Source organism: Candidatus Kosakonia sp. 282A-S69 (assembly GCF_029433855.1).
GTDB lineage: Bacteria > Pseudomonadota > Gammaproteobacteria > Enterobacterales > Enterobacteriaceae > Kosakonia > Kosakonia cowanii_A.
Genome location: NZ_JAROAU010000003.1, coordinates 1872584 through 1929734, shown reverse-complemented (window position 1 = coordinate 1929734; position 57151 = coordinate 1872584). Strand labels below are relative to the sequence as shown.

53 protein-coding genes, 2 tRNA genes and 1 pseudogene (1 of these 56 only partly in view) are annotated in these 57151 nt (G+C 56.4%); 28 read left to right on the top strand and 28 right to left on the bottom strand.

The annotated features are described in order from the left end of the window. On the bottom strand, window positions 1-52 hold the beginning of the coding sequence (gene ydiK / locus PU683_RS14800) for an AI-2E family transporter YdiK (RefSeq protein ID WP_277172761.1). Its footprint begins 1064 nt before the window's first position; only the first 52 of its 1116 coding nucleotides appear in the window; it begins with the start codon at window positions 50-52; its stop codon lies off the left edge, out of view. Between the two features lie 200 nt (window positions 53-252). On the opposite strand from ydiK, the gene ydiJ reads away from it, so the two are divergent. From ydiJ to PU683_RS14780, 4 genes are all read left to right on the top strand, one after another. Then, on the top strand, window positions 253-3306 hold the full coding sequence (gene ydiJ / locus PU683_RS14795; protein WP_277172758.1) for a D-2-hydroxyglutarate dehydrogenase YdiJ: 3054 nt from the start codon (window positions 253-255) through the stop codon (window positions 3304-3306). After that, window positions 3306-3716 (top strand): 1,4-dihydroxy-2-naphthoyl-CoA hydrolase, encoded by a 411-nt coding sequence (gene menI, locus PU683_RS14790; protein ID WP_277172754.1) that lies wholly within the window; start codon window positions 3306-3308, stop codon window positions 3714-3716. The genes ydiJ and menI overlap by 1 nt, the downstream gene beginning before the upstream one ends. Before the next feature lie 206 nt (window positions 3717-3922). Then, window positions 3923-4837, top strand: a complete 915-nt coding sequence (gene lpxP, locus PU683_RS14785) for a kdo(2)-lipid IV(A) palmitoleoyltransferase (protein WP_277172752.1) — start codon at window positions 3923-3925, stop codon at window positions 4835-4837. 57 nt (window positions 4838-4894) lie between these two features. Then, window positions 4895-5251, top strand: a complete 357-nt coding sequence (locus tag PU683_RS14780) for a hypothetical protein (RefSeq protein WP_277172749.1) — start codon at window positions 4895-4897, stop codon at window positions 5249-5251. 16 nt (window positions 5252-5267) lie between these two features. Here PU683_RS14780 and PU683_RS14775 read toward each other — a convergent pair whose 3' ends face one another. Together PU683_RS14775 and PU683_RS14770 are read right to left on the bottom strand one after the other, a co-directional pair. Then, window positions 5268-5840, bottom strand: coding sequence for a hypothetical protein (locus PU683_RS14775; protein ID WP_277172746.1), 573 nt, complete (start codon window positions 5838-5840; stop codon window positions 5268-5270). Window positions 5841-6309: 469 nt separating this feature from the next. Then, window positions 6310-7101: an alpha/beta fold hydrolase gene (locus PU683_RS14770; protein ID WP_277172744.1), complete on the bottom strand. Its 792-nt coding sequence runs from the start codon at window positions 7099-7101 to the stop codon at window positions 6310-6312. Window positions 7102-7491: 390 nt separating this feature from the next. Between PU683_RS14770 and sufA the strand changes: the two genes are divergently transcribed. From sufA to ldtE, 7 genes are all read left to right on the top strand, one after another. Beyond that, window positions 7492-7848: a Fe-S cluster assembly scaffold SufA gene (gene sufA / locus PU683_RS14765; protein ID WP_277172741.1), complete on the top strand. Its 357-nt coding sequence runs from the start codon at window positions 7492-7494 to the stop codon at window positions 7846-7848. Between the two features lie 8 nt (window positions 7849-7856). Continuing rightward, a complete protein-coding gene (sufB, locus tag PU683_RS14760; protein WP_277172738.1) occupies window positions 7857-9341 on the top strand; it encodes a Fe-S cluster assembly protein SufB in 1485 nt (494 codons plus the stop codon). Between the two features lie 17 nt (window positions 9342-9358). Beyond that, window positions 9359-10105 carry a Fe-S cluster assembly ATPase SufC gene (gene sufC / locus PU683_RS14755; RefSeq protein WP_277172735.1) on the top strand — a complete coding sequence of 249 codons (747 nt, stop codon included), beginning with the start codon at window positions 9359-9361 and terminating at the stop codon, window positions 10103-10105. Continuing rightward, on the top strand, window positions 10080-11351 hold the full coding sequence (gene sufD, locus PU683_RS14750) for a Fe-S cluster assembly protein SufD (RefSeq protein WP_277172733.1): 1272 nt from the start codon (window positions 10080-10082) through the stop codon (window positions 11349-11351). The genes sufC and sufD overlap by 26 nt, the downstream gene beginning before the upstream one ends. Further along, window positions 11348-12568 (top strand): cysteine desulfurase SufS, encoded by a 1221-nt coding sequence (gene sufS, locus PU683_RS14745; protein ID WP_277172731.1) that lies wholly within the window; start codon window positions 11348-11350, stop codon window positions 12566-12568. The genes sufD and sufS overlap by 4 nt, the downstream gene beginning before the upstream one ends. Before the next feature lie 13 nt (window positions 12569-12581). Next, on the top strand, window positions 12582-12998 hold the full coding sequence (gene sufE / locus PU683_RS14740; RefSeq protein ID WP_277172728.1) for a cysteine desulfuration protein SufE: 417 nt from the start codon (window positions 12582-12584) through the stop codon (window positions 12996-12998). Between the two features lie 98 nt (window positions 12999-13096). Beyond that, complete coding sequence (gene ldtE, locus PU683_RS14735) at window positions 13097-14107, top strand: L,D-transpeptidase LdtE (protein WP_277172725.1); 1011 nt, start codon at window positions 13097-13099, stop codon at window positions 14105-14107. 66 nt (window positions 14108-14173) lie between these two features. Here ldtE and PU683_RS14730 read toward each other — a convergent pair whose 3' ends face one another. The 3 genes from PU683_RS14730 to ynhH all read right to left on the bottom strand — a co-directional run bounded on the left by PU683_RS14730 (window position 14174) and on the right by ynhH (window position 16344). Continuing rightward, complete coding sequence (locus tag PU683_RS14730; protein ID WP_006118977.1) at window positions 14174-14410, bottom strand: major outer membrane lipoprotein; 237 nt, start codon at window positions 14408-14410, stop codon at window positions 14174-14176. 311 nt (window positions 14411-14721) lie between these two features. Next, window positions 14722-16134 carry a pyruvate kinase PykF gene (pykF, locus tag PU683_RS14725; RefSeq protein ID WP_277172717.1) on the bottom strand — a complete coding sequence of 471 codons (1413 nt, stop codon included), beginning with the start codon at window positions 16132-16134 and terminating at the stop codon, window positions 14722-14724. 15 nt (window positions 16135-16149) lie between these two features. Beyond that, window positions 16150-16344: a protein YnhH gene (gene ynhH, locus PU683_RS14720; RefSeq protein WP_431190942.1), complete on the bottom strand. Its 195-nt coding sequence runs from the start codon at window positions 16342-16344 to the stop codon at window positions 16150-16152. A 799-nt stretch (window positions 16345-17143) separates the two neighbouring features. Between ynhH and PU683_RS14715 the strand changes: the two genes are divergently transcribed. Continuing rightward, window positions 17144-18400 carry an autotransporter strand-loop-strand O-heptosyltransferase gene (locus tag PU683_RS14715; RefSeq protein ID WP_277172713.1) on the top strand — a complete coding sequence of 419 codons (1257 nt, stop codon included), beginning with the start codon at window positions 17144-17146 and terminating at the stop codon, window positions 18398-18400. Between the two features lie 31 nt (window positions 18401-18431). Next, entirely contained in the window at window positions 18432-24962 is a 6531-nt protein-coding gene (locus PU683_RS14710; protein ID WP_277172710.1) for an AIDA repeat-containing protein, read from the top strand. A gap of 163 nt (window positions 24963-25125) precedes the next feature. Here PU683_RS14710 and PU683_RS14705 read toward each other — a convergent pair. From PU683_RS14705 to mdtK, 3 genes are all read right to left on the bottom strand, one after another. After that, window positions 25126-25202: transfer RNA gene (locus PU683_RS14705), tRNA-Val, on the bottom strand. A 12-nt stretch (window positions 25203-25214) separates the two neighbouring features. Beyond that, a tRNA-Val gene (locus tag PU683_RS14700) sits at window positions 25215-25291 on the bottom strand. 150 nt (window positions 25292-25441) lie between these two features. Next, complete coding sequence (mdtK, locus tag PU683_RS14695) at window positions 25442-26815, bottom strand: MdtK family multidrug efflux MATE transporter (RefSeq protein ID WP_277172707.1); 1374 nt, start codon at window positions 26813-26815, stop codon at window positions 25442-25444. A gap of 268 nt (window positions 26816-27083) precedes the next feature. Here mdtK and PU683_RS14690 point away from each other — a divergent pair, with 268 nt between their 5' ends. Continuing rightward, entirely contained in the window at window positions 27084-27722 is a 639-nt protein-coding gene (locus PU683_RS14690; protein ID WP_277172704.1) for a riboflavin synthase subunit alpha, read from the top strand. A gap of 69 nt (window positions 27723-27791) precedes the next feature. Here PU683_RS14690 and cfa read toward each other — a convergent pair whose 3' ends face one another. Together cfa and punC are read right to left on the bottom strand one after the other, a co-directional pair. Then, complete coding sequence (cfa, locus tag PU683_RS14685; protein ID WP_277172701.1) at window positions 27792-28940, bottom strand: cyclopropane fatty acyl phospholipid synthase; 1149 nt, start codon at window positions 28938-28940, stop codon at window positions 27792-27794. Window positions 28941-29236: 296 nt separating this feature from the next. Continuing rightward, window positions 29237-30433 (bottom strand): purine nucleoside transporter PunC, encoded by a 1197-nt coding sequence (gene punC, locus PU683_RS14680; protein WP_277174299.1) that lies wholly within the window; start codon window positions 30431-30433, stop codon window positions 29237-29239. 112 nt (window positions 30434-30545) lie between these two features. Between punC and punR the strand changes: the two genes are divergently transcribed. After that, window positions 30546-31457 (top strand): DNA-binding transcriptional activator PunR, encoded by a 912-nt coding sequence (punR, locus tag PU683_RS14675; protein WP_277172698.1) that lies wholly within the window; start codon window positions 30546-30548, stop codon window positions 31455-31457. An 18-nt stretch (window positions 31458-31475) separates the two neighbouring features. On the opposite strand, the gene purR is transcribed toward punR, so the two are convergent. Then, window positions 31476-32501: an HTH-type transcriptional repressor PurR gene (gene purR / locus PU683_RS14670; protein WP_277172695.1), complete on the bottom strand. Its 1026-nt coding sequence runs from the start codon at window positions 32499-32501 to the stop codon at window positions 31476-31478. 297 nt (window positions 32502-32798) lie between these two features. Between purR and cydH the strand changes: the two genes are divergently transcribed. Both cydH and PU683_RS14660 read left to right on the top strand, forming a co-directional pair. Further along, a complete protein-coding gene (gene cydH, locus PU683_RS14665) occupies window positions 32799-32888 on the top strand; it encodes a cytochrome bd-I oxidase subunit CydH (RefSeq protein ID WP_094192965.1) in 90 nt (29 codons plus the stop codon). A 166-nt stretch (window positions 32889-33054) separates the two neighbouring features. Next, complete coding sequence (locus PU683_RS14660) at window positions 33055-34224, top strand: MFS transporter (RefSeq protein WP_277172691.1); 1170 nt, start codon at window positions 33055-33057, stop codon at window positions 34222-34224. A gap of 44 nt (window positions 34225-34268) precedes the next feature. On the opposite strand, the gene PU683_RS14655 is transcribed toward PU683_RS14660, so the two are convergent. Further along, window positions 34269-35105, bottom strand: coding sequence for a C40 family peptidase (locus tag PU683_RS14655; RefSeq protein WP_277172687.1), 837 nt, complete (start codon window positions 35103-35105; stop codon window positions 34269-34271). Between the two features lie 332 nt (window positions 35106-35437). On the opposite strand from PU683_RS14655, the gene PU683_RS14650 reads away from it, so the two are divergent. Then, window positions 35438-35782 carry a Grx4 family monothiol glutaredoxin gene (locus PU683_RS14650; RefSeq protein WP_023481856.1) on the top strand — a complete coding sequence of 115 codons (345 nt, stop codon included), beginning with the start codon at window positions 35438-35440 and terminating at the stop codon, window positions 35780-35782. A 326-nt stretch (window positions 35783-36108) separates the two neighbouring features. After that, a complete protein-coding gene (locus tag PU683_RS14645) occupies window positions 36109-36948 on the top strand; it encodes an omptin family outer membrane protease (RefSeq protein ID WP_277172682.1) in 840 nt (279 codons plus the stop codon). A gap of 30 nt (window positions 36949-36978) precedes the next feature. On the opposite strand, the gene rnt is transcribed toward PU683_RS14645, so the two are convergent. The 4 genes from rnt to PU683_RS14625 form a co-directional block, all read right to left on the bottom strand. Next, window positions 36979-37635, bottom strand: a complete 657-nt coding sequence (gene rnt, locus PU683_RS14640) for a ribonuclease T (protein WP_277172679.1) — start codon at window positions 37633-37635, stop codon at window positions 36979-36981. Between the two features lie 91 nt (window positions 37636-37726). Next, window positions 37727-38134: a lactoylglutathione lyase gene (gloA, locus tag PU683_RS14635; RefSeq protein ID WP_023481879.1), complete on the bottom strand. Its 408-nt coding sequence runs from the start codon at window positions 38132-38134 to the stop codon at window positions 37727-37729. Window positions 38135-38229: 95 nt separating this feature from the next. Further along, window positions 38230-39324, bottom strand: coding sequence for an alkene reductase (nemA, locus tag PU683_RS14630; protein ID WP_277172676.1), 1095 nt, complete (start codon window positions 39322-39324; stop codon window positions 38230-38232). Between the two features lie 56 nt (window positions 39325-39380). After that, the gene (locus PU683_RS14625) at window positions 39381-39977 is read right to left on the bottom strand and encodes a TetR/AcrR family transcriptional regulator (protein ID WP_277172673.1); all 597 of its coding nucleotides are present in this window, start codon (window positions 39975-39977) and stop codon (window positions 39381-39383) included. A gap of 120 nt (window positions 39978-40097) precedes the next feature. Here PU683_RS14625 and PU683_RS14620 point away from each other — a divergent pair, with 120 nt between their 5' ends. The 3 genes from PU683_RS14620 to sodC all read left to right on the top strand — a co-directional run bounded on the left by PU683_RS14620 (window position 40098) and on the right by sodC (window position 41882). After that, complete coding sequence (locus tag PU683_RS14620) at window positions 40098-40337, top strand: DUF1289 domain-containing protein (RefSeq protein WP_277172671.1); 240 nt, start codon at window positions 40098-40100, stop codon at window positions 40335-40337. A 48-nt stretch (window positions 40338-40385) separates the two neighbouring features. Further along, window positions 40386-41282 (top strand): aldo/keto reductase, encoded by an 897-nt coding sequence (locus PU683_RS14615; RefSeq protein ID WP_277174298.1) that lies wholly within the window; start codon window positions 40386-40388, stop codon window positions 41280-41282. A gap of 78 nt (window positions 41283-41360) precedes the next feature. Beyond that, window positions 41361-41882, top strand: a complete 522-nt coding sequence (sodC, locus tag PU683_RS14610) for a superoxide dismutase [Cu-Zn] SodC (RefSeq protein WP_277172668.1) — start codon at window positions 41361-41363, stop codon at window positions 41880-41882. On the opposite strand, the gene PU683_RS14605 is transcribed toward sodC, so the two are convergent. From PU683_RS14605 to PU683_RS14595, 3 genes are read right to left on the bottom strand one after another with little or no spacing between them, the layout of a single operon-like run. Then, the gene (locus PU683_RS14605; RefSeq protein WP_277172666.1) at window positions 41875-43899 is read right to left on the bottom strand and encodes an FUSC family protein; all 2025 of its coding nucleotides are present in this window, start codon (window positions 43897-43899) and stop codon (window positions 41875-41877) included. The two genes, sodC and PU683_RS14605, sit on opposite strands and share 8 nt — an antisense overlap. Further along, the gene (locus tag PU683_RS14600) at window positions 43896-44759 is read right to left on the bottom strand and encodes an efflux RND transporter periplasmic adaptor subunit (protein ID WP_277172664.1); all 864 of its coding nucleotides are present in this window, start codon (window positions 44757-44759) and stop codon (window positions 43896-43898) included. The genes PU683_RS14605 and PU683_RS14600 overlap by 4 nt, the downstream gene beginning before the upstream one ends. A gap of 2 nt (window positions 44760-44761) precedes the next feature. Then, window positions 44762-44998, bottom strand: coding sequence for a DUF1656 domain-containing protein (locus tag PU683_RS14595; protein WP_277172662.1), 237 nt, complete (start codon window positions 44996-44998; stop codon window positions 44762-44764). A gap of 153 nt (window positions 44999-45151) precedes the next feature. Between PU683_RS14595 and slyA the strand changes: the two genes are divergently transcribed. Continuing rightward, window positions 45152-45592 (top strand): transcriptional regulator SlyA, encoded by a 441-nt coding sequence (slyA, locus tag PU683_RS14590; protein ID WP_277172658.1) that lies wholly within the window; start codon window positions 45152-45154, stop codon window positions 45590-45592. A gap of 90 nt (window positions 45593-45682) precedes the next feature. Here the strand turns inward: slyA and slyB are convergent, their stop codons facing one another. Further along, on the bottom strand, window positions 45683-46150 hold the full coding sequence (gene slyB / locus PU683_RS14585; RefSeq protein ID WP_023481629.1) for an outer membrane lipoprotein SlyB: 468 nt from the start codon (window positions 46148-46150) through the stop codon (window positions 45683-45685). Window positions 46151-46432: 282 nt separating this feature from the next. On the opposite strand from slyB, the gene anmK reads away from it, so the two are divergent. The 4 genes from anmK (at window position 46433) to tyrS (ending at window position 50098) form a co-directional block, all read left to right on the top strand. After that, a complete protein-coding gene (gene anmK / locus PU683_RS14580) occupies window positions 46433-47557 on the top strand; it encodes an anhydro-N-acetylmuramic acid kinase (RefSeq protein WP_277172654.1) in 1125 nt (374 codons plus the stop codon). Between the two features lie 91 nt (window positions 47558-47648). Next, window positions 47649-47969: a C-type lysozyme inhibitor gene (gene mliC / locus PU683_RS14575; RefSeq protein ID WP_124968452.1), complete on the top strand. Its 321-nt coding sequence runs from the start codon at window positions 47649-47651 to the stop codon at window positions 47967-47969. Between the two features lie 56 nt (window positions 47970-48025). Continuing rightward, window positions 48026-48682 (top strand): pyridoxamine 5'-phosphate oxidase, encoded by a 657-nt coding sequence (gene pdxH / locus PU683_RS14570; RefSeq protein ID WP_270220808.1) that lies wholly within the window; start codon window positions 48026-48028, stop codon window positions 48680-48682. A gap of 141 nt (window positions 48683-48823) precedes the next feature. Then, window positions 48824-50098 carry a tyrosine--tRNA ligase gene (gene tyrS / locus PU683_RS14565; protein WP_094420006.1) on the top strand — a complete coding sequence of 425 codons (1275 nt, stop codon included), beginning with the start codon at window positions 48824-48826 and terminating at the stop codon, window positions 50096-50098. A 79-nt stretch (window positions 50099-50177) separates the two neighbouring features. On the opposite strand, the gene gstA is transcribed toward tyrS, so the two are convergent. Continuing rightward, entirely contained in the window at window positions 50178-50783 is a 606-nt protein-coding gene (gstA, locus tag PU683_RS14560; RefSeq protein ID WP_277172648.1) for a glutathione transferase GstA, read from the bottom strand. 105 nt (window positions 50784-50888) lie between these two features. After that, window positions 50889-52391 (bottom strand): dipeptide/tripeptide permease DtpA, encoded by a 1503-nt coding sequence (gene dtpA, locus PU683_RS14555; protein ID WP_277172646.1) that lies wholly within the window; start codon window positions 52389-52391, stop codon window positions 50889-50891. A gap of 741 nt (window positions 52392-53132) precedes the next feature. Between dtpA and PU683_RS14550 the strand changes: the two genes are divergently transcribed. Further along, complete coding sequence (locus PU683_RS14550; RefSeq protein ID WP_277172644.1) at window positions 53133-53558, top strand: CopD family protein; 426 nt, start codon at window positions 53133-53135, stop codon at window positions 53556-53558. Between the two features lie 4 nt (window positions 53559-53562). Here the strand turns inward: PU683_RS14550 and nth are convergent, their stop codons facing one another. The 5 genes and pseudogenes from nth to PU683_RS14525 all read right to left on the bottom strand — a co-directional run. Then, complete coding sequence (nth, locus tag PU683_RS14545) at window positions 53563-54195, bottom strand: endonuclease III (RefSeq protein ID WP_277172642.1); 633 nt, start codon at window positions 54193-54195, stop codon at window positions 53563-53565. Next, complete coding sequence (locus PU683_RS14540; protein ID WP_076769773.1) at window positions 54195-54896, bottom strand: electron transport complex subunit E; 702 nt, start codon at window positions 54894-54896, stop codon at window positions 54195-54197. Before PU683_RS14540 ends, nth begins: the two co-directional genes overlap by 1 nt. Before the next feature lie 3 nt (window positions 54897-54899). Beyond that, window positions 54900-55520, bottom strand: coding sequence for an electron transport complex subunit RsxG (rsxG, locus tag PU683_RS14535; RefSeq protein ID WP_277172639.1), 621 nt, complete (start codon window positions 55518-55520; stop codon window positions 54900-54902). A 9-nt stretch (window positions 55521-55529) separates the two neighbouring features. Continuing rightward, window positions 55530-56582 (bottom strand): electron transport complex subunit RsxD, encoded by a 1053-nt coding sequence (gene rsxD, locus PU683_RS14530; RefSeq protein ID WP_277172637.1) that lies wholly within the window; start codon window positions 56580-56582, stop codon window positions 55530-55532. Next, window positions 56583-57151: pseudogene (locus PU683_RS14525) on the bottom strand (electron transport complex subunit RsxC); the annotation flags it as partial.

Genomic DNA, 57151 nt, shown 5'->3' with positions numbered 1-57151 from the left:
ACAGCATTAATTGCGGCACATCCCTGGAGTGACGACGATCAACTTTATCCATTATTCACCTTTCCAGTGCTGAAGGGGCGGTGCGGCAGGCGAGCACCTAATATTATGCGAAGCGATATCCGCTGTTTTGCACCGCCTGATTCTGCCTGCAATTCTGCTGAGCGCCTAAGAAAAAAATGTGATACAACGATGAGGGCTTAAAGCAAACGATTAACTTTTAACAACATTAACTGTCAGGCAGGGTCAAGCATAATGATCCCACAGATTTCCCAGGCACCAGGCGTCGTTCAACTGGTGCTCAATTTTTTGCAAGCACTGGAGCAGCAAGGTTTTACAGGTGATACCGCCACCAGTTACGCCGACCGGCTAACGATGGCGACAGACAACAGTATTTACCAGCTACTTCCCGACGCCGTTCTCTTCCCCCGTTCAACGTCAGACGTTGCCCTGATCACGCGCCTCGCTGCTGAAGCGCGGTTTAAGTCGCTGGTCTTTACCCCGCGTGGCGGCGGTACCGGCACCAACGGTCAGGCGCTGAACCAGGGCATCATTGTTGATATGTCCCGCTATATGAACCGCATTATTGAGATCAACCCTGAAGAGGGGTGGGTGCGTGTTGAAGCGGGCGTCATCAAAGATCAGCTTAACCAGTTTCTTAAACCCTATGGTTTCTTCTTCGCGCCGGAACTCTCTACCAGCAACCGTGCGACCCTTGGCGGCATGATTAACACCGATGCCTCCGGCCAGGGTTCGCTGGTCTACGGTAAAACCTCCGATCACGTACTCGGGGTGCGCGCGGTGCTGCTGGGCGGCGATATCCTTGATACCCAGGCGATGCCTGTCGCGCTGGCCGAAACCCTTGGCAAGGCCAGCACCGCCATCGGGCGTATCTATAAAACAGTGCTTGAGCGCTGTCGCGACAACCGCCAGCTGATTATCGACAACTTTCCAAAGCTTAACCGCTTTCTCACCGGCTACGACTTGCGCCACGTCTTTAATGATGAGATGACCGAGTTTGACCTGACGCGAATCCTGACCGGCTCGGAAGGAACGCTGGCCTTTATTACCGAAGCAAGGCTCGATATCACCCGCCTGCCGAAAGTGCGCCGGCTGGTAAACATCAAATATGACTCCTTCGACTCAGCCCTGCGTAACGCCCCCTTTATGGTTGAGGCGCGCGCGCTGTCGGTGGAGACCGTCGACTCGAAAGTGCTCAACCTGGCGCGGGAAGATATCGTCTGGCATTCGGTCAAAGCGCTGATTACCGATGTGCCGGATAAAACCCTGCTCGGCCTCAATATCGTCGAATTTGCCGGGGATGATGAAGACGTGATCGACGCGCAGGTTGCCTCGCTCTGTCAGCGTCTGGATGAGCTGATGGCGCGCGGTGAAGGCGGCGTGATTGGCTGGCAGCGCTGCGATGAGCTGGCGGAGATTGAGCGTATCTATGCGATGCGCAAAAAAGCGGTTGGCCTGCTGGGGAATGCCAAAGGCGCGGCTAAACCAATTCCGTTTGCGGAAGATACCTGCGTGCCGCCAGAGCACCTGGCCGATTACATCGTGGAGTTTCGCGCGCTGCTCGACGGGCACGGGCTGAGCTATGGCATGTTTGGTCATGTCGATGCCGGTGTGCTGCACGTGCGTCCGGCGCTGGATATGTGCGATCCGCAGCAGGAAGTGCTGATGAAAACGATCTCTGATGAGGTGGTCGCGCTGACGGCGAAATATGGCGGGTTATTGTGGGGCGAGCATGGTAAAGGGTTCCGCGCCGAGTACAGCCCGGCCTTCTTCGGCGAGGTGCTCTACGGCGAGCTGCGGAAAATCAAAGCGGCGTTCGATCCCGAGAACCGCCTCAATCCGGGGAAAATCTGCCCGCCGGAGGGGATTGATGCGCCGATGAAGCAGGTCGATGCGGTTAAGCGCGGGACGTTTGACCGGCAGATCCCGACCACCTCACGCACGGCCTGGCGCGGGGCGATGGAGTGTAACGGTAACGGGTTATGCTTCAATTTTGATGTCAAAAGCCCGATGTGCCCGTCAATGAAGATTACCGGCAACCGCATTCACTCACCGAAAGGGCGCGCCACGCTGGTGCGCGAATGGCTGCGCCTGCTGGCCGACCGGGGGATCGATCCGCTGAAGCTTGAGAGAGAGCTGCCGGAAAAACGCGCCTCGCTGCGCACCCTGATTGAGCGCACCCGCAACAGCTGGCATGCCCGCCGCGGCGAGTATGACTTCTCGCACGAAGTGAAAGAGGCGATGTCCGGCTGTCTGGCCTGTAAAGCCTGTTCAACCCAGTGCCCAATCAAGATTGATGTCCCGGAGTTCCGCTCCCGTTTTCTGCAAATCTACCACGGTCGCTATCTGCGCCCGCTGCGCGATCACCTGGTCGCGACGGTGGAAGACTATGCGCCGCTGATGGCGCGTGCGCCGAAGACTTTCAACTTCTTTATGAGCCAGCCATGGGTGCGAAACCTGTCGGCAAAGCATATCGGCATGGTCGATCTGCCGCTGCTCTCGGTGCCATCGTTACAGCGGCAGATGGTCGGCCATCACTCCGCCAATATGACGCTGGAGCAGTTGGAAGCCCTGGGTGAAGAGCAGCGCGCGAAAACGGTGCTGGTGGTGCAGGACCCCTTCACCAGCTACTACGACGCGCAGGTGGTGGCGGATTTTGTCCGCCTGGTCGAACGCTTAGGTTTCCGCCCGGTAGTGCTGCCCTTTTCACCAAACGGTAAAGCGCAGCATATCAAGGGCTTCCTTACTCGCTTTGCGAAAACGGCGCAGAAGACCGCTGATTTCCTCAACCGCGTTGCCGAGCTGGGAATGCCGATGGTCGGTGTCGATCCGGCGCTGGTGCTCTGTTATCGCGATGAGTACAAACTGGCGCTGGCAGACAAACGCGGCGACTTCCATGTGCAACTTGTGCATGAGTGGCTGCCCTCGGTGCTGGAAAAAGTTGAGCCACGCGCCGTGAGCGGCGAGCCGTGGTATCTTTTCGGCCACTGTACCGAAGTCACCGCCTTGCCCGGCGCGCCTGCGCAATGGGCGGCCATTTTCGCGCGTTTCGGCGCGCAGCTGGAAAATGTCAGCGTTGGCTGCTGCGGGATGGCCGGTACCTACGGGCATGAAGTGAAGAACCATGCCAATTCACTCGGTATCTATGAGTTATCGTGGCATCAGGCGATGCAGCGTCTTCCGCGCAACCGCTGTCTGGCGACAGGCTACTCCTGCCGCAGCCAGGTGAAGCGCATCGAAGGAAACGGTGTGCGCCATCCCTTACAGGCTCTGCTGGAGATGGTGTGATGATCTGGAAACGCGCGGTGACGCTTGCGGCGCTCAACGCCATGGGCGACGGCAATATGGTTGGCCTGCTGGATATCCGTTTCGAGCGTATCAGCGACGATACGCTGGAAGCCTCAATGCCGGTCGATGAGCGCACGCATCAGCCCTTTGGTCTGCTGCACGGCGGCGCGTCGGTGGTGCTGGCCGAAACCCTCGGATCGGTGGCGGGTTATCTCTGCACGGAAGGGGAGCAAAAAGTGGTTGGGCTGGAGGTCAACGCCAACCATCTGCGATCGGTACGTAGCGGTCGGGTACGCGGCGTCTGCACAGCCCTGCATACCGGCGGCCGTCACCAGGTGTGGCAGATCGATATCTTTGATGAGCAGGCGCGTCTCTGCTGCTCTTCACGGCTGACTACCGCCGTGGTATGAAGCGATTTCGGCGGGGCACCGCCGAAAATCTTCACGATTTGTTCACTATTCTTAAGATAATGCGTTAGCACTCCGTGCTATATTGGCGTCACGGGATGTATCGCTTGCACTGATGCAAGCGAATGGCTGTAACGCATAATGACCTGATGAAGTTCTCATTGTCTCTTTAAGCGCTACTGGATACAGGCTTGAAGGACAACAAATAAATGAAAACATTTAAATCGGCATTTCTCCACCCGCGCTATTGGCTAACCTGGGCTGGCCTGGGTTTTCTCTGGTTACTGGTGCAACTCCCTTATCCTTTTCTTTCGCGTCTTGGCGCCGGTCTGGGGCGACAATCACGCCGCTTTCTCAAACGCCGCGAGCAGATCGCAAAGCGCAACCTTGAACTCTGCTTTCCTGATATGAGCGACGAGGTACGCGAAACGCTTATCGCCAAAAACTTTATCTCGCTGGGCATGGGTCTGATTGAGACCGGCATGGCCTGGTTCTGGTCGGATAAACGCGTACGTCGCTGGTTTGACGTCGACGGATATCAACATTTGCAGGCTGCGCAGGCTAGCCGCCAGGGGGTAATGGTAGTTGGTGTGCACTTTATGTCACTGGAGCTTGGCGGCCGCGTGATGGGGCTCTGTCAGCCGATGATGGCAACCTATCGCCCGCACAACAGCCCGGTGATGGAGTGGGTACAAACGCGCGGGCGGATGCGCTCCAACAAATCGATGATTGATCGCCGCAACCTGAAAGGGCTGGTGCAGGCCCTGAAAAAGGGCGAAGCCGTCTGGTTCGCACCGGATCAGGATTATGGCCGTAAGGGCAGCAGTTTCGCGCCCTTCTTCTCGGTGAAAGACGCGGCGACCACCAACGGTACGTTCGTGCTTTCCCGCCTCTCCGGCGCCAGGATGCTGACCGTAACGATGGTGCGGAAAGAGGGCAGCACCGGCTATTCGCTGCATATCGGCCAGGCGCTGAATGATTATCCCGCGCATAACGAATTTGCCGCTGCCAGCTATATGAACCGGGTGATTGAGCGCGAAATCCTGCGCGCGCCGGAACAATATTTATGGATCCACAGGCGTTTCAAAACGCGCCCGCTCGGCGAACCTTCGCTTTACAGCTAATCTTTCTAAACGCCCCGTTTCAGGGGCGTTTTGCCGTTGAATAACGATGGAGAAGTCATGATCAGGATTATTGCCGCGGGCTGTTTTGCACTTCTCTCTACCTGCTCATGGTCAGCCGGCATCACGCTGCTCTGCGATGAGTACAGCGTCGAGGTGGAGCCCAACGGGCTTACGGTAAACGGGCGTCACTACAGCGATCCGCAAGAGAAGCCCTATACGATCGGCGATCGGTACACCGGACGTTCGCTTTTTTATAGCGATAAACAGGATCAGAACGCAGAAACAAACTGGGTTGCGATTCATATCATTACCCAGCTGGGAACAGCTAAAAAAGCCTTTTTCTATTCAGACAATAACCATACCGATGAGAAGGCGATCCTCTGCAGTCTGGATAAGGAAACACCGGCACCATAATGGCGAGCGCAGGGTGTTAACTGCTGAGATCTTCCAGCAACTGCAGTTGTGAAAGGGTCAGCGGGCGGGGTAACGCGTAGCCTTTAACGGCAGGAAAGAGGCGTTGCCATTCACTGTCGCGACTCTGTAAAAGATGCTCTGCACGATTCTGTAGACCCAGCATAAAACCGTAGGCTTTAATCTCGCGCAAAAAGGGCAGGCTCTGCTGAAGCTCTGCGTGCGCGATCCGCTTATCGAGGGTAATTTCGATACGCTCCGCGGCGACATCATAACGGGTGCAGAGGTGATGAAGCGTGGCGAGATAGTCGCTATCGTTCAGCCGCTGCGGCGGAAGTGTAAAGGAGAAACAGAGCGTCTCTTTCTTTTTTGCCAGCTGGCACAGCGTCGTAAAAATAAATTCGGCCACGCTCGGCGGCTCCCCGGATGTTATCGCTACCGGACGGGGGAGGGTGGGGCGATCGCTGTACTCAACAAAACGCGCGCTTGCCTGGTAACAAAGGATATTTTTTCCCGATAAATCGGTCACCGGCAGAAATTCTGCCGTTACGAGAAGTTTCTTATCAGCAATATCGACTATTATTGATTTCATTTCCCTGATTAAGCTCCCTACTCAAAAGAACAGGACTTTTCCAATATACAAGTTTGCAATTTTACCTACGCAATCATCACATTTGAAAATTGTTTTAAGTGATCGATCTGCTGCTGTTTGATAGCCTCTATCTATTGCTATTACAAAACCGATCGCTTAAATCTATATAATTGGTCGGATTTATCGACGTAATATTTCTATTAACGGCAGATTATTATCTGTTGGTTTGTTTTGGGTTTTTCTTATCTTCTTGTTATCGCTGATAAAACATCAAGAATCAATTTTTGTATTGTGTGAAAAGGGGGCAACGAAACGGCGCTGCGAGGGCGCTGTTTGACAGTTTAATGAGTCAGTAAAAGCATTAATTGTTTAAACATGAACTCATTACTGACAATAAATCACGGCCAGTGAGGAAAATAAGGTGGGCGCACCCGAAGAAAAAAGCGCACCCGGGAGAAAAAAGCGTCAATTAAACATGACGGGTCAGGAAATCGATAATCATCCGGGTGACGAATTCAGGGTTTTCCCGGTTGCTAATATGGGCAGCACTGGGAATAAGGCTAAATTCACAGCCCACTTTTTCCGCCATTAATTGCCCCTCCAACGGCGGGCGCGGTAAATCCAGCTCTCCGGTGGCAACCTGCACCGGACAGGTAATTTTCTCCAGAATTGCCATGCGATCGGGACGCCCGAAAATAAGCTTGCCAAGGGGCACGATGCTCGCGCGCAGCTCTTCTGCGCTGAGTGCGCCGAGCCGGGCGGTGAGCGCCTGGACGTCAGACGGGTCGGCATTGTGCGAGTAGAACTGCGAGACGACATACGCCAGCAGCGGCGCGGGAAGCGTACCTGCGGCGTCGATAGCGTTAAGCATGGCGAAATACTTCTCTCGCGCCTCATCCGTCTCACTGCCGACAAAGGTGTCAAAGAGCATTAGCGCTTTAACCCGCTGCGGCGCCATGGCGGCGAGCTCAGCGCCCCACATTCCGCCGACCGACAGCCCGACCACCGCGAACTCCTCAATACCGAGAGCGTCCATAATCTGCAGATGATCGGCGGCGAGATCGGCCATTGTGCTTGTTCCGGCGGGCAGTGCGGGCGATTCACCATGCCCCCACAGGTCAGGCACAATGACGCGAAACTGCTTCGCGAGGGCGGTCATTTGTGGCGACCACATGGTTTTATCAAACAGGTAACTGTGACCAAGCAGGAGGGGATAGCCGCTGCCGCTATCGATGTATGACAGGGTAGTTGGTGTCTGCATCACGCTTTTCCTTATATGAGCGCCCGTTGGCGTGAGCGCGGTAAAAGTGCGCTCATCATATAAAAGATCGCTCGCCCCGTGAGTCTGCAAATTCCTATTCTTCGCCAGGCATCCATTTTTAAGCCTTTCCTATAATAAAAATAGGCATTTCCTATACATTTTTTGCGCTTTTACCGATTTAACGCGTTACGCTTGCTAAAGCCATTAATTATCAATTTATTAATCATTTTTTTACCGTGCTCTGCACCCTCCCAACAGGGTCTATGCTTAACAGATACGCTGTAAAAAGGGCCCGTGGGCGAATAACCCTGCGGTCAGGAGGTTGAAGTGAGAATTATTATCACTAACATAGCGTTATGCCCTTCAGCTCAGATGAAGTGAGGTAACACGATGGAATCATTTAACCCCGAAGATTTTGCATGGCGCGGGCTCACCATGACGCCAGCCGCCGCGGAGCATATCCGTGCGTTAACGGAAAAACAGGCTGGCCTCCTTGGCGTACGGCTCGGTATTAAGCAGACCGGCTGCGCAGGCTTTGGTTATGTTCTTGACACCGTAAGCGAGCCGAACGACGACGACCTGCTGTACGAATCTGATGGCGCTCGCCTCTACGTCCCTTTACAGGCCATGCCTTTTATCGATGGCACCGAAGTGGACTATGTGCGCGAAGGCTTGAACCAGATCTTCAAATTTAATAACCCGAAAGCGCAGCACGAGTGCGGCTGTGGCGAAAGCTTTGGGGTATAGGCGGTACTATGTCTCGTAATACTGAAGCAACTGACGATGTCAAAACCTGGACCGGCAATATCAATTATAAAGAGGGCTTTTTTACCCGGCTGAATACGGATGAGCTGGCGAAAGGCATCAGCGAAGAGGTCGTGCGTGCCATTTCGGCGAAACGTAATGAGCCTGAGTGGATGCTGGAGTTTCGTCTCAACGCTTTTCACGCCTGGCTGGAGATGGAAGAGCCGCACTGGTTAAAAGCCCATTACGACAAGCTTAACTACCAGGATTATAGCTACTACTCCGCTCCCTCATGCGGTAACTGTGACGACGCCTGCGCCTCGCAGCCCGGCGCGGTGCAGCAGACCAACGCCAATGCCTGGCTGACCGAAGAGGTCGAAGAGGCCTTTAACCAGCTCGGCGTGCCGGTGCGTGAAGGCAAAGAGGTGGCGGTTGACGCCATTTTTGACTCGGTCTCCGTTGCCACCACCTATCGCGAGAAGCTCTCCGAACAGGGGATCATCTTCTGCTCATTCGGTGAGGCGATCCACGATCACCCGGAGCTGGTGCAGAAATACCTCGGCACCGTGGTGCCCTCGAACGATAACTTCTTCGCCGCGCTGAATGCCGCCGTCGCCTCTGACGGCACCTTTATTTACATCCCGAAAGGGGTGCGCTGCCCGATGGAGCTGTCGACCTATTTCCGCATCAACGCGGAGAAGACCGGCCAGTTCGAGCGCACCATTCTGGTGGCGGATGAAGGGAGCTACGTCAGCTATATCGAAGGCTGCTCTGCGCCGGTGCGCGACAGCTACCAGCTGCATGCGGCGGTGGTGGAAGTGATCATCCACAAAGATGCGGAAGTGAAATATTCCACGGTGCAAAACTGGTTCCCTGGCGATAACAACACCGGCGGTATCCTCAACTTCGTTACCAAGCGTGCGCTGTGCGAAGGCGAGAACAGCAAAATGTCGTGGACACAGTCGGAGACCGGTTCTGCGATCACCTGGAAGTACCCGAGCTGTATCCTGCGCGGTGACAATTCGATTGGCGAATTCTTCTCGGTGGCGCTTACCAGCGGGCATCAGCAGGCCGATACCGGCACCAAGATGATCCACATCGGTAAGAACACCAAATCGACGATTATTTCGAAAGGGATCTCGGCCGGACACAGCCAGAACAGCTACCGCGGGCTGGTGAAAATCATGCCGACAGCAACCAACGCACGAAACTTTACCCAGTGTGACTCAATGCTGATTGGCCCTGATTGCGGTGCGCACACTTTCCCTTATGTCGAGTGCCGCAACAACAGCGCGCAGCTGGAGCATGAAGCGACCACTTCACGTATCGGTGAAGATCAGCTCTTTTACTGTCTGCAGCGCGGCATCAGCGAAGATGACGCCATCTCCATGATTGTTAACGGCTTCTGTAAAGATGTCTTCTCCGAGCTGCCGCTGGAGTTTGCCGTCGAAGCGCAAAAACTGCTGGCCATTAGTCTTGAACACAGCGTCGGTTAAGAATTAAAGGATAATAAATGTTAAGTATCAAAGATTTGCAGGTTGGTGTTGAAGATAAATCGATTCTGCGCGGCCTGAACCTTGAGGTGCGTCCGGGCGAAGTGCACGCCATTATGGGCCCGAACGGCTCTGGTAAGAGTACGCTCTCCGCTACCCTCGCCGGGCGCGAAGATTATGAAGTGACCGGCGGCAGCGTGGCGTTTAAAGGCAAAGATCTGCTGGAGCTGTCGCCCGAAGATCGCGCGGGCGAAGGCGTCTTTATGGCCTTCCAGTATCCGGTGGAGATCCCCGGCGTCAGCAATCAGTTCTTTCTGCAAACCGCGCTCAACGCGGTGCGTAAATATCGTGGCGAAGAGGCGCTGGATCGCTTCGATTTTCAGGATTTGATGGAAGAGAAGATCAAACTCCTGAAGATGCCGGAGGATCTGCTGAGCCGCTCGGTTAACGTTGGCTTTTCCGGCGGTGAGAAGAAGCGTAACGACATCCTGCAGATGGCGGTGCTGGAGCCGGAACTCTGTATTCTCGACGAGACCGACTCGGGGCTTGATATCGATGCCCTGAAGATTGTTGCCGAAGGGGTGAACTCGCTGCGCGATGAGAAACGCGCCTTTATTATCGTCACCCACTACCAGCGCATTCTCGACTACATCAAACCGGACTTTGTACATGTGCTGTATCAGGGGCGCATCGTGAAATCAGGCGATTTCACGCTGGTTAAGCAACTGGAGGAGCAGGGCTATGGCTGGCTTACCGAACAGCAGTAACGCGCTGCAACAGTGGCACCATCTGTTTGAAACAAAAAAGGGGGCGCACTCCGCCACGGCTGAGCAGCACCTGCAGCAGATGCTGCGCCTCGGCCTGCCGACGCGTAAGCACGAGAACTGGAAATATACGCCGCTTGATGGCCTGTTAAACAGCCAGTTTGTCGCCAGCAGCGCCACCCTCGGCGCGGCACAGCGTGATGCGCTGGCACTGCCGGTTGATGCGCTGCGGCTGGTGTTTGTCGACGGGCTGTTCCGCGCTGAACTGAGTGACGACACCACCGGCTCCGGGTTTACGGTGACGGTAAGCGAGGCTGGCGACAACCTGCCTGCGCCGGTGCAGCCGGAGCTCTTTTTACACCTTACCGAAAGCCTGGCGCAGAGCGTGACGCGCATCGAGGTCGCCCGCAACCAGCGTCCTGAAAAGCCGCTGCTGCTGATGCACGTTACGCAGGGGCTGGCCGGGGAGGAGATGAATACGGCGCACTATCGTCACCATATCGCGCTGGCGCAGGGGGCGGAAGCGACGGTCTACGAACATTATGTCAGCCTGAATGGCGCGCGCCATTTTACCGGCTCGCGCGTCACCATGCAGGTCGGCGCGAATGCACGGCTGCACCATGTCAAGCTGGCTTTCGAGAACCCGCTCAGCTACCACTTTGCGCATAACGATATTGTGCTTGGTGATGATGGCGCAGCCGACAGCCACAGTTTTCTGCTTGGCGGTGCGGTGCTACGACATAACACCAGTACCCAGTTGAATGGCGAAAATACGCAGCTCAATATCAACAGCCTGGCGATGCCTGTGAAGAGCGAAGTGTGTGATACCCGCACCTGGCTTGAGCACAATAAGGGCTACTGCAACAGCCGCCAGCTGCATAAAACCATTGTCAGTGACAAGGGGCGGGCGGTGTTTAACGGTCTGATCAAGGTGGCGCAGCATGCCATTAAGACCGACGGGCAGATGACCAACAACAACCTGCTGCTGGGGCGTCTTTCGGAAGTGGATACTAAACCGCAGCTGGAAATTTATGCCGATGACGTGAAGTGTAGCCACGGGGCGACCATTGGACGTATCGACGATGAGCAGATGTTTTACCTGCGCTCGCGCGGCATTGATGAGAACGCGGCGCAGCAGATGATCATCCATGCCTTTGCCGCTGAGCTGACCGAAGCCATCAGCGACGAGGTGCTAAAACAGCAGATTCTGGCGCGTATCAGCCAGCGTCTTGCAGGGGGCGAAGCATGAGTTTTCCCGTGAACGAGGTACGTGCCGATTTTCCGGTACTGCAACGTGAAGTAAACGGACTCCCGCTGGCATATCTCGACAGCGCCGCCAGCGCGCAAAAACCGAATGCGGTTATCGACGCCGAAGCGGAGTTTTTCCGCCACGGTTATGCCGCTGTGCATCGTGGCATCCATACGCTCAGCGCGGAAGCGACGCAGCGGATGGAGAGTGTGCGGGTGCAGGCCGCAACCTTCCTCAACGCGCGTTTACCGGAAGAGATTGTGTTTGTGCGCGGCACCACTGAGGGGATCAACCTCGTCGCTAACAGCTGGGGCAACAGCCAGGTCAAAGCGGGCGATAACATCATCATCAGCGCCATGGAGCACCATGCCAACATCGTGCCGTGGCAGATGCTCTGTGAGCGGATGGGTGCCGAGCTGCGCGTCATCCCGCTCAACCAGGATGGCACGCTGCAGCTTGAAGCGTTACCCGGCCTGCTGGATGCGCGGACAAAACTGCTGGCGATTACGCATATCTCGAATGTGCTGGGCACTGAGAACCCGATAGCTGAAATCATCGCCCTGGCGCATCAGCACGGCGCGAAGGTGCTGGTGGATGGCGCGCAGGCGGTGATGCACCACGCTATCGATGTGCAGGCGCTTGATTGCGACTTCTATGTTTTCTCCGCCCATAAGCTGTACGGGCCGACCGGCATTGGCGTGCTCTACGCCAAAGAGGCGATTTTGCAGGCAATGCCGCCGTGGGAAGGGGGCGGAGCGATGATCGCGACCGTCAGCCTGACTGAAGGCACGACCTATGCGAAAGCACCGTGGCGCTTCGAGGCCGGTACGCCGAATACCGGGAGCATTATGGGATTTGGCGCGGCGATGGAGTACGTGACGCGTCTCGGTCTGGAAGCGATTGGGGAGTATGAAGAGACGCTAATGCGTTATGCCCTCAATGCGCTGCGCGAAGTGCCGGATCTCACGCTCTACGGCCCGGCCGACAGAAAAGGGGTGATTGCCTTTAATCTCGGCAAACATCATGCCTATGACGTGGGCAGCTTCCTGGATAATTACGGTATTGCGGTGCGCACCGGTCACCACTGTGCGATGCCGCTGATGGCCTTCTATAATGTCCCGGCAATGTGTCGTGCATCGTTTGCGATGTATAACACGCATGAAGAGGTGGATCGTCTGGTTACTGGCCTGAAACGTATTCATCAGTTACTGGGCTAACAGGGAGCACGCCATGGCCGCACTACCCGATAAAGAGAAGCTATTGCGCAACTTTAACCGCTGCGCCAACTGGGAAGAGAAGTACCTCTATATTATTGAACTGGGCCAGCGCTTACCGGCGCTGAGCGCTGAAGCGCACAATGCAGACAATCTGATTCAGGGCTGTCAAAGCCAGGTGTGGATTGTGATGCAGCGTAATGACGACGGCGTGATTACGCTTACCGGCGACAGCGATGCTGCCATCGTCAAAGGGCTTATTGCGATTGTCTTCGCCCTCTATCAACAGATGACTGCGCAGGACATCGTGGCATTTGATGTACGCCCGTGGTTTGAAAAGCTCGCCCTGACGCAGCACTTAACCCCCTCCCGCTCGCAGGGGCTGGAAGCGATGATCCGCGCTATCCGCACCAAAGCTGCCAATCTTAGCTAAACTCAAAAGACCCTTCTATCCTGTTTACGCGGGGCGCTTGCCGCCTCGCTGATTCTTCAGCTTTCTGACAGCCTGTCAGTGATTACAGGAAACACAGCATGAAACGCGCGTCTTTACTTTTTCTCTCTCTTTTTGGTGCATTAAGCACGCTTAGCCTGGCCCATGCGGCGGAGTACAGCCTGCCTGCGAATGGCGGCCGCCTGATTGGTCAGAACCAGACCTACACCGTACAAGCCAGCGATAAAAACCTGCAGGCCATTGCCCGCCATTTTGATACAGCGGCAATGTTGATCCTCGAGGCGAATAACACCATCGCGCCGGTTCCCGCACCGGGTACGACGGTGACTATCCCCACGCAGATGCTGCTGCCGGATACGCCGCGAGAGGGGATTGTCGTCAACCTGGCGGAGCTGCGGCTCTATTTCTATCCGCCGGGTAAAAACAGCGTGCAGGTCTACCCGATTGGAATTGGTCAGCAGGGGCTGGAGACGCCGGTGTCGGTAACCCGTATCAGTCAGAAGATCCCTAACCCGACCTGGACGCCGACCGCGGGTATCCGCGCACGTTCACTTGAGCGGGGCGTAGAGTTACCGAAAGTGGTGCCGGCCGGGCCAAATAACCCGCTGGGGCGTTTTGCCATGCGTCTGGGGATTGGCAATGGCGAATACCTGATCCACGGCACCAATGCGCAGGATAGCGTCGGCTTGCGCGTCAGCTCCGGCTGTATTCGCATGAATGCGCCCGATATCGAAGCGCTGTTTGCCCAGGTCGCTGCGGGGACGCGGGTGGCTATCATCAACGAACCGGTGAAGTATGCCGTCGAGCCTGATGGCAAACACTACATTGAAGTGCATCGTCCGCTGGCGCAGACCGTCGATCAAGATACGCAGACGCAGCCTATCGTCTTCTCACCGGCGCTGGGCGCGTTTATTGAACAGTCAGGCGGTGATCGTACGATGATTGAGAAAGCGCTCTCGCGTCGCGCCGGTTATCCGGTTGTCGTGGCGGGCGGGAAAACCACCTCAGCGCCAGCCCCGGTGTTGTCGGTACAGAACATGATGAAGCCGACTGCGGGCGTTGAAGGTCAGAGCGAAGCGATGACGCAGTAGGTAAGAGGGGTGGAAGGGGGCAAAAAAAATGGCGCACAATGTGCGCCATTTTCATTACAGGTACTCTTACTTACGGTAAGAGTGAGCCTGGTTGTCCAGACGCTGGTTAGCGCGAGCTGCGTCGTCTTTAGCAGCCTGAACGTCAGAACGCACTGCGTTCACGTCGTTGCTCAGCTGGTCAACTTTAGCGTTCAGAGTCTGAACGTCAGAAGACAGCTGATCGATTTTAGCGTTGCTGGAGCAACCAGCCAGCAGAGTAGAACCCAGGATTACCGCGCCCAGTACCAGTTTAGTACGATTCATTATTAATACCCTCTAGATTGAGTTAATCTCCATGTAGCGTTACAAGTATTACACAAAGTTTTTTATGTTGAGAATATTTTTTTGATGAGAATGCACTTAAATTTGCTCGTTCGCTCAAAGAAGCATCGACTTTGATTTAACTTGCTAAAAACGCCTATTAAAACAGCGGATTCTCATCGGATTCATCTTAGATAAAGTGCGATTTAAATAGCAAAATCCGATTGAAACTTTTAATTCCTTCCGCAGTTTGAAATATTAAAAAAAAAGCGCCGTAAGGGCGCTTTTTTAATCTGCCGAAACTCTGGTAATTATTACAGTACGTGGACAGAGGCGGTGTTGGTGGTGCCGCTCGGAACCAGCGCCCCGGAGACCATTACCACAACTTCACCTTTGTTCGCCAGGCCGCTTTCCAGCGCGACTTCTTTACCCAGACGGTAGAAATCATCGGTAGAGGAGATCTCTTTCACCAGCTGTGCGACAACGCCTTTGCTCAACACCAGCTGACGCGCGGTCACTTCGTTGGTGGTCAGCGCCAGAATGGTCGCATCCGGGAAGTATTTACGCACGGCGCGCGCCGATTTACCGCCCTGAGTCGCGACAACGATCAGCGGCGCTTCCAGCTTCTCAGCGGTTTCCACTGCGCCACGGCAGACAGCTTCGGTGATGCGCAGCTTGCGGCTGTCGTTGTTGTAGTCCAGACGGCTGGTCATCACGCGGTCAGTACGCTCGCAGATAGTCGCCATGATAGAGACGGCTTCCAGCGGGTATTTCCCTTTCGCCGATTCGCCAGAGAGCATTACGGCGTCGGTGCCGTCAAGGATGGCGTTCGCCACGTCGCCCGCTTCAGCGCGGGTCGGACGCGGGTTTTTGATCATCGAGTCGAGCATCTGCGTGGCGGTGATCACCACTTTACGTGCGCGAATACATTTTTCGATCATCATCTTCTGCGCGAAGATCACCTCTTCAACCGGGATTTCAACGCCCAGGTCGCCACGGGCAACCATGATGCCATCGGAGGCTTCAAGGATCTCGTCGAAGTTGTTCAGGCCTTCCTGGTTTTCGATTTTGGAGATGATCTGGATGTTTTCGCCGCCGTGTGCTTTCAGGTGCTCACGAATTTCAACCACGTCGGAACGCTTACGAATAAAGGAAGCGGCAACAAAATCGACGCCTTGCTCACAGCCAAAGATCAGATCCTGCTTATCTTTTTCCGCCAGCGCCGGCAGGGCGATGGAGACGCCCGGCAGGTTCACGCCTTTATTTTCGCCGAGATCGCCGTTGTTCAGCACTTTACAAACAACTTTATTCCCTTCAATGGCGGTCACTTCCATACCGATCAGGCCATCGTCGACCAGCACGGTATCGCCGACGCTCAGGTCGTTGGTGAAGCCTTCATAGGTTACGGCAACAGTGTCGCTATTGCCGACAACGGATTTGTCGGTGGTGAAGGTGAAAGTCTGACCCGCTTTCAGCGAAACGTCGTTACCGCCTTCCAGTTTAATGGTGCGGATTTCCGGACCTTTCGTGTCCAGCAGGATAGCCGCTTTCTTACCGGTTTTGCTCATCACGTTGCGCAGGTTCTGAATGCGCTGGCCGTGCTCAGCATAGTCACCGTGAGAGAAGTTCAGACGCATGACGTTCATGCCTGCGTCCAGCATTTTGGTCAACATCTCTTCGGATTCGGTTTTCGGACCGATGGTGCATACAATTTTGGTCTTTTTCATGACAGTTTCTGGTCTTTAAGTTTGGGTTGAGAAGGAGTGGGAATTCACGCTCCGGGGTGCGCACGGCGCCGGAGTCAAACCTGTGTTGCGAAAAGAGCGATGCCACAGACTAAGGATAGGTGACATCAAAAAAGCGTGCAGAGGAATGTGTGCCTGAGGTTCAGCCAGCCTGGAAAAATATTGATATGAGTTATCTGCTTTACAGTTCAATCAGCTGAATCCATTCAAATTAGGATTGCGGCATTATAGCGTCCACAGTCACAGAAAGGAATTAAAAACGCTGTTTCAAAATACGAATTGGTCGCCGTCAACGTTTCGTTATGCAACCGTTATCACATAATTGCGCAATCGTTGCGCCGCCGTATACGCACGTCCGGCAGGTGAACCTGACGACGGTAATGGCTTCAGAATGACCGCATTGTGCGGCAACAATATTTTACACCTGCGCAAGTGCTTATTTATCGAGCCACTCGCTTGCTCAAGAAAATTAGCAATCAGAAAGTTCCATATATCTCAGTTGACGCTCTTCCGGCGCAGGCAATTAAATAAATAAAAAATGAGCTGCTTGCACTCTAATTAATTACCACGATAGCCATTTTTTAATCAAACCGGGCAGGTAATCCAGTGGATATAGCATTCATTTCGTCCGAGTAACTACAGAAATATATTTTATATTTCCGTATCAATGTCACGTTTTTGCATCAAATTTAGTTTAAGGATAATCCTAAAATGCTTGCATTGAAGGGTGGCTAACTTCCTGTTTTTAAATGTTTATTTATACGCAGCGTGAAAAAGTTAAAAATATAAGCTATTGATTTATATACAACTTAACTTTTTGAGATGATTTGCAATAAAGCACGGCGTAACTACGCTTAAGCGACTCTTAACGAGACTCAAAAATTTATAAAAAGATTTGTTCCGGAGAATTATTCCCGGAGGTCGGCTGGTGCCTGATAATTATTTACTGCCAGCCCAATTCAATGCGTTAACTCTTGATGAAGGTTAGGCGATGACGACTTCCACAGTTGTTGGTCATGGATATGCTTTTATTTCACCGCCAGAAATACCGACCCAGCAGGGGCCGATGGGTATCCTGTATGATTTTAATGACGGTGCCCGTTTACTGTTGCCGGACGGTCACTGGCGGGTAGAAATAAGTGATGACGAAACGGGAAATATCCTTTTTGCTGACGATGTCGCGCAAGGGTGGGTCATCAGCACAAAAAAATATTATGTGCCGTTTCGGCTACGGGTCTGGGACAGCCTCCAGTCTGAACCCGTGCTGGATCATACGCTGGATATGCGCGGCAAACGGGTACTGGTCTCTTTTCCCAGCGGTACGCTCGGCGATCTGGTGGGGTGGGTGCCTTACGCTGAACGCTTTCGACAGACCTACCAGTGCAACGTTGACTGCACCATGGCGCAGCCGATTGTCGATCTTTTCTCACCGGTCTACCCGCAACTCAATTTTTTTACCCCGGAAAGCTGGCAAGCCGGGCCGGGTGTGAGCGCGCCGCCCTACGCCAGCTGGCGTGTCGGCCTCTTTTTTAACGGCGATCTCGATAAACAGCCCTTTGATTTTCGCGCCGTCGGCCTGCACCGCACCGCCGGGCATATTCTCGGCGTCGATCCTACCGAAATCATCCCTGATCTGCGCCAGCACACTGCGCGCCGTATCGCTGAGCCCTATGTCTGCATCGCCACCCAGTCCACCAGCCAGGCCAAATTCTGGAACAACGGCACCGGCTGGCATGAGGTCATCGACTATCTGAAAGCGCAGGGCTACCGCGTGCTCTGTATCGACAAAGAGCGCGTGGTTGGCCGGGGTTACGTCTGGAACAAGATCCCCCACGGCGCGGAAGATTTCACCGGCAATCTGCCGCTGGCTGAACGCGTGGCCCTGCTCGAGCACGCCGATTTTTTTATCGGCCTCGGCAGCGGTCTCTCCTGGCTTGCCTGGGGCTGCCATATCCCGGTGGTGCTGATCAGCGGTTTCAGCCTGCCAAACAGCGAGTTTTATACCCCCTGGCGCGTCATCAACACCCATGTCTGCAACGGCTGCTGGGATGACGTGCGGCTCAATTTTGATCATCAGGACTATTTCTGGTGTCCGCGCCACAAAGGCACGGACCGGCAGTACGAATGCACACGATTTATCACTGGCAAGCAGGTCATCGGCCATTTACGTCGGCTGATGGCTCTGCGAAGCAATCCCTTTGGCATCAAAACAACAGCATTGGCAGACCCCGATCAACACGCCGCATAGCGGATGAGAGACGGGTTTCGAGGACATTGAAATGAAGAAAAGTCTTAACTGCAGTTACCGGCTGGTGTGGAATGACGTTCAGCGGGCGTTCGTGGTGGTTTCAGAACTGACACGGGCGAAAGGCAAGCGCGCAGGCGGCGCGGTATTGATCTCGGCGGCGGTGGGCGGTTTGTTCGCCAGCAGCGGGGCGATGGCATTCACCCCGGATGTCACCGATTCGGTTCGGGATGAAGTGGTGCAGGAGGGCGTACAGAACGTGCGCACCGGCGGGGTAACCACTAACCACACCATCGGCAACCGCGGCACCCAGATCGTGGCGGGCGGTCAGACCGTTGATACCCGCGTTCAGGATGGCGGGTCGCAGATTGTGCGTCAGAACGGCCAGACTACCGGTACCATTGTCACAGACGGCGTACAGATTGTTGAAGTGGACGGAACGGCAACCGGCTCGCAGCTTAACAGCGGCGGTACGCAGGCGGTCTCGGGTAAAGCGAGCGGCACCGTTATCGGTGCTGGCGGCGTGCAAACCGTGCTGCAGAGCGGGCTGGCAAGCCAGACGGTGATTAATAATGGTGGCGTGCAGGCTGTCAACGGCACTTCAGTCGAGGGCGTTGTCAACGCGGGCGGTACGCAGCTTATCAACAGCGGCGGGCTCTCGCAGAATGCGACGGTCAACAGCGGCGGCATCCAGCACGTTAAGGTGGGGGGGGCTGCGGCCGACACCGCCATCTTTGGCGGCGGTAATCAAATCGTGGCCGGTACGGTATCCGGCGCCCATCTCAACGACGGCGGCGCGCAGCTGGTTCAGCAGACCGGTAAAGCCATTGGCACCATCATCAATAATCGCGGCACCCAGACCGTCGACGGCACCGCAGTTTCTGCCGTGGTCAACGGCGGCGGGACTCAACTGGTGCATAGCGGCGGTCTGGCGGCGGGCACCACCGTCAATAGCGGCGGCATCCAGCATATCAAACAGGGCGGCGCAGCCTCCGACGGCGTCGTGTTTGGCGGCGGCACCCAGGTTCTCTCAGGAACCGCATCCGGCACCAGCGTCAGTGACGGTGGGGCGCAGTTAGTACAGGAAACCGGTAAATCCACCGGTACTATCATCAACAATCGCGGCACGCAGACCGTCGATGGCCAGGCGATCGACTCTGTCGTCAATGCGGGCGGTACGCAACTGGTTAACCGCGGCGGCCTGGCGACCGGCGGCGTGGTGAACACCGGGGCTCTGCAGCATATCAGCGTAGGCGGCGCGGCATCTGACGCCATTCTGCTCGGCGGCACCCAGCTGGTGGAGGGCACGGCGTCCGGTACCGTCATCAACAATCGCGGTTTGCAGCAGATCCACGCCAGCGGCATGAGCAAAGACGCGGTGGTTAACGCGGGCGGCGAACAGGATGTTGACGGCGTATCGTTCTCCGCCGAGGTGAACGACGGCGGTCTGCAGAAAGTGCGCAGCGGCGGGACCGCGACCAGCGCGGTGATCAACAGCGGCGGGATTCAGAGCGTGCTGGCAGGCGGTTCAACCCTTGCCACCACGCTGCTGGGCGGAATTCAGCAGTTAGCGGGCGTGGCGGCAGACACCATTATCGGTGCGGGCGGTGTACAACACGTTCAGGTGGGGGGCAGCGCGACGGGCTCGCTTATCAACGAAGGCGGCCTGCAGCGGGTGGATGGCACTGCCACCTCCTCGGTCATCTATGACGGCGGCACCCAGCTGGTCAATAACGGTGGTCTGGCGAAGAGCGCTACCGTTAACAGCGGCGGCCTGCAGCATATTAATGAAGGCGGAGCGGCATCTGACACCACGGTGTTTGGCGGCGGTAAGCAGGTCGTTGCCGGCACGGCGTCCGGTACCAGCATCAATAACGGCGGTCATCAGCTGGTGCAGGCCACCGGTAAGGCCACCGATACCATTATCAACAGCGGCGGCACCCAGGCGGTAGACGGCGCGGCGATCGCGGCGGTGGTCAACGACGGCGGGGTACAGCTGATCCAGGCTGGCGCGCTAGCCAGCGGCTCGCAGGTGAATAGCGGTGGTCTGCAACATATTAACGAAGGCGGCGCGGCCTCCGATGCGCTGCTGTTTGGTGGTATCCAGATTGTCGAAGGCACGGCTTCCAATACCCGTGTGGACGCAGGCGGTGTGCAGCAGGTTCACGTGACCGGCAAAACGACCGACAGCAAAATTTATCAAGGCGGTTTCCAGGATGTTGACGGCACGGCGAACGGCACCATCGTTTACGGCGGTGGTAAACAGCTGATTCGCAGCGGCGGTCACGCCAACGATACTCGCGTTGATAAAGATGGCGTACAGATTGTGCGTGCCAACGGTGCGGCGTCAAAAACAACCCTGCTGGGAGGAACGCAGCAGGTAGCCGGGCTGGCGGGCGATACGGTCATTGGTGACGGCGGTATTCAGCACGTGCAGGTGGGCGGCAGCGCCACGGGATCGCTTATCAACAGCGGTGGTTTGCAGCGCGTTGATGGCTCGGCGACCTCGGCCGTAGTGAATAACGGCGGTGTGCAGCTGGTCAACAGCGGCGGGCTTGCCGCAGGCTCCATCGTCAACAGCGGTGGCCTACAGCACATCAATGTCGGCGGCGCGGCCTCCGACGGCACGGTATTCGGCGGCGGCAAACAGCTGGTCGCGGGTACCGCTTCCGGCACCAGCCTCAGCGACGGCGGTCAGCAGATCGTGCAGGCGAGTGGCAAAACCACCGATACCCAGATCAACAGCGGCGGTGTGCAGAGCGTCGACGGTAACGCCACCTCATCGGTGGTACGCAATGGCGGCACACAGCTGGTGAACCGGGGCGGGCTGGCGGCAGGCACCACGGTGCACAGCGGCGGCCTGCAGCACATCAATGTTGGCGGCGCAGCGTCCGACGGTACGGTATTTGGCGGCGGCAAACAGGTGGTCGCGGGTACGGCGTCCGGCACCAGCCTGAGCGATGGCGGTATGCAGCTGGTCCTTGAGAGCGGTAAAACCACCGATACCCATATCAACCGCGGCGGCGTGCAGAGCGTTGATGGCACCGCCACCTCGTCAGTGGTTAACGACGGCGGTCAGCAGATCGTTAATTACGGCGGCCTCGCTGCCGGTTCAATCGTGAAAAATGGCGGGGTGCAGCATGTCTCTGCCGGTGGCGCGGCTTCTGACGGCACGGTGTTCGGCGGCGGTACGCAGCTGGTTGAAGGTACGGCTTCCGGCACCAGCATCAGCGACGGCGGGGTACAGCTTGTCACTAAAGGCGGGCAGGCACGCGGCACGCTGGTCAACAGCGGCGGCGTCCAGCGCGTAGACGGTCAGTCATTCGATGCGGTGATCAATAACGGCGGTCAGCAGATTGTTGACCCCTACGGCTGGTCGCGCCAGAGCGTGATTAACGCGGGCGGGAAACAGATCCTCAGCAACGCGGCGGTGGCAATCTCCACCGTGCTGAACGGCGGTGAGCAGCACGTTAATAACGGCGCGAAATCCTTCGCCGCACGTCTGCTGGGCGGAACGCAGAATATCGGCAGCGGCGGCCAGGCTTTTGAAGCACGTGTCGAGAAGGGCGGCGTGCAGAACGTTAACGATGGCGGCTATACCTACGGCGGTACTATCTCTGAGGGTGGCAGACAAAATGTTGCGGCCGGTGGCGTCACCGACTTCACCTTTGTTGATGGCGGCCTGCAGGTGGTTGACGGCACGTCGATTGTCAGCATCGTGAAAAACGGCGGGCGTCAGGTGGTCAACAAAAATGCCAACGCCGAAGTCTCTATCGTCACTGATGGCGGTATCCAGGAGGTGTTCGGCACCACCACCGGTTCGGAAATTACCCGTGCAGAACAGCGCATCTATAGCGGCGGCTCAGCTATCTCTACCGTGCTGAACGACGGTGCAGTACAAGGGATTTACGACGGCGCAGTGGTCACCGATACCCGCAACCGCCACGGCATCCAGAATATCTACAGTGGTGGCCGTGCGGAAAACAATCTGATGGATAACTTTGCGGTGCAGAATATCGCCGCCGGTGCCACTGCGGTCAGCACGTCGTTGATTAACGACAGCCAGCAGAACGTGCGCGGCAGCGCGGTAGATACCGATCTCTCCGCCAACAGTGTGCAGAACGTCTACCGCGGCGGCACCGCGATACGCACAACGCTTTACGAGCGCGGCACGCAGAATATCTACAGCGGCGGCTCATCAGATTTTGCTGTTATCAACGTCGGCGGGGTGCAGAACGTGCTGACCGGCGGCATAGCCAGCAACACCACCATCAACGGTGGCGGTACGCAGAACGTCAACAGCGGCGGGACGGTGATCTCCACCATCATCCACGAAGGCGGGATCCAGAACGTCAATGACGGCGCGATTGTCATCGATAACAAAGTGGTAGGCGAGCAGGTGGTGAATCAGGGCGGTACCGTCGCGTCCTCTACCGTGAGTGAAAATGGCGCCCAGAGCGTCACTTCCGGCGGTACGGCTATCGCTACCACCGTCAGCAAAGGTGGTGCCCAGTTCGTTCGCGCCGGTGGCGTGGCAGATCTGACGGCGATTGAACGCGGCGGCATGCTGGCGCTGGAAGATGGCGCAACGGTCACCAATATCAATCTCAACAGCGGCGCAGCGCTGATGGCGGGCACTGACACCACGCTTAACGGCACCAACGCTAGCGGCAGCTTCTCGATTGCCAATAAGATCGCCGATAACCTGCTGCTGGAAAGCGGCGGTCTGCTGTCGGTTGCCGCAGACGGTAGCGCCAACAATACCGTGGTCAACGAGAAGGGTACGCTGACCGTCGCCGAGGGTGGCATGCTGACCGGGATCACCAAAGTCAATGATGGCGGTACCCTTGCGGGTAGTGTTAACAACGATGGCGAACTGCGTATCACCACTGAGAACAGCGCCAGCACCGTTAATGCGGCAATCAACGGCAACGGTACGCTCTATAAAGAGGGTAACAACACTCTCACCCTGAGCGGTGCGCTCAATCAGGCGGGCGGCACCTTCCTGCAGAGCGGTACCCTGGTGTTCAGCGGACTGGATGCGGTGACCGACATTATTGCCCGGGCCGGCACCTCGTTGCAGTTAACCAACGGCTCCACGCTGACCGGGATGATTGACCCGACCGACCTGACCGTCGATGCGGGCTCAAACTGGCTGATGACCGACAGCTCACTGCTCAATAACCTGACGCTGGGTGGCACCATTGATTACCAGGCACCGACCGGGGCGTTCGTACCGAAAACCCTGACCGTCACTAACCTGGTGGGCAACGGCGGCACCATTACCCTTAACACCCGGTTCGATGGCAATAGCGCAGTGAGTGACAGCCTGGTGCTGGATGGCGGCACCGCCACCGGTAGCACCAATATCGCCATTCGCAGCCAGGGTGGCCTCGGGGCACGTACCACCGGTGACGGCATTCAGGTCGTGAACGCCATTAACGGCGCGACCACCAGCGATGATGCCTTCCGTCTCGATGGCAGCCTGCAGGCGGGTGCGTATAACTACACCCTGCAACAGGGTAGCGCCGACGAGAGCTGGTATCTGACCACCGCTGAGGCGGGCGGTAACGCAGACGGCCCGCAGAACTACCGTTCAGCGATGTACCTCTACAGCTCCGTCTACGCGCAGGCTATGGACTATGACAGTGCGCTGCTCGGCTCGCTGGATGCCCGTCGCTATGCGGCGCGCACCCCAACCGAAGGTGGCAGCAATATGTGGGCCCGTTTCCAGGCCGGTCAACTGAGCCACGATCACGGCGGCAGCGACCTGAGCAACGGCAACACGCCGGAAAGTAAAGGGGGGTATACCTTCCTGCAGATTGGTAGCGATCTGTGGCAGGGTTCAGCCTCGGGCATGGAGTGGACGGCTGGTGTGTACGGTGCGGCAGGTCTCTCCGCCATTGATGTGCAGCGTAACAACAAGTCGAAAGCCGGTACGGTCCGCGACGACGCTTACAGCGGCGGTCTCTACCTCAACGGCGTGCATGAGAGCGGCTGGTGGATGGACATTGTGGCGCAGGGAACTCGCCACAACTTCGACACCAATCCGCGTGATGGCGAGGGTCTGAAAACCCACGGCTGGGGCTATGTCGGCTCCTTCGAAACCGGCCTGCCGTTTGAGATTGGCAGCGGCCTGGTGCTGGAGCCGCAGGTGCAGTACCAGTATCGCGGTGTGAACCTGAAGGATGGCAATGATGATGTGGCTGACGTTCAATTCGGCGACGGTCACAGCCAGCAGGTGCGTGCCGGTCTGCGTCTGGGCAACAATGCGACGCTGAAAGAGAGTGGTAAACCGGTACCGGTAAGCTGGTTTATCCGGCCGTCCTTTATCCAGACCTTCGACTCGAAGGGTACGCTGAACGTCAGCGCGCCGGGTGTGGCAGGCAGCGAAACGTCCTTCAATCCGGATCAGGATGGGACTGCGGCAGCGCTGGATATTGGCATTGACGGCCAGATCCGCGATAACGTCACCCTCGGGGTGCGCGCGGGCTACACCCGCAGCATCGATGACGCGGGTACCGGCGGCTACGGCGGTCAAATTATGCTGAAAGTCGGCTTCTGATAAGCCGGGCAGTAACATAAAAAGCCGCGCCGCAGGGCGCGGTTTTTTTTGGCTGTTATTTCTGTGGGCAAAAGTTTGATCACGACCGGTAACGCGCAAAAGGGGTGCGTGTGATGGTGAAGCTGGTATGAATAAGCGGGATAAAACAGAGAGTAACAACGAATGGTGCGTCCGAGTGGACTCGAACCACCGACCCCCACCATGTCAAGGTGGTGCTCTAACCAACTGAGCTACGGACGCACTGAAGAAGGATGGTGCGTTCAATTGGACTCGAACCAACGACCCCCACCATGTCAAGGTGGTGCTCTAACCAACTGAGCTATGAACGCAGTGTTGTGGTTGACAACGGGGACGAATATTAGCGGCAGCCCGCAGATGTGGCAAGCGGAAAATGGCAGATTTCTTACTGAATTCACTCGATTGCGGAACAACTGAGCAAAACGCGCTGAAAGTAGCCGCCCGCAGGCGGCTACAACGGTTTAGTGCGCCGCGCGCCGCAAAATCTGGCTGGATGGCTGACGCTGCAAATGACGCATACGCAACATCATCATCACCGCCGCTGAGGTGAGACCAATAATAAAGCCCATCCAGAAACCTGCAGGCCCCATCGGTGCCACCACCAGATCCGTCAGCGCCAGAAGGTAGCCGGTCGGCAGCCCCAGCACCCAGTAGGCGATAAAGGTAATAAAGAAGATTGAACGGGTATCTTTATACCCGCGCAAGATGCCGCTACCAATTACCTGAATCGAATCGGAGATCTGGTAAATCGCCGCCAGCATCATCAGATGCGACGCCAGCGCCACTACTTCCGGGTTGTCGTTATAGAGCAGGGCGATCTGCTTGCGCATCAGCACCGTAAACACCGCCGTAATGGCCGCCATACAGACGCCGACCATCAAGCCAGTGCGCGCCGAAGTTTTGGCATCAATCGTCGAGCCCTGACCGAGGCGGAAGCCGACGCGAATGGTCACCGCCGCCGCCAGCGACATCGGCAACACGAACATCAGCGAGCTGAAGTTAAGCGCAATCTGGTGACCGGCGACATCGACAATCCCAAGAGGCGAGACCAGCAGCGCGACCACGGCAAACAGCGTGACTTCGAAGAAGAGCGCCAGCGCAATCGGTAAACCGAGCTGGGTCAGCCGTTTCAGCACCGCCATATCGGGCCGTGCAAAGCGGGCAGCATGTTTGATGTCGCGCATTGCACCCGCATGTTTCACATAGAGGCGCATAAAGATGAACATCACCCAGTAGACCGATGCGGTCGCCACGCCGCAGCCGACACCGCCCAGCTCCGGCATGCCGAAACGGCCATAGATAAAGGCGTAGTTAACCGGAATATTGACCAGCAGGCCGATAAAACCCATTACCATGCCAGGTTTGGTGCGCGCCAGCCCTTCGCACTGGTTGCGCAACACCTGGAAGAAGAGGTAGCCCGGCGCCCCCCACATCAGTGCGCGTAAAAAGTGGACGGCTTTATCAGCCATCAGCGGGTCGATGTTATGCATGGCACGAATAATATGACCGGCATTCCACAGCACAATCATAATCAGCACCGACACGGCACCCGCCAGCCAGAACCCCTGGCTGACCTGGTGAGCAATGCGATCGCGACGCCCGGAGCCATTCAGCTGCGCAATGACCGGCGTCAGCGCCAGCAGCAGGCCGTGACCAAATAAAATAGCGGGAAACCAGATAGAGGTACCGATAGCGACCGCGGCCATATCCGTGGCGCTATAGCCCCCGGCCATTACGGTATCGACGAAGCCCATCGCTGTCTGGGCAACCTGCGCAAAAATTACCGGCAGGGCAAGTGCCAGTAATTGACGCGCTTCTGTTACATACTTCTGCACGAGAACACCTATATATTGTTGTTATAAGAGAGAATGGAAATACTAAAGAGAAAGGAGTTATATCCTTGTGCGACAAAAAATGCCGCACTGCGACAGGTGCGACATCTGTTCAAATAGTACCTGTTAACGCCTCTTTTTGCCACGTTATCCATAAATCAAAATTATCTTTCGCCGCAAAGCGGGCTTCAGGCTGGCAAGGGGATTTTTCACCTGTTATTGTGCGTGAAGCACACGGTAATGCCGTAAGAATGAAACAGGAGTGATGATTATGTTTACGGGTATTGTACAGGGCACGGCAAAAGTGGTGTCGATTGACGAAAAACCGAATTTTCGCACCCACGTTGTCGAACTGCCTGAAACGATGCTGGATGGAATTGAAACCGGCGCCTCTATTGCGCACAACGGTTGCTGCCTGACCGTCACCGAGATTAACGGTAGCCATATCAGCTTCGATTTAATGAAAGAGACGCTGCGTATTACCAACCTTGGTGAGCTGGAGGTGGGGGATATTGTCAACGTTGAGCGCGCGGCGAAATTCAGCGATGAAATTGGCGGGCATTTAATGTCGGGCCATATTATGTCCACTGCGGAAATCGTTAAAATCCTCGCCTCGGAAAATAACCGTCAAATCTGGTTTAAGCTGCAGGACCCGACGCTGATGAAATATATCCTCTATAAAGGATTTATTGGCATCGACGGTATCAGCCTGACGGTGGGTGAAGTGACCGCGACGCGTTTTTGCGTGCACCTGATTCCGGAAACGCTGCAACGCACCACGCTGAGTGCCAAAAAGCTGGGGCAACGCGTCAATATTGAGATCGATCCGCAAACCCAGGCGGTCGTAGACACCGTTGAGCGGGTGCTGGCGGCGAAAGAGGCCGCCGTTGTGGTGAATGTCGTCGAGTAACCACCCGCCACAGAGAGTAAAAAGCCGCAGCGTACCCGTTGCGGCTTTTTTAGCGATTGTTGCAAAGCGTCAACGCGCGACGCGCAGCCCGTTTTCCACGCCACGGCTAAACACAACCTGCCAGAGTTGAATATCACGGGCGCGAAAGGCCCCGGCGCAGGCGTTCAGATAGTAGCTGAACATGCGTTTAAAACGCTCGGAGTAGTTGTCGGCGATCTCCGGCCACGCGGCGAGAAAGCGCCCATACCAGGCCATAAGCGTGCGGTCATAATCGGCACCGAAGTTGTGCCAGTCCTCCATCACAAAGTGCGACTCACTGGCGGTGGCGATGTGGCGCACCGAGGGCAGGCAGCCATTCGGGAAGATGTAGCGATTGATCCACGGATCAACATTGTTATCGGTCTGCCTGGAGCCGATGGTGTGAAGTAAAAAGAGGCCATCCGGCTTCAGGTTACGATCAACCACCTCAAAGTAAGTGGCGTAGTTTTTCGGCCCGACATGTTCAAACATACCGACGGAGACGATGCGGTCAAACTGATCGCGCAGATCGCGGTAGTCCTGCAGGAGGATCTCAACATCCAGCCCGGCACAGCGCTGTTGCGCCATTTTCTGCTGCTCTGCCGAAATAGTAACGCCAACCACACGCACGCCATAGTGCTGTGCCATAAACTGCGCCAGACCGCCCCAGCCACAGCCAATATCGAGCACGCGCATGCCGGGTGCTAATCGTAATTTTTCGCAGATAAGCCGCAATTTTGCCTGTTGTGCCTCGGCAAGGGTGGTTGCCTCTTTCCAGTAGCCGCAGGAGTACTGCATGGCGGGGTCGAGCATGCGGCTAAAGAGGTCGTTGCCGAGATCGTAGTGCTCTTTGCCGACAATCCACGCCCGCTTTTTACTCTGCAGGTTGAAGAGCCGGGCCGCGGCAATGCGCAGCGTATCTTTGAGGTGGTGCGGAAGCTGTTTTTCCAGGCCTGCGCGCAGTACCTGGGTAAAGAAGATGTCCAGTCGGTCACACTCCCACCAGCCGTCCATGTAACTTTCGCCGAGTCCGAGCGAGCCTTCCTGTAAAACGCGTTTAAAAAAATCAGGGTTTTTCACCTGGATATCTGCGGGGGCGGGACCGTTGATACGAATACCTGCGCGACCCAGCAGTTCGTTTGCAATACGGAACCAGTTGTCATCCCGCACGCTCACTTCTTCTATACACGATGAACTCATACCTTCTCCATCACGAATAGTGATCAGAACCCTACAAGCGTAGACGCTGGCAGAGTTTGTGAGAAATCTCACGGTTTGCACCGTGAGGCTGATATCAGACGTAGAACAGAGGAAGGGAGAGACCCTTGCCAGAAAGCCCCTCCTTGGTTAACCGGGCACTCTCCGGTACCCGTTACTGCATAATATTTATCGTATTTATGAGATAGCCGAAAATCAGTATAGGCCTCAATATGAGGTGATTCAACTTAACGCTAATAGCAAGCTAATTAAATCGTAAGCGATAGTCCCCTTTGCAACTACCCGCGCACGGAGGTGGGCTCGTGCGCCTCGTCCTGCTCATCGCGCCCGCGATGCTGAATGAGATAACCGAGCGCGGCGAGAAGGACCATGGCAAGCATCACGCTGGTGGTGGTCAGCAGCGGAGTCATGATTAGCCAGGAGACAACGAGGCTGGCGAAGAAGCAGAGCCCCAGCTGCAGAGTATTCTGCAACGCCGCCGCGCGGCCGGTCGCCTGTGGGAAGGGACGCAGCGCCTGAGCTACCACGATTGGGTAAATAGCCCCATTCGCCATCGCCATCAGGCAGAAGGGGATTAGCAGGGCGCTCAGCGAGACGCCGGGAATAAAGCCAACCGCCCAGGTGGCCAGTACGCTCAGTGCGAAGCCGCTCAGCAACCACGGTAACATGCGCGAACCCTGCCACTTTTGCAGCGCTGCGCGGCAGCCATAACCGCCAATCAGGAAGGCGAACGTCTGCGGCACATAGCTCAGGCCAATCACCGACGGGCCATAGCCCATCTCATGCAGAATAAAGGGCGAGCCGGTGAGCCAGGCAAAGAAACTGGCGGAGCAGGCGGCGTAGATCATCACATTGCCGCGATAATCACGGGCGCGCAGTAGATCGAGGAAAGTGAGCGGCTGCTGGTCGTGCGCCACCTCTTTTACCGGCGATTTGAGGCGTAAAACCGGGATCATTAACACGACGGTAATGGCCAGCAGGGTGGCGAAAATCGCCTGCCATTCGATATGAGCCAACAGCCAGGCTCCGAGCAGCGGGGCCAGCGCCGGGGTTAAGCCGACCAGCGGCATAATTGTTGCGAAAATGCGGTTAACGCGGTGCGCCGGATAGTGATCCGTCACCAGCGCCTGCCAGCTAACGGTGGCGGCACATACGCCGACGGCCTGCACAAAACGCAGCACCAGCAGCCAGGTGGCGTCGCGCACCCAGAGGGTGCCGAGGCAGCCGAGGGCGAAAATAGAGAGCCCAATCAGCAGAATCGGTTTGCGACCATAGCGATCCGACAGCGGCCCCCAGAGCAGCTGCGCCACCGCGAACCCGGCCAGAAAAAGGCTCAGCGAGGCGCTGATCACGGCGGGAGAGGTGTTTAAATCTTGCTGAATCGCGCTGAAAGCGGGCAGATACATATCGGTGGCTAAAAAGCCCAGCACGCTTAAGCCCGCGAGCCAGACTAAAAATCCTTTGCCAGGTTGCATTCTCATTTCTCTTTAATTGCTGATAGTCAGGGTGGGGAAGTGTAAGGAGTGCTTTCCGGGTTGTGAAACGCTAATATTTGCACATTGGTTTCAAAAATTTTGCAGGCAGAATATGTGGTCAGAATACTCCCTTGAAGTGGTGGATGCCGTGGCGCGTAACGGCAGTTTTAGCGGCGCGGCGCAGGAGTTGCACCGCGTGCCTTCTGCGGTGAGCTACACCGTGCGCCAGCTGGAGGAGTGGCTGGCGGTGCCGCTGTTTGTGCGCCGCCATCGCGATGTGGAATTAACGCCCGCTGGCGTCTGGTTTTTAAAGGAGGGGCGATCTGTTATCAAAAAAATGGTGATCACCCGCCAGCAGTGTCAGCAAATTGCCAACGGCTGGCGCGGGCAGTTGCCGATTGCTGTCGATAACATTGTGAAACCCGCGCGTACCCGGCAGATGATTGTCGATTTTTACCGGCACTTCAGCGACGTCGAGCTGGTAGTCTACCAGGAGGTATTCAACGGTGTCTGGGACGCGCTCGCCGATGGCCGTGTTGAACTGGCAATTGGTGCCACGCAGGCAATCCCGGTCGGAGGGCGCTATGCCTTTCGCGATATGGGCACCCTGAGCTGGAAGTGCGTCGTCTCACGTCAGCACCCCCTGGCGCAGCTCAAGGGTCCGTTAAGCGATGAGACGTTGCGCAACTGGCCGTCGCTGATTCAGGAGGATACCTCCCGCTCGCTACCGAAGCGTATTACCTGGCTGCTGGATAACCAGAAACGGGTGATGGTGCCTGACTGGGCCTCGTCGGAAGCGTGCCTGTCGGCGGGGCTTTGCGTGGGGATGGTTCCTGCCCACTTTGCCCGACCGTGGCTCGATAACGGCGACTGGGTGGCACTTGAGCTGGAAAACCCGTTTCCGGATGCCGCCTGCTGCCTGACGTGGCAACAAAACGAGGCCTCACCGGCGCTGAACTGGCTGCTGGATTACCTGGGCGACAGTGAAACGTTGAATAAGGAGTGGCTGCGGGAGCCGGAGTAAGGCTCCCGCGAGAAGGGATTAACGGCGGTAATCGCGGTAGGGGCCATCGGCCACCGAGCGGCGCTCCACCAGACGCGGATGCACTTCAATCGACTGCGACTGTTCGCGCTTATTCACAATGCGATCGAGCAGCATGGTGAATGCTGTTTCGCCCAGCGAGTCCTTCGGCTGATGGATCGTCGTCAGCGCAGGGGTGAAGAAGCGCGAGTTGCGCACGTTGTCATAGCCAATAACGGAGATATCCTGCGGTACGCGCAGCCCCATCTCATCGGCGGCACAGAGCGCGCCCATCGCCATAATGTCGCCGCCGCAGAAGACCGCGGTAGGGCGTGAGGACTGGCCGAGGATCTGCTGCATGGCGCGGTAGCCGGACTCCGGCTCAAAGTCACCCTGCACAATCCAGTTTTCCGGCACGGTGATCATCGCCTCGGTCATCGCCTTCATAAAACCGGCCAGACGACCTGCGCCGGTGTTGCGCTCCAGCGGGCCCGGGATCACGCCAATATCGCGATGCCCGCGCTCGATCAGATAGCGACCGGCCATATAGCCGCCCTTAAAGGCGTTATCAATCACCGAATCGGTGAAGTCCGCCTTCGATTCGCCCCAGTCCATCACCACCATCGGAATATGGCGATACTCCTCAAGCATAGTGAGTACGGTTTCCGGGTACTCCGAGCACATCACCAGCAGACCATCGACACGCTTTTGCGCCATCATCGACAGATAGGCCCGCTGCTTCTCCTGGCTGTTCCAGGCGTTGCCAAGGATCAGCGTGTAGCCCTTCTGGAAACACTTCTTCTCAACCGCTTCGATGATCTCGGCGAAGTAGGCCGCTTCACTGCTGGTTGCCAGCAGTCCGATCGATTTGGTGTGATTCACTTTTAAGCTGCGGGCGACGGCGCTTGGCGAATAGTGCAGCTCTTTAATGGCCGCCCAGACGGCGTTGCGCGTCTCTTCGGCGACGAAACGGGTTTTGTTAATTACATGTGATACGGTTGTAGTGGAAACGTTTGCTCGTTTCGCGACATCTTTAATCGTTGCCATCAGAAATTACTCCAGACCATATCGTAAGCTCCTGATAATTCGTAAGGTAAACGTTTGCCTTTAATCACCCTGTACCCATCAAAGTGAGTGCGGTACGCCGGGAAAACGACACTGGACGTCAGGAGGGGAGTCAATGGCCGGTACGCTAATAAATTTAGCGTCGAATTTTGTCTGATCTTGAGCAAAAGGGGAAGTATTAAAACGTTTATGCTGCCAAATCGCGCAAGATTTTTCAGATAATTTGTGCAAAAATGCGCAGGCTCACTTTTTGTGGGGAAATTAAATGGAGAAAAATTGATGAGCACCGATCTTAAGTATTCACTCTTCACCACCGTCATCGTTCTGAGCCTGATTGTTTTCGGCGCGCTGACCGCGGCACTGCATTGATCTGATGCGAGGGAGAGCCCTCTCCCTCGATTCTTGCGCCACCATTGTTCTCCGTTGCGCAATAAACTTTTCTCCTCACGCTCACTTCTGTTTTTTGTGACAGCTGTCATACTTTTGCCTTTCGCGACCCTGTCTAGGGTTGGTACATCCATTCTGGAGTCAAAAGATGAAAATAAATTTCCCTCTGCTTGCGCTGGCGATTGGCGCTTTTGGGATTGGTACTACCGAGTTCTCCCCGATGGGATTACTGCCGGTGATAGCGCAGGGCGTCGGGGTGTCCATTCCGGCGGCGGGGATGCTGATCAGCGCCTACGCGATTGGCGTCATGGTGGGCGCGCCGCTGATGACGCTGCTGCTTTCCCATCGCGGCCGTCGTAATGCGCTGATTTTCTTAATGGCTATTTTCACCGTCGGCAATGTGCTCTCCGCCATTGCGCCGGATTACGCCACACTGATGATCGCCCGTATTATCACCAGCCTTAACCACGGTGCGTTTTTCGGCCTCGGCTCGGTGGTCGCCGCAAGCGTAGTGGCAAAAGAGAAGCAGGCCAGCGCTGTGGCAACAATGTTTATGGGGCTGACAATTGCCAATATCGGCGGGGTGCCTGCCGCTACCTGGCTGGGTGAGACCATCGGCTGGCGCATGTCATTTATGGCAACGGCCGGGCTTGGGGTGATCTCCATGATCTCGCTCTTCTTCTCCTTACCGACAGGCGGCGCGGGTGCGCGGCCCAATGTGCGCAACGAACTCGCGGTGCTGATGCGCCCGCAGGTGCTGACGGCGCTGCTGACCACCGTGCTCGGTGCCGGCGCGATGTTTACCCTCTATACCTACATTTCGCCGGTGTTGCGCACGCTGACGGATGCCACGCCGGTGTTTGTTACCGCCATGCTGGTGTTGATTGGCGTCGGTTTCTCTATTGGTAACTATCTGGGCGGGAAACTGGCCGATCGCTCGGTAACCGGCACCCTGAAAGGCTTTTTACTGCTGCTGATTGCTATCATGCTGGCGATTCCGCTGCTGGCGCGTAGTGAGGTTGGGGCGGCAATCGCCATGGTGGTGTGGGGGGCAGCAACCTTCGCGGTAGTACCACCCTTGCAGATGCGCGTAATGCGTGTTGCCCATGAAGCCCCGGGTCTGTCGTCATCGGTCAATATTGGCGCGTTCAACCTGGGTAATGCCCTTGGCGCGGCGGCGGGCGGTGCGGTGATCTCCGGCGGTCTCGGCTACAGTTTTGTCCCGGTGATGGGCGCGATTATTGCCGGGCTGGGGCTGCTGCTGGTGCTCTTCTCCGGGCGTAACACCGCCTCGCGAGTCTGTGCGGCAGCGGAGTAAGGCGACGTCACACCTGCCGCGCGAGCGGCAGGTGTGAGAGGGGATTAACGAATAGTTTTCGGCGTTACGACGCGGCGCGCACCGACATAGTGGCGCTGCCAGTAATCTTCGCTTAACGAGGTGACCTGAATATCCTGGCCGCTGCGCGGTGACTGGATAAATTTGCCGTTGCCGACATAGACGCCAACGTGATCGGCGGTGCCGCGACCCTGGGTGCGGAAAAAGACCAGATCGCCGCTCTCCAGCTCGCGCAGGTTAACCGGCGAGGCATCACGCAGGTGATACATCTCATTCGCGGTACGCGGAATACGGAATTTCACCAGATCTTTATAGGCGTAATAGACCAGCCCGCTGCAATCAAAACCGGTTTTCGGCGATGAGCCGCCCCAGTGGTAAGGTTTACCGAGCTGATTCATCAGCTTCGACATTGCCGTTTTTTGCACTTTTTGTACGCGCAGTTTATGCACGTCAGCCAGCGTGCCGGCCTGGCTGCTTTTCACTTTAATACAGTGCGGCTTGCGGCCTTTGCGCGGCGTACACTTCTCACTCCAGGTAACGGTTGCAGTTTTCAATGAGCTGGATGCTTTACGACGCGAGGGAGTTTTAGCGGTTTTCTGCGGGGTAACGCTGCTCTTCTTTTTGGCCGACGTTTTATTTTTTGCGGTTTTTTTAGTGCTGACTTTTTCTGCCGGAGTGCCACTGCTTTTCTTTGCTGTTTTTGTAGAACTGTTTTTTTTCTTACGTTCGGATGCTTTCGCCAGATGTGTTTTTTGCACGACCGAGGCTGGCGCTTGTTCCGAAGCGCTCGCTAATGGCGTGAAAGACAACGTGGTGAACAACAAAGCACAGAGCGTGATTGAAGCTTTTGGTATCCGCGCCACTGAGCAATCCCCTGTTAGGGCAGGCATCTATAATGCTTGCGTATGATTTAAAAAACTTGTCGATTCTAATCTATAAAAAGCCCAAAAGTTAATACTGTTTTTGCATCGGTAGCGTCGTTTCGTTAACAAGCGCAAAAAAAGAGCAAAACGTTTCGCTAAAAGCCGATTTTTGGTCGACTGAACTGCGGCGAGTTGGCTTACGTCACCTTTACCTTATCGTGCCTGTAACACCTTAAATCGGCGCGGTGAATAAAATGTTATTTTCCGAAGCAAGCCTGACCCGCTACAATGGTCGATCTCTGCCGTAGAAGAAGTTGAAGGAAGCAAAGACAATGAGTGAAACTCTTGAGAAAATTCAGCGCCAGATCGCTGAGAACCCGATTCTGCTGTATATGAAAGGCTCGCCGAAACTGCCAAGCTGCGGTTTCTCTGCTCAGGCGGTTCAGGCGCTCTCTGCGTGCGGCGAGCGTTTTGCCTATGTGGATATCCTGCAAAACCCGGATATTCGTGCCGAGCTGCCAAAATACGCGAACTGGCCAACCTTCCCGCAGCTGTGGGTTGAGGGTGAGCTGGTTGGCGGCTGCGATATCATTATTGAAATGTATCAGCGCGGTGAACTGCAGCCGCTGATCAAAGAGGCCGCGGCTAAATATAAAGGCGTACCGGACGCCGAATAACCCGGCGTTATCGGCTCTGCCTGAAAAGGACTCATGTTTCGACATGGGTCCTTTTTTATTGTCCGTTCCCTGCTGGCATTGCGTTGACTTCACCTGAATTATTGGGTATCACTGTACAGATTTTGTTCTTAACTCCTTGTTAATTATACTATTTTAAGATTATTGACAAACTGTGGCAGCCTTTTCTGATGACGAACTGTGCGCAGAATTGCCTTAATTAAGGATGAATGATGAAAAAAAGAGTCAAGATGATGGCGTTGATGACCCTTCCACTTGCTTTTTCAGCAGCTGCACAGCATCAGTCGCTGGTAAGCAAGGATAACGTGATGACAAGTCTCTCACTGGGCACGCTGAGCGGAACGGCGAAAGAGCGAGTCTACGACACTGATGAGGGCGGACGCAAAATCAGCCAGCTTGACTGGCGTTACCGTCACGCGCTCCTAGTACAGGGCGCTATCGAGTGGCCGGTGCGTTCATGGTTCACTTTCGGGGCATCCGGGTGGACCACTGTCGCGCACAGTGGCAGCAAGATGGATGATTACGACTGGCAGCGGGCGTCACAACAGCGCTGGACCGACCACAGCGCTCACCCTGATACGTGGCTCAATTTCGCAAACCAGTGGGATCTTCATCTGACGGGCTGGCTTGTTCACCAGCCTGACTGGCGGCTTGGCGTGATGGGCGGCTATCGGGAAAGTCGTACCAGCTTCTCTGCGCACGGTGGCACCTTCAGCCACAATAATGGCGCAAAGGTTGGCCGTTTCGAGGATGTGAAAGTTCTCGGATATTCACAGCGCTTCAACATGCCCTATGTGGGCCTTACCGGTCGTTATCGCTATGGCAATGTTGAAGCAGGAACCAGTCTGAAATATAGCCGCTGGGTAAGGGCGCAGGCGACAGATCAGCACTACTTGCGCAACATCACCTTCATGGATACCACCCGGCACCAGCAGAGCTTTTCCCTCTCTGCTAACGTCGGCTATTACCTTACCCAGCAGGCAAAGCTCTATCTGGAAAGCCGATGGGATCGCACGTTAAACAAAAAAGGGGAGAATACCGCCCTCTTCGTGAAGGAGGGGACCTATGCGCGCGCCACCTTCAAGGAGACCGGCGGAATAGAACACTCCGCGCTGCTCACCACTGCCGGGCTGGTCTACCACTTTTAATAAAAAAACCGGTCAACAGACCGGTTTTTTTCAGGCTTCGGAATCCACCTCTGGCGTCGGCAGCGGCCAGCCGCCAAGTCGCTTCCATCGATTAACGATTTCACAAAACAGTTGTGCAGTCTGCTCTGTGTCATATAACGCAGAGTGCGCCTGGGTGGCGTCAAAGGCGATACCGGCGGCGGCACAGGCTTTAGAGAGCACCGTTTGTCCCAGCGCCAGCCCGCTCAATGAGGCGGTATCAAAAGTCACAAAGGGGTGAAAAGGATTGCGTTTCATCGCCGTACGCTCGGCGGCAGCCATCATAAAGCCGTGATCGAATGTCGCGTTATGTGCCACCATGATTGCGCGGTTGCAGTTCTGGTCTTTCATGCCTTTGCGCACCATTTTGAATATGGCATGCAGGGCGTCATATTCGCTGACCGCGCCGCGTAGCGGGTTCGTTGGATCGATGCCATTAAATGCCAGCGCTTCCGGCTGCAGATTAGCCCCTTCGAATGGCTCAACATGAAAGTGCAGGGTGCTGTCAGGCATCAGCCAGCCTTGCTCATCCATTTTTAACGTAACGGCGGCGACTTCCAGCAGGGCGTCAGTTTTGGCGTTAAACCCGGCGGTTTCAACATCGATCACCACAGGGTAAAAACCGCGAAAACGGTCGCACAGAGCAGTCAGTTGAGCATTATCGGACATCAGGATCTCTTGATAGGAAAAAAGGGCAGCGCATTATGGCAAATTTTACGGAAAGAAGTAAAACAGCGGGCGCATTGCGCGCCCGGGGAGATCAGTGACCCAGACCGCGTCCGGCGTCTTTCTCTTCAATCAGTTCGATTTTGTAACCGTCCGGATCTTCTACGAAGGCGATAACCGTGGTGCCGCCTTTAACCGGGCCTGCTTCACGGGTGACGTTGCCGCCGTTTTTACGAATCGCTTCGCAGGACTCCGCCGCGTTTTCCACGCTCAGCGCGATGTGACCATACGCCGTGCCAAGCTCATAGCTGTCGACACCCCAGTTGTAGGTCAGCTCAATGACCGCTTCTTCGCTCTCATCACCGTAACCGACAAAAGCCAGCGAATATTTGTACTCCGGGTTTTCGCTGGTGCGCAGCAGTTTCATGCCCAGCACGTTGGTGTAGAAGTTGATTGAGCGTTGCAGGTCGCCGACGCGCAGCATGGTGTGAAGTAAGCGCATAATATCCTCTTTTATGAATGCGTTAACGTTCCGGTTCGAAACACGGTTTTAGTATAGCGGCCGATCCGGGCCGCTATCAAATCTCAATCCGCTTCTCAGAGAGAAGGGTAGTCGGTGTAGCCTTCCGCGCCGCCGCCATAGAAGCTTTCCGGACGCTGCGGGTTGAGCTCCGCTTTCAACTGCAGGCGTTTTACCAGATCCGGGTTGGCGATGTAGGCACGGCCAAAGGCCACGGCATCAATCAGCCCCTTGCTAATCAGATCTTCCGCTTTCTCAACGCTGTATGCGCCCGCGCCGATAATGGGGCCATGGAAGCGCGCACGCACTTTTTCACGGAACGTCTCGCTGTAGGGTTCGCCGCCCGCCCAGTCCGGCTCGGACATGTGCAGGTAAGCGATACCGCGTTTACCCAACTCTTCAATCAGGTAGAGCGCGTCAGCTTCTTCGTTCGGGCCGTTATCAGTGTTCTGGAATGAGCCAATCGGCGAGATGCGAATACCAATGCGATCGGCGCTCCACTCTTCACACACGGCATCAATCACTTCCAGCACCAGGCGCGCGCGGTTCTCAACGCTGCCGCCATACTGGTCGGTACGCTGGTTAGCTGAAGGTGAGAGGAACTGGTGCAGCAGGTAGCCGTGGGCAGAGTGCAGCTCAACCAGATCAAAACCGGCTTCGCGCGCGTTGGCGACGGCCTGGCGGAAATCGTTGACGATGCCCGGGATCTCATCAGTCTCCAGCGCACGCGGCATGGAGGTATCTTCACGGGTGGCGTTGCCGTGCTCATCACGCAGAGAGGTACGGGTACCCGCGCTGATAGCAGACGGTGCAACCGGTGCAGCGCCGCCCGGTTGCAGGCTGCTGTGAGAGATACGGCCGGTGTGCCACAGCTGAACCGCAATGCGGCCATCATCGGCATGCACCGCATCGGTGATCTTTTTCCATGCGGCGATCTGCTCGTCGCTGTGCAGACCCGGCGCGCCCGCATAGCCTTTGGCCTGTGCGGAGATTTGCGTCGCTTCACTGATGATAAGCCCGGCGCTGGCGCGCTGGCGGTAGTACTCGGCCATCAGCGGCGTTGGAACATCGCCCGGCTCAATGCTGCGCAGGCGCGTCAGGGGCGCCATCAACACGCGGTTCGGTACGGTAATGGCACCGACTTTCAACGGCGTAAATAATTTACTGGACATAAACAACTCCTGAATAGACCGGTCGACTAGTAAAAAATGAAATAAAAAGCCTGATGTTATTCAGGCCGGGTAATGATCTGCTGCGCATGCGCCAGCGCGCTTTCCAGCGGCAGGGCACTGCGCGAAATTTTTGCCTGCAGGTTAGCACCGAGCCACAGGGCATATAATACCTGTGCCTGAGTGCGGGCTTCGCCTGCAAAGGCGAGACTCTTCTCCTCGCGTCCCTGTTCCAGCGCCTGTGCGAGCAGGGTGATAATGCCACTCGCGCCGCTGTCCATGGCCGTGCGCATATCTTCCGAGAGATCGCACACCTCTGCCGAGAGCTTGACGGTCAGACAGCCGCTGATATTGCCATGCTGGCAAAATTGCTTCAGGGTCTCCTGATAATAGGCCAGCAATCTGTCGCGCGCCGTGCCCGGGCCGCTGGCAAAATGGTTCGCCAGCCGCTGGTGGTAACCGGCGTAGTGGCGCTCAAGCATCGCCACGCCAAACGCCTCTTTCGAGCGAAAGTAGTGGTAGAAGGAGCCTTTTGGCACTTCCGCCGTTTTTAATAATTCGCTTAACCCCATGCCGGTAAAGCCGCGATGCATACAGAGCTGCTCGCCGGTGGCCAGTAAGTGTTCGCGTGTGTCATGTTCAGAATTCTTGCGCATCGACACACTCTAGCGGGCGAACTTTGTGATGGCAATTGGCGAACAATGCGTTTTTAACAGTTGCGCAATATCTCGCTGCGGTCTTGAATGTAGAGAAAGCCTGCATCTATGGAGCGTCCATTGCCTGAACAACTGGAGTTTTTCCCGGTCCAGAGTCCATGTCGCGGCATCTGTCAGACAGATGAACGCGGCTTTTGCCGTGGCTGTATGCGCAGCCGCGATGAGCGCTTTAACTGGCAAGCGATGAGTGACGCGCAAAAGCAGGAGGTGCTGCGCCTCTGCCGCCAGCGCTGGCAGCGTAAATTACGCGCAATGCGTGACCAGCCGCCGGAAGAACCTGATCAACCTTCGCTGTTTTAAGGGCAAAAGTGGGTATACTCGGGGCAAATTACCTTCGAGGAAACCATGATGGTCCAGCGTATTGCCCTTGCGCCGCAAGGTCCTGAGTTCTCACGTTTTGTGATGGGTTACTGGCGTCTGATGGAGTGGAATTTCACGCCGCGCCAGCTGGTGAGTTTTATTGAAGCCCATCTCGATCTTGGCGTCACCACTGTCGATCATGCCGATATCTATGGCGGCTATCAGTGTGAAGCCGCGTTCGGTGAAGCCCTTAAACTTGCTCCGCATCTGCGCGCGCGTATGGAGATGGTCACCAAATGCGGCATCGCCACTACCGCGAAGCCGCAACACGCGATCGGCCATTACATCACCGAACGCGACCATATCATTCACAGCGCCGAGCAGTCGTTGGTGAACCTGGCGACCGACTATCTCGATCTGCTGTTGATCCATCGTCCGGATCCGCTGATGGATGCCGACGAAGTAGCCGAAGCCTTTTTGCAACTGCATCAGAGCGGTAAAGTACGCCACTTCGGCGTCTCTAACTTCACGCCCGCGCAGTTCTCCCTGCTGCAATCGCGCCTGCCGTTTACGCTGGTCACCAATCAGGTGGAGATCTCTCCCGTGCACCAGCCGCTGCTGCTTGATGGCACGCTCGATCAGCTTCAGCAACTGCGCATCCGGCCGATGGCGTGGTCCTGCCTGGGCGGCGGGCGCATCTTCAGCGATGCCGACTGCCAGCCGCTGCGCGACGAGCTGCACCAGGTGGCGAGCGAGCTAAATGCAGAAAACATTGAGCAGGTGATCTATGCCTGGGTGCTGCGTTTACCCTCTGCGCCGCTGCCGATCATCGGCTCCGGCAAAATTGAGCGCGTGCGTTCTTCTCTCGGCGCGATGAAGCTGCAGATGTCCCGCCAGCAGTGGTTCCGCATCCGTAAAGCGGCGCTCGGCTACGACGTGCCGTAAGCTAAATACATGACCTCCCGGTGAAATGTGCCGCTCTGGTTTACACTAACAGAGCGAAAACATTCCAATGGAGGTCATATGAAGCGTTTTAGTCTGGCAATGCTGGCTCTGCTCACCTGTGCGGGGGCGCAGGCCGCCAGTGAAGAAGTGCAGATGAACCTCGTTACCGCGCAGGGCGTCGGGCAGTCCGTCGGTAGCGTGAAGATTAGCGAAACCGATAAAGGGCTGGAGTTCGCGCCCGATCTCAACGCCTTGCCACCCGGTGAGCACGGTTTTCATGTTCATGCCAAAGGCAGCTGCGAACCGGCGATGAAAGAGGGCAAGCCCTCTGCCGCTGAAGCGGCGGGAGGTCATCTCGATCCCCATAACACGGGCAAACATGAAGGGCCGGAAGGGGAAGGGCATTTAGGTGACCTGCCGGTGCTGGTGGTCAATAACGACGGCAAAGCGACCGATGCCGTTGTCGCGCCGCGCCTGAAAAAGCTGGATGAGGTGAAAGGTAAAGCGCTGATGATCCACGTCGGTGGCGATAACATGTCCGATCAGCCGAAACCGCTCGGCGGCGGCGGGGCGCGTTATGCCTGCGGTGTGATTAAGTAACCGGCTCACTAATCGTGCCTGGCGCAGGCGCGTTTTCCAGCTGGGCAAGCGCGCAGTAGAGGCGCCAGATAAGCGAGGCGAGCTCCCGCGCGGCGGGCTGGTGATGTTGGCCCAGCGCCGCGCAAATCCGCGCTAACTCTGCGAGCGTGGCGTTAAGCGATCGCTGCTGCACGCCGCGCTCGCTCATCACACCCCGCAGCAAACCAATCGCACGATTGCGTACCCGGCTTAACGGATCAGAACGCGTCTCCCAGCCGCGTAGCTGCCACACGACATGCGAGCAGTTGAGCAGCACCACGCCCCAGCGCAACAACCAGCGCCGGGCCTGCGCATCCTGGCTGTTACTAAGCTGGCTGATGTGGTGATACACAACCGATTCATAGTGGTGCTCGTCAAGTCTGGGCGCGCTGCTCAACTGGTCAACAAAATGGCGGCGCAGGGCGCGAATATGGCGACGGCTTCTGCGTGCATCCGAACCCGGTCGTAGCACGGCGAAGGCGAGCCAGGCCAGACCCACACCGAGGATTTTTGCCAGATCGTCATTGAGAAAAGCAGCGAAATCAAACACCGGCGGGTTACTCACCGCAATAAACGATCCCATAAAGACAATCAGCTGCCCCCACAACCCGGCGCGCTTTGGCATCTGTAGCTTCAGCAACTGCAGGGTGGTAAGCAGCGGAAAGAGAAACAGCAGAAACATCGCCAGCGCGTTGATCTGCACCATCAGGCCGAACTTCACAACAAAGCTAAACAGCGTCAGCAGCGCAAGGGTGCGTAGCAGCAGGGTTAAAGAGTTAAACGGCGCGGGCGAAACGGAGTAGAGCACGCAGCTGATCGCTGCCAGCGTTAGCGCGGCGGCGCCATGCTCCCACTGCGCGCTAAGACTCCATACCCCAACCAGAATCAGGGCGACAAAGGTTCTCAGCCCGCTCCACAGCGCCTCGGCATTATCGATATCACGCATTAATGCCGGGCTGCGCGGCGGCAGCACAACACCTCCAGGCGAGGCGTTTTCCAGATGGCGCAACCAGCGGCGGCTGGCCAGGTATAAACGGCAGAAGTAGCGCAGCCGCTGCCAGAAAGCATGATGACGATAATCCGCCTCCTGCGCAGGTGCCAGCGGGGAGATGATGCGTGCGACCGTCAGCGCATCGGCGCGCGGGTGGGCTAATTCCGCCAGCAGCTGCTCAAGCACCGGGCGCAGAGCGGCGGGCGCGGCGGGCCAGTTAAGCAGCATTCGTCGCAGGCTTGAGATGACGCTGGTCATGCGCAACTGCTGATGGAGCAGCCAGGTGAGCACCCGGTTTTGACGGCGAAAGCGATAGTGGCTCCAGAATGCCTGGATGCGCAGCAGGTTGGTGGTGAGGATCTGCCCGATCACGCTTTCATGCGCGCTGCGCATAGCGTCGGTGGTCTCAGCCTGCCAGAGCAGACTGGCGTGCTCCAGCAGACGGGCATGCATTGTTCTGAGCGCGGCGAGCAGCGTGGGGCCATCGGCGGTGCCGGGCAGGATCATCATCATCACGCCGCCGCATAGAATACCGAGGATCACTTCGCAGACACGTGCCTGGGCGATATCCCACAGCTCGGTGATTTCAGTGATATTGGTCATCGCAAACGCGATGATGGCGGCAGTGTAGCCAGCGAGTTGGAATGCGTAGGCGACATTATTGCTGAACTGGGCGCAGGCCCAGGTGCAAAAGGCTATCCAGCCCGCCATGGCAAAGAGAAAAAACCACGGATCGTTAAGCGTTTGCCCGGCGATAATCAGTGCGGCGCATGCACCAAGCAGGCTGCCAGCAATGCGTCCAAGGCTTTTGCTGATTACGCCGCCGACGGTAGGAAAACTGACCACCGCCGCAGAGGTCATCGCCCAGTAGGGCTCGTCAAGATTGAGCGCATAGGCAAGCGTCAGCGCCAGGCACATGGCAATGCCATTGCGCAGCGCGTAGCGCCACTGGCCGCCGGTCGCTTTTACCCACGGCAGGTTTTGCCACAGCCGGCTCAGCCTGTTCATGGCTGCTCGCTAATCGTCACGGTGCAGGTAGTGCCGGAGACCAGCGTCACCCCCTGTGGCAGGGCGTCGAACTGAATACGGACCGGCACACGCTGCGCCAGCCGCACCCACGGAACGGTGGGTTTTATATCTGCCACCAGCCCGCTGTCGGTGGCCACACTCTGATCATAGATAGCGCGGCCAATACTGGCTACGTGACCCTGTAACGTTTTATTGCTGCTGTAGAGCACTATCTTCGCTGCGGCACCTTCACGAATGTGCCGCAGCTTGGTCTCTTCGAAATAGCCGACGACATAAAATGAGTGGCTGTCGACCAGCGCGAAAACCGGCTGGCCGGCAGTGGCATAGTTTCCGGTGCGCGCCGAGAGATTGGTCACCCAACCCTCCACCGGCGCGGTGACGCGGGTCTGTGCCAGCTGCCATTTCGCCTGATTAAGTTGCGCGGTTGCCACGGCGACATCGGCCTGCGCGGCTTTGACACCAATATTGGCGGTGTCGAGATCTTCGGCCGAAATGTAGTTATGGGAGAGGTGGCGGCGGCGACTGGCCTCGTTATTCGCTTTCGCAAGCTCGGTCTGCGCCTTTGCCAGTTGCCCTTCAGCATTGACCACTGCAATCTGATAAGGCGTATCATCAAGATGAAACAGCAGATCGCCGGCGTGAACATACTGGTTATCTTTCACCGCCAGTTCGCGAATGCTGCCGGAGACCTGCGGCGTGATGCTCACCTGCTCGGCCCGGACTTTGCCATCGCGCGTCCAGGGCGACTGCATATAGACATGCCACATCCACCAGCCTGCGACCAGCGCAATCGCCACCACCAATAAAGTTGATAAATACTTCAGCGAGTTAAGCCTCATAGTTACCACACCATTAACAGACCGAGCGCGAGGCTCAGTGCTATTACAAAGAGGGAGAGATCCAGCAGCACCGGGTGCCAGATGTCACCCGCGTAAATCCAGTCGCGCAGCAGGCGGTGAACCATCAACCAGAGGAGAAAGCCCAGCAGCACGGCTTTGCAGATCGGCGGGAAATAGACCGAGGCGCCAAAGATAAGATCCTGAAAAGGGATATCGGGAGAACTTGAAGTCAATTTCACGCGTCTGTGTCCTGTTTAAATGAGTGCACCACCGCGTGAAAAACGGTGCGGCACAAGCCCTGGCGAGACGAGCAATATATTTGTTTTACAAATATAAATGCTGCAAACTATTCTAAAATGAGTATAATAACTTAGCAAACTAATTATAAGGAGATGAAATTGGAATCGCCATTAGGTTCTGATCTGGCACGCTTAGTGCGCATCTGGCGCGCTTTGATTGACCATCGCCTGAAACCTCTGGAATTAACGCAGACACACTGGGTGACGCTGCACAATATTCATCAGTTACCGCCCGATCAGTCGCAAATTCAACTGGCAAAAGCGATCGGCATTGAGCAGCCTTCACTGGTGCGCACGCTCGATCAACTGGAAGAGAAGGGGCTGATTTCTCGCCAGACTTGCGCCAGCGATCGGCGGGCAAAACGCATTAAATTGACCGACAAAGCGTCGCCTATCATCGATCAGATGGAGACGGTAATTCGTAAGACCCGGGGTGAGATTTTATCCGGGTTCTCTGCGGAGGAGCTTGATCTGTTAATTAAGATGATTGCCCGGCTGGAGCACAATATCACTGAGCTCCAGGCGCGGGACTGACAGCAAAAAGCCTTGCAATCGCAAGGCTTTTTTTATGCCCGCTGCCGGGCAAGCTTATGCGGCCATCAGCATGACCGCACCTATTGAGGATTAACGCGGGGAAACGGTAATTTCGCGGCCGTTACTCGCCATTACGACGCGCTGACCTGCCACATATTGGGTTTTACCCTGTTTCTGCACCACCATAATGGTGTTGCCGTCATCTTTACGGATTTCCAGCTCCACGCCCTGGGTTTTGTTCATCGCACCCTGAGCGGATTGACCCGCAACGCCACCCGCTACTGCGCCTGCGGCCGTTGCCAGCGAACGACCTGCGCCGCCGCCAATAGTGTTGCCCAGGAATCCACCCAGCACGGCACCGCCCAACGCGCCAATAACATTGCTGTCATCACCGCCCTGAATCTGCACCGGACGAACGTTAACCACGGTGCCGTAAGTGACATTTTGCACCTGTTTGGCTTCGGATGCAGAGTAGACGTCGCCAGAGAGCGAGTCGTTATTCACACACCCGGCCAATGTAAAACCAACCAGCGAAACTGCCAGTGCACGTAACATCATTTATGAATCTCCTGTTCACCATGTAACGCCCTTGCGAGCATCCGTCATGGCTAAATTATATGGCATATTCGCGATGCCACTCGAATCTTCAGCCAATTACCGAAAAAAATGATACACAAAGCGCGATTAACCCGATCTAAACGAAGCGATTATAAGCACACTTTGCGCCATTTTCACTTAAGCACAAGGATGACGATTGTTAAAAAGTGTTTGCTGTCGATGGCGTAAATGGACGCTTTATGGTGGAGTGGAGCCTCTCTGTCATGCAAGAAAGGAAGAGGTATGAAATCAGGTCGCTATATTGGGGTGATGTCGGGAACCAGTCTGGATGGGGTGGATGTGGTGCTGGCTGCCATCGACGACACCATGGTCGCGCAGCAGGCAAGCCTGACCTTTCCCATTCCGCTGCCGCTTAAAGAGGGGATCCTCGGCATCTGCCAGGGGCAGCAACTGACTCTCTCTCAGCTTGGTCGCCTCGATACACAGCTCGGCAAACTCTTTGCAGATGCGGTATTGGCGTTGATGGACAGAGAACAACTCATTGCGCAAGATATTGTGGCGATTGGCTGTCATGGCCAGACTGTCTGGCACGAGCCTACTGGCGCGGCACCCCATACGTTGCAAATTGGCGATAACAACCAGATCGCCGCGCGTACCGGCGTCACCGTTGTCGGCGATTTTCGTCGCCGCGATATGGCGCTCGGCGGGCAGGGCGCGCCGCTGGTGCCTGCCTTTCATCACGCGCTGCTTGCGCATCCGGTTGAGCGGCGGATGGTGCTCAATATTGGCGGTATCGCCAATCTCTCACTGCTGATCCCAGGCCAGCCGGTCAGAGGTTTCGACACCGGGCCGGGGAATATGCTGCTTGATGCGTGGATCTGGCGCAACCAGGGCAAACCTTATGATGAGAACGCGCAGTGGGCGAGCGAAGGGAAGGTCATCCTGCCGCTGCTGCAAAGAATGTTAAGCGATCCCTATTTCGCCGAGCCGGCGCCGAAAAGCACCGGGCGGGAATATTTCAACGCAGGCTGGCTGGAGCGTCATCTTGTTCACTATCCGGGGCTTGCCGCCTGCGACGTGCAGGCCACGCTGGTGGAGCTGACAGCGGTTACCATCTCCGAACAGGTGTTGCTCAGCGGCGGCTGCGAACGTCTGCTGGTGTGCGGTGGCGGTAGCCGCAACCCGCTTTTAATGGCGCGTCTGGCAAGCCAGCTTCCCGGTATCGAAGTGGCTCCAACTGATGATGCCGGGATCAGCGGCGATGATATGGAGGCACTGGCCTTTGCGTGGCTGGCCTGGCGCACACTTGCCGGGTTGCCGGGCAACCTCCCCTCGGTGACCGGTGCGGCCGCACCAACGGTGCTGGGGGCTATCTTCCCGGCAAACCCACGGCAGAATCAGAGTTAACCGCATTTTACTTCAGGGGTACGCCGCTAGACTGACCGGGTTTAAGGAGGGCGCTTCGCTCTCCGTGACCAGGAGCGTCCCGGAGTATCCTATGAAAAAAATCCTTATCATCTGTCTGCCCGCGCTGCTCGCCGGATGCAGTTATTACAACCAGTTCGTCGAGCGCATGCACACCGATACCCTTGCGTATCAGTGTGATGAAAAGCCGCTGACCGTTAAAATCAACCAGACGCGCCAGCAGGCGAGTTTCGTTCTTGATAACCAGCAACTGACCCTGCAGCAGGGGCTCTCCGCCTCCGGCGCGCGTTACACTGACGGCGTGTACGTTTTCTGGTCAAAAGGTGACGGCGCCACCGTCTATAAACGTGACCGCATTGTCTTAAACAACTGTCAGTTAATTCCGCAGCGTTGAGATTTTCACCGGGGGGCGCATAATAGCTCTCCCTGAGGACAACTTTCGCTAACGCCATGACTGATAACGATCAATTGCAGCACATTGCGCACCTGCGCCGTGAGTACACCAAAGGCGGTCTGCGCCGCGCCGACCTTCCCGCCGATCCCTTAACGCTTTTTGAACGCTGGCTTGGTCAGGCGTGCGAAGCGCAGCTCGCTGACCCGACCGCCATGGTGGTCGCCACTGTCGATGAGCAGGGTCAACCTTACCAGCGCATCGTGCTGCTTAAGCACTATGACGAAAAGGGGCTGGTGTTTTACACCAACCTCGGCAGCCGCAAAGCGCAGCACCTGGAACATAACCCGGCCATCAGTCTGCTCTTCCCGTGGCACATGCTGGAGCGCCAGGTCATGGTGACCGGCAAAGCGGAGCGTCTCTCCACGCTTGAAGTGGTGAAATATTTCCACAGTCGCCCACGCGACAGCCAGATTGGCGCATGGGTCTCGAAGCAATCGAGCCGCATCTCCGCGCGCGGTATCCTCGAAAGTAAATTCCTCGAACTGAAACAGAAATTCCAGCAGGGTGAAGTGCCACTGCCCAGTTTCTGGGGCGGGTACCGCATCCCGATTGAGCAGATGGAGTTCTGGCAGGGCGGCGCAAATCGTCTGCACGATCGTTTTTTGTACCAGCGTGAAAATAACGCGTGGAAAATCGACCGTCTGGCACCGTAAAACGCCGAAAATGTTGTGATAAGCGCTGGTGCAACGTAGCCCGGCGCTTTATGCTATCTGCCCCCCTGAAGTATCCTTTCGCATCTGGCGAAAAGTCGTGTACCGGCATAGGTGCAGTCCGTTTTATACATGGAGAATTTGATGGCTAGCAGTAACTTGATTAAACAATTGCAAGAGCGGGGCCTGGTGGCCCAGGTGACGGATGAGGAAGCGTTAGCAGAGCGACTGGCGCAGGGGCCAATCGCGCTCTATTGCGGCTTCGATCCCACCGCTGACAGCTTGCACTTGGGGCATCTGGTTCCATTGTTATGCCTGAAACGCTTCCAGCAGGCGGGTCATAAACCGGTCGCGCTGGTGGGCGGCGCAACGGGGCTTATCGGCGATCCGAGCTTTAAAGCCACCGAGCGTAAACTTAACACCGAAGATACCGTGCAGGAGTGGGTCGACAAGATCCGCAATCAGGTAGCACCGTTCCTCGATTTTGACTGCGGCGAGAACGCGGCTGTTGCGGCCAACAACTACGACTGGTTCGGCAGCATGAACGTGCTGACCTTCCTGCGCGACATTGGTAAGCACTTCTCTGTTAACCAGATGATTAACAAAGAAGCGGTCAAACAGCGTCTGAACCGTGATGATGTCGGCATCTCCTTCACCGAGTTCTCCTACAACCTGCTGCAGGGTTATGACTTTGCCTGCCTTAACGAGCGCTATGGCGTGGCGTTGCAGATTGGCGGCTCCGATCAGTGGGGCAACATTACCTCCGGTATCGATCTGACGCGTCGTCTGCATCAGAACCAGGTCTTTGGCCTGACCGTACCGCTGATCACTAAAGCCGACGGCACCAAGTTTGGTAAAACCGAAGGCGGCGCGGTGTGGCTCGATCCGAAGAAAACCAGCCCGTACAAGTTCTACCAGTTCTGGATCAACACCGCGGATGCCGATGTCTATCGCTTCCTGAAGTTCTTCACCTTTATGGACATCGCCGAGATCAACGCGCTGGAAGAAGAGGATAAGAACAGCGGGAAAGCGCCGCGCGCGCAGTATGTGCTGGCCGAGCAGGTGACGCGTCTGGTTCACGGTGACGAGGGGCTGACCGCGGCGAAACGTATCACCGCAAGCCTGTTCAACGGTACGCTGAGCGATCTCAGCGAAGCTGACTTTGAGCAGCTGGCGCAGGATGGCGTGCCGATGGTCGAGATGGAGAAGGGCGCGGATCTGATGCAGGCCCTTGTTGACTCGGAGCTGCAGCCCTCTCGTGGTCAGGCGCGCAAAACCATCGCCTCAAATGCTGTCACCATTAACGGTGAAAAGCAGGCCGATCCGGAGTATTTCTTCACGGATGCCGACCGTCTGTTTGGTCGCTACACGCTGCTGCGTCGCGGTAAGAAGAACTACTGCCTGGTGTGCTGGAAGTAATTCTCTGGCTCCAGTCGATAAAAAAGGCGGGATTTTCCCGCCTTTTTCTTTGCCCTGCGTTTAGGCAGGCTTCTTTAAATCAGGCAATGCCTTCCGCAGAGAGGGCTGCTGCCACCGCCGGGCGTGCCGCAACGCGCGCCATGTAGGCTTCAATGTTACTCAGACCACTCATATCGAGTTTCACCGCATGCGCCCAGCGCAGCACGGTAAAGAGATAGCCATCGGCAAGGGTGAAGTGCTCACCACTAATCCAGCCGTTAGCGCTCAGGGCGTCGTTAACGTAGTGCAGCTTCTTCTCCAGCTGTGCGCGAACGGTCGGTTTGTACTCTTCCGGCGTATCCGGGCGGAACAGCGGGGTGAAGCCCTTGTGCAGTTCGGTGGCGATATAGTTCAGCCACTCCAGCGCCTTGTAGCGCGGCAGCGTACCGACAGCCGGCAGCAGCTGGCTTTGTGGCGCGTTATCTGCAACGTACTGCATAATGGCAACGCCTTCGGTGACCAGCGTGTTGTCATCCAGCAGCAGCGCGGGAACCTGGCCTTTCGGGTTAATCGCGAAAAAGTCTTCGCCATCTTCCAGACGTTTTTTCATCAGATCGACGCTGATAAGGGTAATCTCTTTCCCGGCTTCGCGCAGCGCGATGTGGGAGGCAAGTGAGCAGGCACCTGGCTTGTAGAACAGTTTCATCGACGTTTCCTTTTATCTAAATTCCGGCATAGAGTAGTACGCCGTTGCATAAAAAAAAAGCCGCTAACTGACGTTAACGGCTTCTCCATTTTTACCCGCCTGCGATTAGGCAGTGGCAGTTTTGGACGCTTCATCCGCGTCGTCACGGCTCTGGGTCATGCGGTTCAGCTTCGGCGCGGTCAGCACCATCAGCACGGCAATCACCGCCGTCGCAATACCAATCTGCAGGAAGACGCTACCGTAGATGTTCAGGGACATCAGCGGGTCGGTGACGTTCTCCGGGATTGCCATCTGGTTAGCCACGTAGCCGGCGATAATATTCGCGCCCGCAGTGGTCAGGAACCAGCTGCCCATAATAAAGCCCATCAGACGCTGCGGCACCAGCTGCGCGACCATCGCCAGGCCAAGGCCGGAGATCATCAGCTCACCAATACTCTGCAGGCCATAGCTCGCGATCAGCCAGCTTACGGAAACAATCCCGGCATCAGAGGCGAACTTGGTACCCAGCGGCAGCACGAGGAACGCGCACGAGCAGAGCACCATCCCGATGGCAAACTTGTGCGGCATTGGCAGGGTATCGCCCATTTTGTTGTAGATAGCGGCAAGAATGGGGCTACCGATAATGATCCAGAACGGGTTCAGCGCCTGGTACTGCTCCGGCTCGAACGCAAGGCCAAACAGGGTATGTTCAACGTTACGGATAGCGAAGAAGTTCAGGGAGGTCGGCATCTGGCTGTAGAGCACGAAGAAGACGATAGCCTGCACCATCAGGATAAAGGCGACGATCATCTTACGGCGCGCCGCGCCACGCAGGGTAAAGGTCTCTTTGGCGAAGATAGCGATAATGCCCAGTGCAATCACGCCCAGCACCATACGCGCGATACCCTGGTTATGCAGCAGCCAGGTGGCGATGGCGATCAGCACCGCGATACCCACAATGGTTGCCAGCAGGTAGCCAATGCGCAGCGGTTCGAAGTCTGGCTTCGAGCCGTAGTTTTTCACCCAGCGTTTGCAGAAAGCAAAGTTAACGATGGTAATCAGCAGGCCGACTACGCTCAGACCAAAGGCGGTACTCCAGCCAAAGCGGGCAGCCAGCCACGGCGTGGCCAACATTGAGAAGAAGGATCCAACGTTCACCGCCATGTAATACATGGTGAATGCGCCGTCGAGACGCGGGTCATCCTTTTCATAGCAGGTTGAGAGCAGCGAAGAGGGGTTGGCTTTAAACAGACCGTTACCGACTGCGATAGCCGCCATGCCCATATAGACAATGCTGGCATCGTGACCAGACCATGCCACCAGTGCATAACCCAGCGCCAGCACAACTGCGCCCAGCAGGATCACACGTTTGGTACCGAGCACTTTGTCGCCCAGCCAGCCGCCGATAGCCACCAGACCATAGACCAGGGCGCTAAAAGAGGAGAAGAGCGTAATGGAGTCTGATTCCGACATTCCCAGTTGCTTAACCAGGTAAACGGCCATAATTCCTTGCAGGCCGTAGTAACCAAAACGTTCCCACAGTTCGATAGAGAAGATGAGATAGAACGCTTTCGGTTGTTTGAAAGCGTTCATACTAACGCTTTCTGTTGGTTTGTTTGCAGTTGACACGTAGACCTCTTTTTTTACATCCCATATTAACGGGGGGTATTCAGCGCGCGACGACCCGTTTGCATCACGCTTTTAGTTATATTGGGAGGAGAAACGGCGGGTAATGTTCACTATCCTGGCCTGCGAGGCAAGTCTTTTGACATATTCTGTTACATAGATCCAGCGCATAACTTTGCTCGGCAAACTGAATTGTTATTCAGAGTTTAATTTTATCATTCTGGTAAAAGTGGATTTTTCTACTGGTTCTTAACATACCTGAGCGGGGTTAAGGGATATGTTCGGCTATTTTTGCGTGCAGGCAGTGCATCGGGCTGGTTTATGAGACATATCTGGTTAGATGTCCCGCCGTGCGAGGAGTGGGGTGGATATCAGGGAGGGCTGCGTTTTAACATTTAGCCCTTTATTAACATTACCTTAGCAATTAAAGCGAACATTGCTCAGCGTTGGATTTTTTTCTTCTAAAAAAAGGTTTTAACTAGCTGAAAGTGTATAAGTGGACGATTATTTGCTCAAACAGCAATTCCACTGCTCAATCATGTTATCGGGAGACTCTTTTGCAGAGTTGTGAGGGGTGTCACAATGAGTTATCTCCTGAAATCAGCCACTTTGTGGCGCCATTTTGCACAGGCGATAGGCTTAACAGAGAAATCATTAACAATTTTTGCCGGATAAGCCGGTTGTTCATGACAGCAGGGTGCCGCAGTGGCAGACTTCTGACTTCATTTTTATGGGAGCAAAGCGATGAATTTTCATCCGTGGATCAACGCAGTACATATTGTCAGCGCGATTATCTGGATTGGCGGCATGCTGATGACAGCCATGGTGGCGCAGTGGAGCCTGCGGCAGAAAGATAAAAGCACCACCCAGATGCTGCTTAATGATGTGCGCAGCTGGAACCGCAGAATGACCAGCCCGGCAATGGTGGTGCTGTGGATAGCCGGGATCGCCATGCTGGTGGCCTACGGGCAGATGCCGCACCTCTGGTTAATCGTCAAGATTGTGTTTGTGGTGCTGTTATCGGGCCTGCATGGCTTTCTCTCTGCCACGCTGCGTCGGCTGGCGAACGGTGAAACCCTGAAGCGCCCAGGCATGCTGAATAACGCTACGCTGCTGCTGGTGCTCTTTACCGTGGTGATTACACTGCTGGCGGTGGTACGTCCCTTCTGAGGCATTACTCGGTCTTGCTGTCGTATTCGCACAAATCTTCAATAATGCAGGAGCCGCAGCGGGGCTTACGGGCGATGCAGGTGTATCGCCCGTGCAAAATAAGCCAGTGATGGCAGTCGACCTTAAACTCCGCTGGCACCACTTTCAGCAGCTTCTCCTCCACCTCTTCGACATTTTTCCCCGGTGCAAAGCGTGTGCGGTTTGAGACACGGAAAATATGGGTATCGACAGCGATGGTCGGCCAGCCAAAAGCGGTATTCAGCACCACATTCGCCGTTTTACGCCCGACGCCCGGCAGGGCTTCCAGCGCGGCCCGATCTTCAGGCACTTCACCGCCATGTTTTTCCAGCAGAATACGGCAGGTCTTAATGACGTTCTCCGCTTTGCTGTTGTAAAGGCCGATGGTTTTGATGTACTGCTTCACGCCATCGACGCCGAGCTCCAGCATCGCCTGCGGCGTATTGGCCACGGGGTAGAGCAGCGCCGTCGCTTTATTTACGCTGACATCCGTCGCCTGGGCTGAAAGCAACACGGCGATCAGCAGTTCAAACGGCGAAGTGAAGTTAAGCTCGGTGGTCGGGTGCGGGTTGTTCTCCCGCAGCCGGGTGAGGATTTCGAGGCGTTTCGCTTTATTCATTATGCCTTCCCGGGCGAAGTCTCTGGCGCGTCGTTGACCTGCGCGGCGGCAGCGGCTTCACGACGTTTTTTCATTTTTTGATCGATTAAATATTTTACTGCCAGCATCATACCGAGCCCGATAAACGCGCCCGGCGGTAGCATCGCCAGCAGGAAAGGGGAGTCCGTATGGAACACTTCGATGCGCAGCCCTTTGGCCCAGCTTCCCAGCAGGCCATCTGCACCGTCAAACAGTGTGCCGTTGCCGAGCATCTCACGCATCGAGCCGAGCACAAACATCGCGCCGGTTGCCCCCATACCAATAGCAAAACCATCCAGCGCCGACAGCGCAGGCCCTTTCTTCGCTGCAAAGGCTTCTGCGCGACCAACCACGATACAGTTGGTGACGATCAGCGGAATAAAGATCCCCAGCGACTGATAGAGACCAAAAGCATAGGCGTTAATCAACATCTGCACGGCGCTCACCACCGAGGCGATAATCATCACGTAGATGGGAATGCGGATCTCAGACGGCGTCCAGCGACGCAGCAGGGAGATAAACAGGTTGGTCAGGGTCAGCACCAGCGTGGTTGCCAGCCCCAGCCCGAGGGCGTTAGTGGCGGTCGATGTTACGGCCAGCAGGGGACACATGCCGAGTAACTGCACCAGCGCGGAGTTGTTTTTCCACAGCCCCTGGACAATGACCTCTTTTACTTCGCTCATCGTTTACTCTCCACACTCTGGCAAACGGGATAGCTGCTCAGGCAGCGTCATGGCGTAAATCCCGGTGCGTTTTACCGCATTCACCACCGCACGCGGGGTGATGGTCGCACCGGTAAACTGATCGAAATCGCCGCCATCTTTCTTCACGGCGAAGTGGCTGTCAGCCGGACCGTCAATTTTCTTTCCGGCAAAGTAGGTGATCCAGTTACTAATGCGCAACTCGATTTTGTCCCCAAGCCCCGGCGTTTCATGGTGTTCGGTAACGCGCACGCCCAGCACCGTGCCGCTAAAATCAGCGCCGACCAGCAGCTGGATCGCACCGGAGTAGCCATCAGGCGCGGTCGATTCAATGACCGCCGCCACCGGTTTATTCTCCTTCTGCGCAATCCACACGCGGTGCGGACCTTTGCCCAGCGCCGGGTCGCTCACCACATAGCAGCTCTCTGCCAGCGCGTTAGTATAGCTCTCGGGCGGCAGCACCTGATCGAAGAGCGCTTTTTGCTGCAACACCGCCTGGTCAGCGATGGTGCTTTTAGTCATCTGGTTTATCGCAGCGGTCAGCCCGGTGGAGCCAGCGGCAAAAAGTGCCAGCGTGACGCCATGTTTACGCATTGTCTCTAGCATGACGGCTCCTTAACGATGCCCATATACGCGCGGGCGCGTGTAGTAATCAATCAGCGGCACGGTGATATTCGCCAGCAGCACCGCAAAGGCCACGCCATCCGGGTAACCACCAAAGCTGCGGATCAGCCACACCAGCAAACCGGCCAGCGCGCCGAAGATGAGACGGCCTTTATTCGTGGTCGAGGCGGTGACCGGGTCCGTAAGAATAAAGAACGCACCAAGCATCGTCGCGCCGGAGAGCAGATGCAGCTGCGGCGCTAAGAAGGTCTGCGGAGCGAAAAGCCATCCAAGGGTGGCGCAGAGGGTCAGCGAGAGCAGGAAGCTGACCGGGATATGCCAGCGAATGGTGTTTTGCGACAGCAAAAAGATCCCGCCCGCCAGATAGCCAAGGTTGACCCACTGCCAGCCTGCGCCTGCCAGCACGCCGCTGTAAATCGGGTACTGCATAATCTGCTCAACGCTATGTCCGGCATGCAGCGAGGTTTTAAAGGTGTCGAGGGGCGTCGCCTGGCTAATGCCATCAACGCCCATGCGCAGCGCATCCATCGTCGCGCCTGACGTGCTGTGGCCGGTGAAGATCACCCCAATGGCATCCAGCAAACCGGGCACCGTGCGCGCAATGTCATGGGGCGGTAACCAGCTGGTCATCTGCACCGGGAAGGAGATAAGCAGCACCACATAGCCGATCATCGCCGGGTTGAAGGGGTTATGACCAAGACCGCCATAGAGCTGCTTGGCGATAATCACCGCAAACAGGGTGCCCAGCACCACCATCCACCATGGCGCAAAAGAGGGGATACTGATGGCGAGCAGCAGGCCGGTCAGCAGAGCCGAGTTATCCGCCAGAATGGGGCTGACGGACTGTTTACGCAATTTCAGCACCAGCGCCTCTGCCAGCAGCGCGCTGACGATGGCGAGGATAAGCTGGATCAACGTTCCCCAGCCGAAAAACCAGAGCTGTGCGGCGATGCCCGGTATCGTCGCCAGCGTGACCAGCAACATAATGCGCGAGGTCTGGCGCTGGTTATGGGTGTAAGGGGAACTTGCGATTCTGAAAACCATTTAATCCTCGTTAACAGCTTGCTGCGCGGCTTTTTTAGCCTGAACTCGGGCAATGGCTGCCGCGACCGCCGCTTTGCGCGGATCGTCATTAGCAGCCAGGGTAAGCGTGGAGGCCTCTTGTGCGGCGGCCTGAGCCTGGGCCTGCTCCGCTTTACGCGCTTTGGCGCGGGCAATCGCCGCCTCAACGGCGGCTTTGCGCGGATCGACCGGTTCAGTGGTTTCCGGCCCGGCAGCAGGGGCGTCTTTCTGCGCCTGCTCCGCTTTACGCGCTTTGGCGCGGGCAATTGCCGCCTCAACGGCGGCTTTGCGCGGATCGACCGGTTCAGTGGTTTCCGGCCCGGCAGCAGGGGCGTCTTTCTGTGCCTGCTCCGCTTTACGCGCTTTGGCGCGGGCAATTGCCGCCTCAACGGCGGCTTTACGCGGGTCAACCGGTTCAGTGGTTTCCGGCCCGGCAGCAGCGGCGTCTTTCTGCGCCTGCTCCGCTTTACGCGTTTTGGCGCGGGCAATTGCCGCCTCAACGGCGGCTTTGCGCGGATCGACCGGTTCAGTGGTTTCCGGCCCGGCAGCAG

Excerpts from the sequence above, each read along its gene's own strand:
- slyA (WP_277172658.1), top strand. The coding sequence starts at position 45,152 with ATGAAATTGGAATCGCCATTAGGTTCTGATCTGGCACGCTTAGTGCGC.
- PU683_RS14650 (WP_023481856.1), top strand. The coding sequence starts at position 35,438 with ATGAGTGAAACTCTTGAGAAAATTCAGCGCCAGATCGCTGAGAACCCG.
- tyrS (WP_094420006.1), top strand. The coding sequence starts at position 48,824 with ATGGCTAGCAGTAACTTGATTAAACAATTGCAAGAGCGGGGCCTGGTG.
- ydiJ (WP_277172758.1), top strand. The coding sequence starts at position 253 with ATGATCCCACAGATTTCCCAGGCACCAGGCGTCGTTCAACTGGTGCTC.
- PU683_RS14600 (WP_277172664.1), bottom strand. The coding sequence starts at position 44,759 with ATGAGGCTTAACTCGCTGAAGTATTTATCAACTTTATTGGTGGTGGCG.
- rnt (WP_277172679.1), bottom strand. The coding sequence starts at position 37,635 with ATGTCCGATAATGCTCAACTGACTGCTCTGTGCGACCGTTTTCGCGGT.
- sufB (WP_277172738.1), top strand. The coding sequence starts at position 7,857 with ATGTCTCGTAATACTGAAGCAACTGACGATGTCAAAACCTGGACCGGC.
- sufA (WP_277172741.1), top strand. The coding sequence starts at position 7,492 with ATGGAATCATTTAACCCCGAAGATTTTGCATGGCGCGGGCTCACCATG.
- rsxG (WP_277172639.1), bottom strand. The coding sequence starts at position 55,520 with ATGCTAGAGACAATGCGTAAACATGGCGTCACGCTGGCACTTTTTGCC.
- pdxH (WP_270220808.1), top strand. The coding sequence starts at position 48,026 with ATGACTGATAACGATCAATTGCAGCACATTGCGCACCTGCGCCGTGAG.
- PU683_RS14625 (WP_277172673.1), bottom strand. The coding sequence starts at position 39,977 with ATGCGCAAGAATTCTGAACATGACACACGCGAACACTTACTGGCCACC.
- PU683_RS14780 (WP_277172749.1), top strand. The coding sequence starts at position 4,895 with ATGATCAGGATTATTGCCGCGGGCTGTTTTGCACTTCTCTCTACCTGC.
- sufE (WP_277172728.1), top strand. The coding sequence starts at position 12,582 with ATGGCCGCACTACCCGATAAAGAGAAGCTATTGCGCAACTTTAACCGC.
- punC (WP_277174299.1), bottom strand. The coding sequence starts at position 30,433 with ATGCAACCTGGCAAAGGATTTTTAGTCTGGCTCGCGGGCTTAAGCGTG.
- gstA (WP_277172648.1), bottom strand. The coding sequence starts at position 50,783 with ATGAAACTGTTCTACAAGCCAGGTGCCTGCTCACTTGCCTCCCACATC.
- slyB (WP_023481629.1), bottom strand. The coding sequence starts at position 46,150 with ATGATGTTACGTGCACTGGCAGTTTCGCTGGTTGGTTTTACATTGGCC.
- mliC (WP_124968452.1), top strand. The coding sequence starts at position 47,649 with ATGAAAAAAATCCTTATCATCTGTCTGCCCGCGCTGCTCGCCGGATGC.
- PU683_RS14615 (WP_277174298.1), top strand. The coding sequence starts at position 40,386 with ATGGTCCAGCGTATTGCCCTTGCGCCGCAAGGTCCTGAGTTCTCACGT.
- PU683_RS14715 (WP_277172713.1), top strand. The coding sequence starts at position 17,144 with ATGACGACTTCCACAGTTGTTGGTCATGGATATGCTTTTATTTCACCG.
- cfa (WP_277172701.1), bottom strand. The coding sequence starts at position 28,940 with ATGAGTTCATCGTGTATAGAAGAAGTGAGCGTGCGGGATGACAACTGG.
- PU683_RS14540 (WP_076769773.1), bottom strand. The coding sequence starts at position 54,896 with ATGAGCGAAGTAAAAGAGGTCATTGTCCAGGGGCTGTGGAAAAACAAC.
- pykF (WP_277172717.1), bottom strand. The coding sequence starts at position 16,134 with ATGAAAAAGACCAAAATTGTATGCACCATCGGTCCGAAAACCGAATCC.
- anmK (WP_277172654.1), top strand. The coding sequence starts at position 46,433 with ATGAAATCAGGTCGCTATATTGGGGTGATGTCGGGAACCAGTCTGGAT.
- PU683_RS14775 (WP_277172746.1), bottom strand. The coding sequence starts at position 5,840 with ATGAAATCAATAATAGTCGATATTGCTGATAAGAAACTTCTCGTAACG.
- sufD (WP_277172733.1), top strand. The coding sequence starts at position 10,080 with ATGGCTGGCTTACCGAACAGCAGTAACGCGCTGCAACAGTGGCACCAT.
- gloA (WP_023481879.1), bottom strand. The coding sequence starts at position 38,134 with ATGCGCTTACTTCACACCATGCTGCGCGTCGGCGACCTGCAACGCTCA.
- PU683_RS14660 (WP_277172691.1), top strand. The coding sequence starts at position 33,055 with ATGAAAATAAATTTCCCTCTGCTTGCGCTGGCGATTGGCGCTTTTGGG.
- sodC (WP_277172668.1), top strand. The coding sequence starts at position 41,361 with ATGAAGCGTTTTAGTCTGGCAATGCTGGCTCTGCTCACCTGTGCGGGG.
- purR (WP_277172695.1), bottom strand. The coding sequence starts at position 32,501 with ATGGCAACGATTAAAGATGTCGCGAAACGAGCAAACGTTTCCACTACA.
- PU683_RS14605 (WP_277172666.1), bottom strand. The coding sequence starts at position 43,899 with ATGAACAGGCTGAGCCGGCTGTGGCAAAACCTGCCGTGGGTAAAAGCG.
- nemA (WP_277172676.1), bottom strand. The coding sequence starts at position 39,324 with ATGTCCAGTAAATTATTTACGCCGTTGAAAGTCGGTGCCATTACCGTA.
- menI (WP_277172754.1), top strand. The coding sequence starts at position 3,306 with ATGATCTGGAAACGCGCGGTGACGCTTGCGGCGCTCAACGCCATGGGC.
- punR (WP_277172698.1), top strand. The coding sequence starts at position 30,546 with ATGTGGTCAGAATACTCCCTTGAAGTGGTGGATGCCGTGGCGCGTAAC.
- PU683_RS14690 (WP_277172704.1), top strand. The coding sequence starts at position 27,084 with ATGTTTACGGGTATTGTACAGGGCACGGCAAAAGTGGTGTCGATTGAC.
- sufC (WP_277172735.1), top strand. The coding sequence starts at position 9,359 with ATGTTAAGTATCAAAGATTTGCAGGTTGGTGTTGAAGATAAATCGATT.
- PU683_RS14550 (WP_277172644.1), top strand. The coding sequence starts at position 53,133 with ATGAATTTTCATCCGTGGATCAACGCAGTACATATTGTCAGCGCGATT.
- rsxD (WP_277172637.1), bottom strand. The coding sequence starts at position 56,582 with ATGGTTTTCAGAATCGCAAGTTCCCCTTACACCCATAACCAGCGCCAG.
- PU683_RS14645 (WP_277172682.1), top strand. The coding sequence starts at position 36,109 with ATGACAAGTCTCTCACTGGGCACGCTGAGCGGAACGGCGAAAGAGCGA.
- ldtE (WP_277172725.1), top strand. The coding sequence starts at position 13,097 with ATGAAACGCGCGTCTTTACTTTTTCTCTCTCTTTTTGGTGCATTAAGC.
- cydH (WP_094192965.1), top strand. The coding sequence starts at position 32,799 with ATGAGCACCGATCTTAAGTATTCACTCTTCACCACCGTCATCGTTCTG.
- lpxP (WP_277172752.1), top strand. The coding sequence starts at position 3,923 with ATGAAAACATTTAAATCGGCATTTCTCCACCCGCGCTATTGGCTAACC.
- PU683_RS14730 (WP_006118977.1), bottom strand. The coding sequence starts at position 14,410 with ATGAATCGTACTAAACTGGTACTGGGCGCGGTAATCCTGGGTTCTACT.
- PU683_RS14770 (WP_277172744.1), bottom strand. The coding sequence starts at position 7,101 with ATGCAGACACCAACTACCCTGTCATACATCGATAGCGGCAGCGGCTAT.
- nth (WP_277172642.1), bottom strand. The coding sequence starts at position 54,195 with ATGAATAAAGCGAAACGCCTCGAAATCCTCACCCGGCTGCGGGAGAAC.
- sufS (WP_277172731.1), top strand. The coding sequence starts at position 11,348 with ATGAGTTTTCCCGTGAACGAGGTACGTGCCGATTTTCCGGTACTGCAA.
- PU683_RS14710 (WP_277172710.1), top strand. The coding sequence starts at position 18,432 with ATGAAGAAAAGTCTTAACTGCAGTTACCGGCTGGTGTGGAATGACGTT.